Here is a 56,995-nt window from a genome sequence, read left to right as displayed (position 1 = left end):
CGAGGGCACCCGGCAGGCGATCGTCGCCCACCTGGGGATGAGCGGGCAGATCCTGCTGCGCGAGCCGGGTGTCGTCGAGAACGGTCTGCTGCGCATCCGGTTGCACATCGAGACGGCGCCGTCGCAGGCGGGCCCGCGACGTGAGCTCTGGGTGAACTTCGTCGACCAGCGGATCTTCGGCTCGATGGCGGTCGACGCCTTGGTGCCGACCGCCGACGGAGCGCCCGGCGGGCTCGGCACCGAGGAGGCCCTCGTGCCCGCCCAGGTCGCACACATCGCCCGCGACCCCCTCGATTCCGCCTTCGACGACGCCGCCTTCGCCGCCGCGCTCGGCCGGAAGAACACCGGCGTCAAACGGGCACTCCTCGACCAGTCGCTGATCAGCGGCATCGGGAACATCTACGCCGACGAGGCCCTGTGGGCGGCCAAGCTGCATTATGCCCAGCCGGTGCGGAGCCTCAGCCGGGCGCGCATCCGGACTCTGCTCGCCGAAGTGCGGACGGTGCTGTCCAAAGCGCTTGCGGAGGGCGGCACGAGCTTCGACGCCCAGTACGTGAACGTGAACGGCGCGTCGGGCTACTTCTCGCACAGTCTGAACGTCTACGGCCGGGAGGGCGAGCCGTGCCCGCGGTGCGGGACAGCGATCGTGCGCGAACAGTTCATGAACCGGTCGTCGCACTTCTGCCCGCACTGCCAGAAGCTGCGGCTGCCCCGCACGGCGCCGGCTGGGGCATCCTGAGCGCTCGCGCGGCCGCACGGGTCCTGTTTTCAGGAGATCAGCGCGCCCTGCGACCGTCACCGCCTGAATTCAGGAACATCCGGCGCCGGGCGGCCGAATTCTCCTGAATTCAGGCGGTGTGTCGTGGCGGCTCAGGCGATGGTCTTCTGCCAGTTGCCGGTGAGGCCGTGCAGCTCGAAGCCGAACGCGTCGTTCACCCGCAGCATCGGCGCATTCTCGTCCGCGTTCCACGTGAGCACGCGCCGGATGTGCGGGGCGTGCTCCGCGAGGCGCTCCAGGTTCCGCAGCTTCACCAGCGTGCCGAGCCGATGGCCCCGGTGGTCGCCGGCCACCAGGGTGTCGTACTGTTCGGCCTTGTCGCCGTCGTCGGGCACCGCGATCTCCGTGTACGCCACGAGACGACCGCTCGGGACGTGCTCCGCCACCGTCACGAGCAGCGGCTCGCTGCGCGCGATCAGCTCGGCCTCGTGCCGGCGGACCCGGTCGGCCGTCCACGCCTCGTCGTCGAGGGCGATGCCGGTCTGGGGGACGTCGACGGTCATCCGTTCCTTGAGCGCGGCGAACTCGGTCACGAGCTCGTCGGGGGCGGTCCGCCACCAGCCGAGCGTGCGGTAGTCGGCCGAGTGGGCCACCGCATCCGTCAGCAGCCTGTCGTGCCGCTCGGCCGGCATCGGCAGCGCGAGGCTGCTCGAACGCTCGATCTGGCCGAGCCGGTACCCGTGGTGCTGGGCGAAAAGCACGTCGGGGGAGTCGGCGGGCAGTCCGCTCGGGCCCGCCGCCGCGCGAACCACAGGTCCCTCGTGCAGCGTGGCCGCCGGATGCTCCGTGTAGGCCGAGATGGCAGTGCGTCCGCCGTCCAGAGCGAGGTCCTCGCCCCGCGCCAGCAGAGCCGAACCGATTCCGCGGCCGCGCATGGCCGGCACGACGTCGACCAGGATCGTGGCCGTGACCGCGTCCTCTTCGAGGGGGAAGTCGGCGACCACCCGGCCGACGATCACGCCGTCGACGATCGCGACGAACAGCAGCTTGTCGTGGAAGTCCTGCGCCTGGAACGACGCCAGCTCGGCCTCGGCCGTGTACACGAAATCGTCGTTCCGCCAGAGAGCCATGGCGACGCCGTTCATGACGCCGACCAGCTCTTCGAAGGCGACGGAGTCGGGGGTGCCCAGACGCGCGGGGATGCGGAGCTCTGCGATGATCGGCTCGGCCCTCGCGTGCATCCGTCGGCACCTCCTCGTGCTCCCCGAACCTCTCAGCTTAGTGGGCGGCCCCGGGCCGTCGCCAACACGAAGAGATTTGGTTTCAATCGTGTAAATCTGCATGTCGAAGTTGGTAACGATTAGTTGCACTGCATGTAGTCTCAGCACACATATTCGTGGTGCGAAGCGGCAACCACGCCGCTTCGTAACGGATTCACGTCGAGAGGCAGAATCAGATGTTACGGAAGAAAGTCATGACAGGTGCGGCCGTTGCAGCGGCGGTCGCGCTCTTCCTGGCGGGGTGCGCCAATACGGCGTCTACCGGTGGGTCGTCGAGCAGCTCCGGGAAAGTCAACATCCCGGCGATCACCTCGGTCGAAACTCCGGCTGGCGCGGTGCTCCCGGCCGGAGACGGCAAGGCCACCTGTCCGGCCGGCTTGACCATCGGTTATGTCGGAGCGGAGACGGGCCCCAACGCCCAGCTCGGCATCAACATCTACAACGGCGTCCAGCTCGCGATCGACCAGCACAACAAGGCCAACACCGGCTGCCAGGTCGCATTCAAGAAGTTCGACACCGAAGGCGACCCGAACAAAGCGACCGGTCCGGTCACCCAGGCGGTCAACGAGAAGGACATCATCGGCGTCATCGGCCTCCCGTTCTCGGGCGAGTCGAAGGCGACGGGAAACATCTTCGAGCAGCAGGGCCTGGTTCACATCACCCCGTCGGCGACCAACCCCGACCTGACGAAGAACGGTTGGACGACCTTCTTCCGCGGCCTCGGCAATGACGCCGTGCAGGGCCCGGCAGCGGCGAAGTTCCTCACCGGCAAGCTGCAGGCCAAGAAGGTCTACCTGGTCCAGGACGACTCCGACTACGGAATCGGCCTCGCCACCACGACCTCGCAGGCTCTCGGCGACGCCCTCGTCGGCACCGACAAGGTCACGACCGGCCAGAAGGACTTCTCGGCGGTGGTCTCCAAGATCATCAACGCGAAGCCCGACGCGGTCTACTACTCGGGCTACTACGCCGAAGGTGCTCCGTTCGACCAGCAGCTCGTGAACAAGGGCTATACCGGAACGTTCGTCGGACCTGATGGCGTGAAGGACGACCAGTTCATCAAGCTGGCCGGCGACGCGTCGAACAACGCGTTCTTCACCTGCCCCTGCATCCCGGGCGAACTGATCCCGTCGTTCGAGAGCGCCTACAAGACGCTCGCGAGCGCCGAGCCCGGAACGTACTCGATCGAGGGTTACGACGCCGCGACGGTCCTCCTCTCCGGAATCGACCAGGGCAAGACGACCCGCGCCGACCTGAAGTCGTTCGTCACGTCGTACGACAAGGACGGCCTGAGCAAGCACTACAAGTGGGACTCCACTGGTGAGCTGCAGGCTCCGACGGTCTACGGCTACAAGGTCGAGAACGGGAAGATCGTCCCGATCGGAACCATCGGCTAAGGCGACACTGGATGCCGCGGGTCACTGCACCTCGTGGCCCGCGGCATCCGTCGTGTCCCGCTCTGTCCGCAATCCGATCGGATCGATGACGATCCCTTCCCCGCTCGATCTGGATGCCTGAATGCTCGAACTGTTAGTCCTCCACCCTGTCATCGACAACTCGTGGATCAACTTCGATGTCCCGTCCCTCATACAGAACTTCTGGGGTGCCACCTTCGACGGCCTCACCTTCGGGGCGATCTACGGCCTCATCGCCGTCGGTTACACGCTCGTATACGGTGTGCTCAACCTCATCAACTTTGCCCACTCCGAGGTGTTCATCATCGGCGCCTACGGCGTGGTGATCACCCTGACGTCGCTGGGCTTCGGCCCGTCGATCCCCAACCTCGGGATCGGAGCGATCATCGGCGATCTGCTGCTGGCCCTGGTGGTCGGCATGCTCGCCTCAGCCGTCACGGCCTTCCTCCTCGAGCGGGTGGCCTATCGGCCGCTGCGGAGGAGGAACGCCCCACGACTGGCCTTCCTCATCACCGCGATCGGCGCTTCGTTCGCGATCCAGTCGGCGATCTTCGTGATCCGCGGAGCGAACGCCGAGCCGGCCGTCACGATGTTCCGTCCGGTGGCCGTGTTCGACGTCTTCGGCACCATCATCACGACGCAGTCGCTCATCATCGTGGTCGCGGCCGTCGTGCTCATGGTGCTGACGGACATGTTCATCCGGCGCACCCGGACCGGCCGCGGCATCCGTGCGGTGGCGCAGGACCCGGACACCGCGACCCTGATGGGCGTGAACAAGGAGCGCATCATCGTGATCACCTTCGTGCTCGGCGGCCTGCTCGCCGGTGCGGCGGCCTTGTTCTACGTGATGCTCGTCCCCTCCGGCGTGATCTACACGGGCGGCTTCGTGCTCGGCATCAAGGCGTTCGCGGCCGCGGTGCTGGGCGGCATCGGAAACGTCAGGGGAGCGCTCCTGGGCGGCCTCCTGCTCGGTTTGATCGGAAACTACGGACAGATCCTGCTCGGCAACTCGCAGTGGACGGACGTCATCGCCTTCGTGGTGCTCGTCCTCGTCCTCCTGGTGCGCCCGACAGGCATCCTCGGTACCTCACTGGGGAGGAGCAGAGCATGAGCACGACAGACGGACCCAAGGTCCTGCCGGACGCGAGAAGCGAGCAGGCGGAGGACAACGCCGAGGCGAGACCGAAGCGGGGTGGTCCCCTCCAGGCTTTCCGCGACCGCTGGAACGGGCTTCCACGCCAGATCCAGTGGCTCTGGATGCTCATCGTGGTCGCCATCGCATTCGCGCTCCCGTACCTCAACTTCTTCCCCCTGACGACGGAGCCGGGCAACGACTGGGCGCTCGCGTGCTTCGCGATGGCGGTCTACGCTCTCATCGCGGTGGGCCTGAACGTTGTCGTCGGCTACGCCGGCCTCCTCGACCTCGGCTATGTCGCCTTCTTCGCGGTCGGTTCGTACACCGCGGCGATGCTGACCAGTCCCGACTCGCCGTTCACCAAGATCCCGTACCTCTGGACCATTCCGGTGGCGATGGCGGTCGCGATGCTCTTCGGTGTGATCCTGGGCGTCCCGACTCTGCGACTGCGCGGCGACTACCTGGCGATCGTGACGCTCGGCTTCGGCGAGATCGTGCGCATCCTGGCCACGATCATCCCGGCGCTGAAAGGACAGGTGGGCTTCCAGAACGTCGGCCACCCGCCCGGTGAGGACGCCGACGGCATCCCGATCTTCTCGAACTCCAACGGCGTCCCGTGGTACTGGATGACGCTCGTGATCATCATCATCATCCTGCTGCTGGTCGGCAATCTGGAGCGCAGTCGCGTCGGCCGTGCCTGGATCGCGATCCGCGAGGACGAGGACGCCGCCGAGATCATGGGCGTGCCCACCTTCAAGTACAAGGTGTGGGCGTTCGCGATCGGCGCGGCCGTCGGAGGTCTCTCGGGGGCGCTGTTCGCCGGCCAGGTCGGCTTCGTGAACAACCAGAAGTTCGACGTGCAGACCTCGATCCTGTTCCTCGCGGCGGTCGTCCTCGGTGGAACGGGCAACAAGGTCGGCGCTCTGCTCGGTGGTGCGATCGTGGCGTACATCCCGCTGCGCTTCACCGCGATCGCCGACTACAAGTACCTGATCTTCGGACTCGCCCTGGTGCTGCTGATGATCTTCCGCGCGAAGGGCCTGGTGCCCGCCAAGCAGCGCCTGCTGGCGTACGGCCGGAACGCGTACAAGTACCTGGTGAGCAAACCCGAGGACAGGCATCCGCGGACCGGGTCCGTCGCTGCGGCTCCGGCCGCTGCGGACGCGACCGCCGACAGCCCGGCTGTTGCGGAATCGCCCGACGCGCCGGCCGACCCGACAGGGAGCACCCACCCGGCCGACCCGGCCGACCCAGCCGACCCGGCCGATCCGAGCGCCCCGAAGGGAGACGCATCATGACCGAAGAGAACGACGCATCCCGCGAGTCGCTCGCACCCGGCGCCGACCCGGACACGCTGGTCGACGCCGGCATCGACCTCGAGGTCGCCGCTGCCGCCGCTCCGGACCGCGAGATCGCGGTCGAGGTGGGCGATAACATCGTCGAGGTCAAGAACCTGACCGTCAAGTTCGGCGGGCTGCTCGCCCTCGACGACGTGAGCTTCGACATCAAGCGCGGCGAGATCCTCGGTCTGATCGGCCCCAACGGCGCCGGCAAGACCACGTGCTTCAACGCGATGACCGGCGTCTACAAGCCCACCAGCGGCGATGTGCTGCTGGAGGGCAAGTCGATCAAGGGCCAGAAGCAGCACCAGATCACCCGCCTGGGGCTGGCGCGCACCTTCCAGAACATCCGCCTCTTCGGCGAGATGTCCGCCCTCGAGAACGTCGTGGTGGGCCTGGATGCGCGGCACCGCACGAGCGTGCCCGGTGCGCTCGTGAGGAGCCCGCGCCACATCCGCGAGGAGAAGTCGGCCATCGAACGCGGGATGGCGCTGCTCGAGTTCGTGGGCATCGCCGATCTGGCGACCACCGCATCCCGGCAGCTGCCGTACGGCTACCAGCGGCGGCTGGAGATCGCCCGCGCACTGGCGACCGACCCCAAGGTGCTCTGCCTGGACGAGCCGGCCGCCGGCTTCAACCCGGCGGAGAAGGAGGACCTGATGGACCTCATCCGCACCATCCGGGCCGACGGCTACACCGTGCTTCTGATCGAGCACGACATGCGCCTGGTGATGGGCGTCACCGACCGGATCGTCGTGCTCGAGTTCGGTCGCAAGCTGGCCGACGACATTCCGTCCGTGATCCGCAACGACCAGCGCGTGATCGCCGCTTATCTGGGAGAGCCTGAAGATGACGTTGCTTGAGCTGAAGAACGTGAGCGTCTCGTACGGGCGCATCGAAGCCATCCACGACATGTCGTTCGCGGTCGAGGAGGGCGAGATCGTCAGCCTGATCGGGGCGAACGGCGCGGGCAAGTCGACCACGATGAAGACCATCTCCGGCCTGCTGAACCCGTCGAAGGGCTCGATCTCGTTCGACGGCCAGGACATCACCAAGATGAAGGCGCACATCCGGGTCATCCGGGGCATCTCGCAGGCGCCGGAGGGCCGGGGGATCTTCCCCGGCATGACGGTGCTCGAGAACCTCGACATGGGCGCCTTCGGCCGCAAGGACCGCAGTGGGATGGACGCCGACTTCGACCGCGTGTTCTCGCTGTTCCCGCGTCTCGCCGAGCGCAGGACGCAGGTCGGAGGCACGATGTCGGGCGGCGAGCAGCAGATGCTCGCCATCGGGCGTGCCCTCATGTCGGCTCCGCGCCTGCTGCTGCTCGACGAGCCGTCGATGGGGCTGGCCCCGCAGTTCATCAAGCAGATCTTCGCGATCATCAGCGAGATCAACGCGCAGGGCACGACGATCCTGCTGGTGGAGCAGAACGCCAACCAGGCTCTGGCCCGGGCGAACCGCGGTTTCGTGCTCGAGACCGGCACGATCACCCATTCCGGTACCGGCAAGGAGCTCCTGGCGAACCCGGCCATCAAAGAGGCCTATCTCGGCGTCGGCTGACGCGCGAAGCGCCGCTCTCGCAATCGAGTCCGGAGTTGCTGGGTCGAAACCGCTCGGTTCGGCCCAGCAACTCCGGACTCGATGGCGCGCGACCGCGGGGCGCGACGGGCGAACCGCGCGCGGTCGGGTAAATTTGGCCCAGACGATCTGAGGGATGCGAGAAAGGATGGGCGGCGGGTGTATCTGAAGAGCCTGACGCTCAAGGGCTTCAAGTCGTTCGCCCAGCCGACGACCTTCGCGTTCGAGCCCGGGGTCACCTGCGTGGTCGGCCCCAACGGCTCCGGCAAGTCGAACGTCGTCGACGCCCTCGCCTGGGTGATGGGCGAGCAGGGCGCCAAGACCCTCCGCGGCGGCAAGATGGAGGACGTCATCTTCGCCGGCACCTCCACCCGCGGGCCGCTCGGCCGCGCCGAGGTCACCCTCACCATCGACAACTCCGACGGCGCGCTGCCGATCGAGTACTCCGAGGTCACGATCTCGCGCACGCTGTTCCGCAACGGCGGCAGCGAGTACGCGATCAACGGCTCGGCCTGCCGCCTGCTCGACGTGCAGGAGCTGCTCAGCGACTCCGGCCTCGGCCGCGAGATGCACGTCATCGTCGGCCAGGGACAGCTGGACGCCGTGCTGCACGCCAGCCCCGAAGAGCGTCGCGGCTTCATCGAAGAGGCCGCGGGCATCCTGAAGCACCGTCGCCGCAAGGAGAAGACCCTCCGCAAGCTCGAGGCGATGCAGACCAACCTGACCCGTCTCAGCGACCTCGCCGGGGAGATCCGGCGCCAGCTGAAGCCGCTCGGCCACCAGGCCGAGATCGCGCTTGAGGCCCAGTCGATCGCCGCGGTGGTCCGGGATGCCCGTGCGCGTCTGCTCGCCGACGATGTCGTCACCCTCCGCACCGCCCTCGACGACCACGGCCGCACCGAGTCCGAGCGGCACAGCGAGCGCATCGTCCTGCAGGAGCAGCTCGAGCAGAAGCAGCTGCGCGTCGCCCGGCTCGAGCAGGCCCAGGTGGGCGACGAGGTCGACATCGCACGTCGCACGTCGTTCGGACTCGAGTCGGTGCAGGAGCGGCTGCGCAACCTCTACACCTTGGCCAACCAGCGTCTGGCGCTGCTCGGCAGTCAGGCGGACGCACCGGAGTCCGGCCCCGGGGTGAGTCCTCAGATGGTTCAGGATGCCCGCGACGAGGTCGATCGCCTGCGAACGGTGGTCGCCGGCGCGGAGGCCGCCTGGGTCGCCTCCCAGGCCGCCACCCGCAGCGCCCGCTCGCGGCTCGATGCGGTGGACGAGGAGATCGCCGCCCAGAGCGCGCTCGTCTCCCGGCACGACCTGGAGATCAGCAAGCTCAGCGGTCAGGCCGATGCGGCCGCTCAGCGTCTCGCCGCCGTTCGCGGCGAGGTGCTGCGCCAGCAGAACGCTCTCGACGCCGCGACGGAGCGCCGCGAGAAGGCGCGCGCCGATTTCGCCGTCCGTGAAGCCGAGGCCGCTACGTTCGACGTCGGCGAGGGTAACCTCGACGAGGCGTACGAGCTCGCTCAGGCCGACGTGTTCGAGGCCGAGGGCGAGATCGAGCGGCTGCGCGAGGAGCTGCACACCCTCGAACGCGAGCGCGACGCTCTCGCCGCGCGCACCAGCGCGCTGTCCCAGGCGCTCGACCAGAAGGACGGCTCCGCCGCGCTCGTCGCCGCGCGACTGCCCGGGGTGCGCGGTCTGGTGGCCGAGCACATCCGCGTGCATCCGGGCTTCGAGGCGTCGATCGCCGCCGCCCTCGGCACGCTGGCGGATGCGGTGCTCGCCGACGACCGCGACCGCGCTTTCGAGGCGGTCGCCCATGCTTCCGCCGACGAGCTCGGCCGCGTCGAGGTCATCGTCGCCGACGCGACCGCGGCCGAGGTGGATCTCAGCGGCGTCACCGGCGTCGTCTCCGCGCGCTCGGTGGTGGATGCTCCGGCCGGCGTACTCGGCATCCTCGCGTTCACCGCGATCGCCGACGACCTGGAGTCAGCCAGAGCCGCGACCGCCGCGTTCGCCTCGCGTTCGCTCGGGGGACCCGTGACGATCATCACGAAGACCGGCGAGGTGCTCACCGATTTCGTGCTGCGCGGCGGCTCCGGCGCTCAGCAGAGCCGCATCGAGCTGATCGCCGACCGTGACGCCGCCCAGGACCGTCTCGGCGAGGTCACCTCCCTGATCGACCGCGCGAAGTTCGCGCTGGCCGAGCAGCGCGGTGTGCTGCAGGTCGCGAAGGAGCAGTCGAAGAACGCGCTGGCGGCGCTTCGCGAGTTCGACGCCCAGCTCGCCGCACAGACCGAGCAGCTCAATCGGCTCAAAGTGCAGCTCGAGGCATCGCAGGCCGAGTTCGACCGGCTGAGCTCGGCGCTCGCCCTCGCAGGCGATCGTGTCGCCGAGGCGGAGTCGGCCGCAGAGAAGGCCAGAGCCGAGTTGGAGACCGCGCAGTCCCGCCCCCGCCCGATCCTCGACGTCAGCGCGAGGGACACGCTCTCGGGTGAGCTCGATGCCGCCCGCGAGGCCGAGGTCGAGTCCCGGCTCTCCGTCGAGACCGCCAAGGAGCGCGTCCGTGCCGAGCAGGCCAGGGGAGAGGCTCTCGCCCGTCGGCTCGACGCCGAACGTGTCGCAGCCGAGGAGGCTGCCCGCCGCGCGGTCATCCGGCGCCGTCAGACCGACGCTGCGACGCGGGTGCTCGAGGCGCTGCCCGCGGTGCTCGACTCGGTCGACCGCTCGGTGACCCAGGCTCGCGTCGAGCTCGCGACGGCGGAGGCCCAGCGCGCCAGCCAGAACGAGGAGCTCACCGGGCTGCGCCGCGAGGAGAACGCTCTGCGGGAGCGGCTGCAGGCGATCTCCGAGAGCGTCCACGGCCTCGAACTGCAGATCTACGAGAAGAAGCTGCACCTCTCGAGCCTGCTGGAGCGGGCAGGCAGCGAGCTCGGACTCGTCGAGGACGTCCTCGTCGCCGAGTACGGACCCGAGGTTCCCATCCCGGTGGTGCGCACGGCCGCCGACGCCGAGTCGACGGACGGCGCAGAGCCCGGCGAGCCCGCAGAGCCGGCCGAACTCGAGACCGTGCCGTTCGACCGCGAGCAGCAGCAGAAGCGACTCGCCGCGGCGGAGCGGAAGTTCGCCCAGCTCGGACGCGTCAACCCGCTCGCACTGGAGGAGTTCGCGGCGCTCGAGCAGCGCCACAAGTTCCTCACCGAGCAGCTCACCGACCTGACGAACACCCGCAAAGACCTGCTCACGATCATCGAGGAGATCGACGAGAAGATGCAGGTCATCTTCGAGTCGGCCTTCGAAGACACGCGCGAGGCGTTCGGCTACGTCTTCCCGATCCTCTTCCCGGGCGGAACGGGCAGCATCACGCTGACCGACCCGGAGAACCTGCTCACCACCGGCATCGAGGTGTCGGTGAAGCCGGCGGGCAAGAAGATCGAGCGACTGTCGCTCCTGTCGGGCGGTGAGCGCTCGCTGGCGGCGGTCGCGCTCCTGATCGCGATCTTCAAGGCGCGGCCCAGCCCGTTCTACATCATGGACGAGGTGGAGGCGGCGCTCGACGACGCCAACCTTGGCCGGCTGCTGACGATCTTCGAGGACCTGCGCGAGTCGAGCCAGCTGATCGTGATCACCCACCAGAAGCGCACGATGGAGATCGCCGACGCGCTCTACGGCGTCTCGATGCGCCAGGACGGCGTGTCGGCGGTGGTCGGGCAGCGCGTCGCCCAGGAGAAGGCCTCCTAGTCTGCTGTCCTCCTGGCCTGAGCCTCGCGCCCGGGGCCGCGCCGGTCAGGCGGCGTCGCCGACGGCTGCGACGAGCGCAGGGAGCTCGTCCAGTCGCGCGGCGGCCTCGCTGTCGCAGTCGGCGGCGAGCCTCGCAACCCCGGCGGCGGCGGATGCGCTGAGCTCGGCATCCGCGGCGCGCGCGCGCAGGTGCATGCCCAGCAGCACGAAGTCGCGGTGGTCGCCCAGCGCATCCTGGACCGCCTCGGCGGCCGCAGCCGTGCGGACCGCCTTGCGGCCGAACGTGTCCGTCATCGCGTCGGCGGCGTACCGGAGCCGACGCGCCGCCTTGCGGAGCTCGTGCAACTCCTCCAGGGTGTCCTGCCCGCCGTCGGTGACCCGTCGGCGCGCGTTCGCGAGCCCGGCCGACCCCACCCGGTCCGGATGCTTCCTGCCGCGTCCGCGCAGCGGCGGCTCGGCCGCGAACACCTGCAGATCGGCGAGCAGGATGCGATTCGAGCGGCTGCGGAGGTGACCCAGCAACGAGGTGAGGGACGCGTCGTACGCGTCGCGGGCCTGCTGCGAGAAGCCGAGCACCGCATCCACCACGTCGGGGGCCGTCTGCGCGGCGAGCAGGTTCTCCAGGTCGTCGGCGCGCACCTCGAGGTCGCGCGTCTCGCCGAGGACGGCGCCCAGTTCGCGCAGCCGGTCGCGCATCCGTCTGGTCTCGTCGGGCCGGAAGGCGCGTCGGTAGACGCCGAGGACGCTCCGCAGGCGGCGGACGCGCGTCCTGGCCTGGTGCACGGCGTCATCGCCGCCCGTCTCGACGGCGACGAGCTGCTCCGCGAGCTCGGCGGACAGCGCTACGAGAGCGAACATGCTCACACCGTAGCAACTAGGGTGATCCGTATGGCAGAACGCACCTCCTGGTCCTTGTCGGGCGCCCTCCGCGGCATGTTCGCGAAGAAGACCATCGACGACACCACCTGGGACGACCTCGAGACCGCGCTCATCACTGCCGACTTCGGACCGGATGTGACCGAGGCGATCGTCGACGACCTGCGCGCCAAGGTCGACCGGTACCACACCACCGACCCCGCCGACCTGCAGCGGATGCTCCGCGAGACCCTCGAAGAGAAGCTCTCGAAGTACGACACCACCCTCAAGCTCTCCGAGCGCCCGGCCGTCGTGCTGGTCGTCGGAGTGAACGGCGTCGGCAAGACGACCACCATCGGCAAGTTCGCCAAGTTCCTGCGCACCTACGACCGCACCGTGGTCGTCGGCGCCGCCGACACCTTCCGCGCCGCGGCCGTGGAGCAGCTCGCCACCTGGGCGGAGCGCGCCGGCGCCGACATCGTGCGTCCGCAGCAGCAGGGGCAGGACCCGGCCTCCGTCGCGTTCCAGACCGTCGAGCGCGCCAAGCAGAACGGCACCGAGATCGTCATCATCGACACCGCCGGCCGATTGCAGACCAAGGGCGGCCTGATGGACGAGCTCTCCAAGATCCGGCGCGTGGTCGAGAAGCAGGCGCCCATCGCCGAGGTGCTCCTGGTGCTCGACGCCACCACGGGCCAGAACGGCCTGGCCCAGGCCGAGGCCTTCCTGGAGCACGCGGGCGTCACCGGGCTCGTGCTGACCAAGCTCGACGGATCGGCCAAAGGCGGCTTCGTGCTCGCCGTGCAGGAGAAGACGGGCATCCCGATCAAGCTGGTGGGCCAGGGCGAGGGCATCAACGACATCACCGGGTTCACGCCGCACGTGTTCGCGCAGCAGCTGGTCGGTTAGGGGTACGCATGGCGATCGAACACGACTACTTCGGCATCATCGACGAGACGGCCAGCGGTGGGCTCGCCTGGACCGACTCGACCGATCTCTCCGAGCAGGTGGTCGAGGTCGAGCTGCAGGCCGACAGCGAGTCGGCGGTGTCCGAGTACGCGCTCGATTCGGCCGCTGCGCTCATCCAGGCTCTGGAGGGATTCGACTCACGGGCCCGGGATGCACTGATCGCCGAACTGAGCTCGCAGGCGTCCGCGACCACGACCTACATCGACGACAACGTGGAGAGACTCGGCGACAGCCTGGTCGATCTGCTCGTCTACAGCTCCGGCGACATCGCCATCGACGTGCTGCGTTCGCTGCAGCTGCTGCGGGTGGTCATCCAGCCCGACAACTCCGCTGAAGACGAGGTGTTCGCCACCTTCGACTACTCGATCGACCCCGACGAGACGGATGCTCTGCTCACGGTGAGCTTCGACATCCGGGGCGACGTCGTCAACATCGACACGCACGACTCGTGACGCCCGGCGCGAAATCGCGCGAGCTCACAGCATCGTCCCGTTAAACTGGCTGGATCATGGCTACTTTCGGAACCCTGTCTGACCGCCTCGCAGACACCTTCAAAAACCTTCGCACCAAGGGAAAGCTGTCGGCGGCCGACGTCGACGGCACCGTGCGCGAGATCCGTCGTGCGCTGCTCGACGCCGACGTCGCACTCGATGTCGTCAAGGAGTTCACCGGCCGGGTGCGCGAGCGCGCACTGAGCGACGAGGTGAACAAGGCGCTCAACCCCGCCCAGCAGGTGGTGCAGATCGTCAACGAAGAACTGGTCACGATCCTCGGCGGGCAACAGCGGCGTCTGCAGTTCGCGAAGAAGCCGCCGACCGTCATCATGCTGGCCGGCCTCCAGGGCGCGGGCAAGACGACCCTCGCGGGCAAGCTGGCGAAGTGGCTCGCGAAAGACGGCCACACCCCCGTGCTGGTCGCGGCCGACCTCCAGCGACCGAACGCGGTCACCCAGCTGCAGATCGTCGGCGAGCAGGCCGGGGTCCCGGTCTTCGCCCCCGAGCCCGGCAACGGCGTCGGCAACCCGGTGAAGGTCGCGAAAGACGCCCTGAAGTTCGCCGAGACCAAGCAGTACGACACGGTCATCGTCGACACGGCCGGCCGTCTCGGCGTCGACGCCGAGCTCATGAAGCAGGCCGCGGACATCCGCAAGGCCGTCGATCCCGACGAAGTCCTCTTCGTCATCGACGCGATGATCGGCCAAGACGCAGTGGCCACGGCCAAGGCGTTCCAGGACGGCGTCGACTTCACCGGCGTGGTGCTCTCGAAGCTCGACGGCGACGCCCGGGGTGGCGCTGCCCTCTCGGTCGCGTCGGTCACCGGCCGCCCGATCATCTTCGCCTCCACCGGCGAGGGACTCGACGACTTCGAGCCGTTCCACCCCGACCGCATGGCCAGCCGCATCCTCGACCTCGGTGACATCCTCACCCTGATCGAACAGGCGCAGGAGGCGTTCGACGAAGACGAGGCGCGCAAGGTCGCGGAGAAGTTCGCGACCGACACCTTCACGCTCGACGACTTCCTCAAGCAGATGCAGCAGCTGCGCAACATGGGCTCCATCAAGAAGATGATGGGGATGCTCCCCGGCGCCGGCGCCATGAAGCAGCAGCTCGACAACTTCGACGAGAAGGAGATCGTCCGCACCGAGGCGATCATCCAGTCGATGACCACGACCGAGCGCACGACGCCCAAGCTGCTCAACGGCTCGCGTCGTCTGCGCATCGCCAAGGGCTCGGGCACGACCGTCACCGAGGTCAACCAGCTCGTCAACCGGTTCGAGCAGGCCGCCAAGATGATGAAGACGGTCGCAAAGGGCGGCGTGCCCCAGGTTCCCGGCATGGGCCCGATCCCGGGCGCAGGGTTCGCCGGAGGCCGCGGCAAGCAGCAGCCGAAGAAGAAGGGCTCGCGCTCGGGCAATCCCGCCAAGCGTGCGGCTGAGAACGCCGCGATCGCCTCCGGCGCCAAGCCCACGGGTGCAGCGGCCGGCTCGGGCTTCGGCCTCGGCGGCGCTCCGGCAAAGAAGGACGGGCCGTCCGAGGAGGAGCTGGCCTCGCTGCAGAAGTTCCTGGGTCGCTGAGGCGCTACAGCGCCAGGTTCAGCGGCGCCAGCTTGGAGTCGACGACCTTCGCCACGACGTCCTGACCGGCGGCGTTGGGGTGGATCTGGTCGGCCTGCAGCAGATCGCGGTGCCCGACCAGCGGAAAGCCGAGGTCGAGGAAGGTGCCGTCCACCTTCTCGACGGCCTTCTCGACGATGCCATCGACACGCGTCAGCGTCGCCGGCGGCCGGTCGGAGCCCCAGACGGCCGTGGTGCCGATGATGCGGGCGTCCGGGAACGCCGCTCGCAGGGCATCCAGGAGCTCGGTGCTGTTGCGCTCCACGAGCGCGGAGTCCTGCTCGCGGTCGTTGCGCGTGGCGGAGATCAGGATGAAGTCGGGGTGCAGCGTCAGTGCCTGGTCGACCTGGTGCCGGTAGTTGGTGTTGTTCCAGCCGAGCTTCACGAAGCCGGAGCCCGAGACGGCGAGGTCGGTGAGCCGCCAGCCGTGGGCGGCGGCGACCCGTGCCGGCCATGCCTCGGAGGGCTTCACACCCTTGCCGAACGCGATCGAGTCGCCGATCGCGACGAGCAGCGGGCGATCGGCGGTGCGCGCGCTCTGCGGTGCGGCCACCGCCGTTCCGACGGCCGCGACGGGGCGCTGAGCGGTCGTCGACGAGCAACCGGCGAGCACGATGGCGGCAGCGGCCGCGACGGCGACGACGGCCAGGCGGATGCTTCGGGTAGACAGACGCACGCGATGAGAGTAAGTCCTCGAAACTGCGTGAATGCTGTGGATCGCCGCGCCGGCCGAAACAGGGCGGGCGCCGCCGCGTGCCCTCACCGCTTCAAGCCGCTTCGCAGTTCGTGGGTCAGCGAGCTGACGACCGCCTGCAGGCTGCCCCCGTTCGCCTCGGCGACGGCCAGCTGGCGCTGGTAGCCGGCGCCCGTGCGCAGGATGACGTCGACCGTCTCGAGCTCGGCGAGACAGCCGAGGCGCTCCGCCACCGGGGCGAGGTCGACCACCAGGTCGCGGAGCGCATCCGAGACCAGGCGTTCGCTGCCGTCCGGCGCCACGATGATCTCCGCGTCGAGGCCGTACCGCGCCGCCCGCCACTTGTTCTCGCGCACGAACCACGGCTGGAGGGTGACCGGCTCCACCCCGGCGTCGAGCTGCTCGGACATCCGGTCGGTGAGGCAGTGGATGATCGCGGCGACGGCGCCGACCTCGTCCGCCGTCGAGAGCCCGTCGCACGCGCGCATCTCCACCGTTCCCCAGCGAGGAGACGGCCGGATGTCCCACCGCACCTCGCTGTGGTCGGTGACGACGCCGGTGGTCACGAGGTCCTGCACGTACTCCTCGTAGTTGGCCCAGCTCCCGAACTGCCAGGGGAGGCCCGCCGTGGGCAGCTGCTGGAACATGAGGGCGCGGTTCGACGCGTACCCGGTGTTCGCGCCGGCCCAGAACGGGCTCGACGCACTGAGCGACTGCAGGTGCGGATAGTAGGTGAGCAGTCCGTTGACGATGGGGAGCGCCTTGTCGCGCTCGTCGACGCCGACATGCACATGGATGCCCCAGATCATCATCTGACGGCCCCACCACTGCGTTCGGTCGAGCAGCCGGTCGTAGCGCTCGTTGGGGGTGACCCTCTGGTCGTACCACTGGGCGAACGGATGCGTTCCCGCGCACATCAGCTCGACCCCCAGCGGGTCGGTGACGTCGCGCACCAGGCCGACGAGCTCCTGCAGGTCGGCGATCGCATCCGGAACCGTGTGGTGCACGCGGCTGACCAGCTCGACGGTGTTCAGCAGTAGTTCGTGGGTGATCTGCGGATGCTCGTGGCCGTCTGTGCCGAGCTCGTCGAGCACGTCCTGCGCGATCTGGACGAGATCTCCGCTGGCCCCGTCGACCAGCGCGAGCTCCCACTCGATGCCCACGGTGGAGCGCTCGGATTCCGAGAATTCGATCTTCATGCTGGTCGTCCAGTCAGCCGATTGTTCAAAGGGCGCCTACATCTGACACAATAGCTAGTTGAGTTCCCTTGTACCCGACCCTCTAATCAGGTACGGCAGAACACCCTAGACCTCCTGCCGAGTGTGCCCCCACGCTCACGGCAGTCAGTTCGTCAAAACACTTCATACAACACAGGAGAATTGTGGCTGTCAAAATCCGTCTGAAGCGCCTCGGAAAGATCCGCGCTCCGTACTACCGCATCGTCGTCGCCGACTCGCGCACCAAGCGCGACGGTCGCGTGATCGAGGAGATCGGTCTGTACCACCCCACCGAGGAGCCGTCGGTCATCCAGGTCGACTCGGAGCGTGCGCAGTACTGGCTGGGCGTCGGCGCCCAGCCGAGCGAGCAGGTTCTCGCCCTCCTCAAGCTCACGGGCGACTGGGGCAAGTTCAAGGGCGACAAGAACGCTGTCAGCACCGTCAAGACCAAAGAGGCCAAGGCCGAGTTCCAGGTCGACGAGAAGAAGAAGCCGGTTCTGAAGCCCAAGGCCGAGAAGCCGGCCGAGGTCGCCGCGGCCGCTGAGGCCGTCGTCGAGTCCGAGGTCGAGGCCGAAGAGGCCGCCGAGGCCGAGGTCGTCGAGGCTGCCGAGGAGATCACCGAAGCCGCCGCCGACGGCGAGAAGGCGTAACACCTTGCTCGCACCCGCACTCGCGCACCTCGTCAAGGGGATCGTGGATCACCCCGACGACGTGCACGTCGTTGCAAAGAGTTCGCCCCGCGGCGAGGTCCTCGAGGTTCGTGTGAACCCCGAGGACCTCGGCCGGGTCATCGGCCGGGCCGGCCGCACCGCCAAGGCGCTGCGCACGCTCGTGGCCGCGCTGGCAGACGGGCGTCGCGTTCGCGTCGACGTCGTCGACACCGACAACTGAGGTGGCCGACCACAAGCTGCCCCCCAGCTCGTCGCCACGCTCTGACCAGACCCAGCTTCGGGTCGGCCGTCTGATGAAGGCCCACGGTCTGAAGGGCGCGATCAAGGTCGAGCTCTACACGGACGAGCCGGAGAAGCGGTTCGTCCCCGGCGCGGTCTTCACCCTCCAGGTGCCGACCGCGTCGAAGTGGCACGGCAAGACGCTCGAGCTCGTCGAGCTCCGTTGGTACAACGGGCACGCCGTCGGGTTCTTCAAGGGCGTCGACGACCGCGACGAAGCGGAGACCCTGATCAAGGCCATCCTCTGGGTGAGCCAGGACCCGCGCGAACTGCCTGAGGAAGACGACGCCTGGTACGACCACCAGCTCGTCGGACTCGACGCCGTCCGCGACGGCGTCACGGTGGGGATCGTCGCCCGCGTCGATCACCTGCCCGCTCAGGACCTGCTGGCGATCAAGACCGCCGCCGGCGAGGTGCTCGTGCCGTTCGTGAAGGCGATCGTGCCGGAGGTCGACCTCGCGGCCGGCACCGTCACGCTCACCCCGCCGACCGGCCTCTTCGAAGAGGTGCCGGAGGAGGCCGACTCCGACGGCGAGGTGGAGGTGGACGCTTCGGCTGAGGCGGCGCCTGAGCCGCACGCAGAGGCCGAGCGGAAGCCCGAGACCGAGACAGAGTGACGAAGAGCCCCGACCATCGTGTCGGGGCTCTTTCGTCTCAGTTCACGATGACGAGCCCGCGGGCGCGGAGCGTGCGGGTGTCGGCGTCGAGCGCTGCGAGCAGCCGCTCGTGCGTCGCGACGATGTGGCGGTGGATGCGGTCGGCCGCGGCGTCGGCGTCGCGCGCCGCCACGAGCTCCACGATCTCGCGGTGCTCCTCCCACGCCGTGCGTTTCGACGCGTCGGTGCGGACCTCCAGCCAGCGGGTTCGCGCGAGCCGGGTCATCGCCGACTCGACGGTGTCGGCGAAGTAGTGGTTCCCGCAGAGGCCGGCGAGCTCGACATGGAAGTGCGCTCCGGCGCGCACGCTCTCGTCGCTCGGTGTGCCGGGTGCGAAGCCGCCGAGACGTTCCCGGAGCGAGGCGATGGCCGAGTCGCCCGCCCGCGCGCAGCTGAGGCGCACGGCGGCGCTCTCCACCGCATCCCGCAGCTCGCTGAGCCGCGTGATCTCGCCCAGGTCGATGGGGGAGACCTGCCAGGCGCGCCCGTCGCGCTCGACGAGGCCGTCGGCCTCCAGCCGCATGAGCGCGGCGCGCAACGGGGTCCGGGATGCGCTCAGCTCGGATTCGAGGCCCCGCTCGGTCAGGCGCGCGCCCGGGGTGCGTTCGAGGTCGAGGATCTGGGAGCGGAGTCTGTCGTAGACGTGTGATTGCTCGGGCATCCGGAGCCTTTCAAGTGGTATACCGGTTTGGTATACCGCTAGGGTATACCGCGTGACGACCATTCTGACGCGAACACCCCGACCGTGGCTGATGCTGGCCTTCGGCGTCACCGCGCAGGCGAGCTCGACCGTCTTCGTCAGCACGCCGGCGTTCCTGATCCCGCTGCTCCACACCGAACACGGTCTGTCCCTCGCCCAAGCCGGCCTGCTCGCCTCCGCCCCGACGCTCGGCCTCGTCATCACCCTCATCGCCTGGGGCGCGCTGAGCGACCGCGTCGGGGAGCGCTGGGTGATCTCGGCCGGCCTCGCCATCACGGCCGCCGCCGCCTTCGCCGCGATGTTCGCCGGCGACTACGTGAGCCTGGGCGCGTTGTTCCTGATCGGCGGGATGGCCGCGGCGAGCCCGAACGCGGCGAGCGGGCGTGTCGTCATCGGCTGGTTTCCGAAGGAACGTCGAGGACTCGCCATGGGCATCCGGCAGATGTGCCAGCCGCTCGGAGTCGCTGTCGCGGCGCTGACGGTCCCGCAGCTCGCCGCAGCCGGCGGGATCGCCGCGGCCCTCGTCGTCCCGGCGGTGCTGTGTGCGATCTCGGCGGTGCTCTGCGCGGTCGGGATCGTCGACCCGCCGCGTCCGCCCCGCCGTTCGGAGGGCTCGCAAGACGAGCATCCGCTGGCCGTGTGGAGGCCGTACCGGGAGACGTCGTTGCTGTGGCGCATCCACGCCGTGTCGATGCTGCTCGTCGTCCCGCAGTTCGCGATCTCGATGTTCGGCCTCGTCTGGCTGGTGACCGAACTGCAGTTCCCGTCGCTGGCCGCCGGTGTCGTGATCGGGATCAGCCAGTTCGCCGGAGCGATCGGGCGCATCGGCGTCGGCGCGCTGAGCGACCGGGTGGGAAGTCACCTGCGGCCGCTGCGCTGGATATCGGTGGCGGCGGTCGGGGTCATGCTCCTGATGACGGTGGCGGCGTCGCTGGGGGCGGCGTGGGCGGCGGTGATCCTGATCGTCGCGGCCATCGTGACGGTCGCCGACAACGGTCTCGCCTACACGTCGGTCGCCGAGATCGCGGGACCGTTCTGGTCGGGACGGGCGCTCGGCGCGCAGAACACCGGGCAGTTCCTCGCGGCGTCCATCGTGGGGCCGGCGGTGGGCGGGCTGATCACCCTGGTGGGCTACCCGCTGACGTTCGCCGCGGTCGCCCTGTGCCCCGTCGTGGCGGTTCCGCTGGTGCCGCGCGACCGGGAGCTGGCCGTCGTGCCCGAATAGACTTTGCACCATGCGCATCGACATCGTCACGATCTTCCCCGAGTTCTTCGATGTGCTCGACATCTCGCTGCTGGGCAAGGCGCGGCAGACCGGCATCATCGACCTCGGCGTGCACGACCTGCGCGACCACGCCCACGACCGGCACCGCACGGTCGACGACACCCCCTACGGCGGCGGGGCCGGCATGGTCATGAAGCCGGAGCCGTGGGGGGAAGCGCTCGACGGCATCCTCGAGGGGGGACCGGGCGACCCGGGCGACCCGGGCGACCCGGGCGACCCGCTGGTGATCTTCCCGTCGCCGGCCGGTGACGTCTTCACCCAGGCGATGGCGCGCGAGCTCGCGAACGAGCAGCACCTGGTCTTCGGATGCGGGCGCTACGAAGGCATCGACCAGCGCGTCTTCGACGACACGGCCGTGCGCGCCCGGGTGCGCCTGGTGAGCATCGGGGACTACGTGCTCAACGGGGGAGAGGTGGCGACGATGGCGATGATCGAGGCGATCGGCCGGCTCATCCCCGGTGTGGTCGGGAACCCCGAGAGCCTGGTCCAGGAGTCGCACGAAGACGGCCTGCTCGAATACCCCAGCTACACGAAGCCGGCGGAGTGGCGCGGTCGCGCGGTGCCGCCGGTGCTGCTGTCGGGCAACCACGGTGCGATCGCCGCGTGGCGCCGCGAGCAGCAGCTCGAGCGCACGGCGCGCGTGCGTCCCGACCTGCTCGCCTGAGCGCGCCGCCGCCGCGCCGCGCGCCGCCCCCGCCCGCCCGCCGCCCGCAGTCGAGTCCTGAGTTGCTGGCCCGAAACAAGTGTTTTCGACCCAGCAACTCCGGACTCGATTGCCGGACGGCGCTGCTCAGGCGTCGCGGGCGGTCAGCACGATGGCGTCGCCGTCGGTGATCGCGATGGTGTGCTCGGAATGGGCGCCGCGTGACCCGTCCGCGCTGCGGAGGGTCCAGCCGTCCGGGTCGGTGAAGATCTCGTCGGTGGTCTCGAGGAACCACGGCTCGATCGCGATCACCAGACCGGGACGCAGCGGGAAGCCCCGCCCGGCGCGACCGTCGTTGGGCACGTGCGGGTCGCCGTGCATCGTGCGCCCGACCCCGTGTCCGCCGAACTGCGTGTTGATCGAGTAGCCCTCGGCGTGGGCGACGGCGGCGATCGCTGCGGAGATGTCGCCGACTCGCCCGCCCGGCTGTGCCGCGTCGATGCCGGCCGTGAGGGCCCGGCGGGTCGTCTCGATGAGGCGCAGGTCTTCGTCCCGTGCTTCGCCGACCACCATGCTGATCGCCGAGTCCGCCACCCAGCCGTCGACCGCGGCGGCGAAATCGAGGCTCAGCAGGTCGCCGTCGCGCAGACGGTAGTCGTGGGGGAGACCGTGCAGCACGGCGTCGTTGACCGAGGTGCAGATGACCTTGCCGAACGGGCTCGCACCGAACGACGGGTGGTAGTCGAGGTAGCTCGACACGGCGCCTGCGCTACGGATGAGGTCGTGCGCGATCCGGTCGAGCTCGAGCAGGTTGGTCCCGACTCTCGCGGCGGCAGCGGTACGGGCGAGAACGTCGGCGACGAATCGTCCGGCCGGACGCATCTGCTCGATCTCGGCGGGAGTCCTCAATTCGATCACGCTCCAGTGTTTCACGCCCTCGGCGAACCCGCAGCCATCGCACAGCCCGGCGCGGATACTCTGGTCACGTGTTCGTTCGTAAGGCGTTCTATTGGTGGCTCTTCCCGTCCGCCGTGATCCTCCCTGCCTGGCTCCTGATCGGCTGGGCGATCTTCGGCACCGGCGGCTGGACCTTCGTCGGCCTGCTCGTCGTGTGCCCCATCCTGTTCGTCGCCCAGCTGGCCGTCGGCGGCATCATGATGGCCCGCAGGAGTGTGCGCGACTCCCGGGCCGTCTCCTGGTACGACGTCGGTCTTCTCACCGCCTGGCACCTCTCCGTCGTGGTCTTCGGCCTGTTCATCCCGGGCGTATCCAGCTGGATCGCCGTGCTCGGCATCCTCCTGGGCCTCGCCGCGTTCTGGGTGTCGCTCTGGGAGCTGGTGACAGAGGCCCGGGTGCGCGTCCAGCAGACCTTCGACGCCTACGAGCGTGCGGCACAGCCCCAGCAGGTGCGTCGTCCCGACGACGGTTTCGCCGACGACGCCGAGATCATCGTCATCGAGGAGCACCGGGACGAGCGCTGAGTTCGGGCTGAGTGGTCGCTGAGACCGCTCGTCGACCGTTGCGCTTTGGCAAAACGGCGCCGTTCATGGCAGAATTGCTGTTTGTGCCGCGGCCAGACTCTGCCACAGGGGAGCCAGCAACTCTCGCGGACACCCCATAACCGATAATCCGGACTCTGCCGGCGCGGTCAGCCGCGTTCGCAGAAGTCCCCAAGTCCGTCCTCGACCTGTGGCGGGTACAGAGAGCGAACACGCAATGCATATTCTCGACCAGGTGGATGCCGCTTCACTGAAGCAGGACATCCCCTCCTTCCGCGCCGGCGACAACGTCAAGGTGCACGTCAACATCGTCGAGGGAACCCGCTCTCGTATCCAGGTCTTCCAGGGCGTCGTGATCGGCCGCTCGGGCGAAGGCGTCCGCGAGACCTTCACGGTCCGCAAGGTGAGCTTCCAGGTCGGCGTCGAGCGCACCTTCCCGGTGCACTCGCCGGTGATCGACAAGATCGAGGTCGTCACCCGCGGTGACGTCCGTCGCGCCAAGCTCTACTACCTCCGCGAACTGCGCGGCAAGAAGGCCAAGATCAAGGAGAAGCGCGACAACTAAGGCGCCGCAGCCTTCGACTCGCGGCTCTCTCCGAGCCTTTCCTGAGCTCCCGTTCCCCTACACTGGACCGGGAGCTCAGGCGGTTAAATGACGGAAGAATCAGTGCCCACCCGGTCAGACCGCGTGGCAAGGGAACGGCGTGTACGACGTCGCGGAACACGGGCATTCATCCGTGACATCCTCATCATCTTCCTGGTGGCCGTCCTCGCCTCCTTCCTCATCAAGACCTTCATCGTCCGGTCGTTCTACATCCCGTCGGCGTCGATGGAGAACACCCTTCAGATCAACGACCGCATCATCGTGAACGAACTGGAGCCGGGGCTCGTCCCGATCAGCCACGGCGACGTCGTGGTGTTCCGCGATCCGGGCGGCTGGCTGGCCCCGCAGCCGCCGAGCAATCAGAACCCGGTCGCCGCGGCCTTCGATCAGGTACTCACCTTCATCGGACTCTCCGCCGCCGACAGCAACGACCATCTCATCAAGCGGGTGATCGGCCTCCCGGGGGACCATGTCGTGTGCTGCACCGCGAAGGGCGAGATCACAGTGAACGGCAAAGCCCTCGACGAGCCGTACATCGTCCTGCCGCCCGGCGAGACCAAAGCGGCGACGCTGCCGTTCGATGTCACGGTGCCCCCCGGCGAGCTGTGGGTGATGGGCGACAACCGCTACAACTCGCAGGATTCCTCGCGCAACCAGAACCTCCCGGGGCGAGGCTTCGTGCCGATCGACCACGTGGTGGGGCGCGCCTTCGTGATCAGCTGGCCCGTCAGCCGGTGGACCTGGCTCGACAACTACCCCGAAGTGTTCCGCGGGGTGGAGGATGGTCAGAAATGATGACCCCGATCAGTCCCACGCTGCGGTTCGAGCGGTCGCTCTACCGCGAAGGCGTCACCTCGATCGTCGCGTGCGACGAGGTGGGCCGTGGAGCCCTCGCGGGCCCGGTCGCGGTCGGTATGGTCGTGATCGACGCGACGGTGAAACGGATGCCCGCCGGGCTGCGCGACTCCAAGCTGCTTCCCGAGCCGGTGCGTGAGACGCTCGAACCGCTCTGCCGCACCTGGGTGCTGCACTCCGCGGTCGGCATGGCCTCGGCGGCCGAGGTCGACTCGCTGGGCATCATGCGGTGCCTGGGCCTCGCTGGTGCTCGCGCGCTCGCACTGCTGGAGGAGGGCGGCGCCGAGATCCGCGACAGCACGCTCATCCTCGACGGCAACTACGACTACCTCAACCCCGCATTGATGCGGCCCGCCCGGGTCGTGACGCGGATCAAGGCCGACCGGGACTGCGCATCCGTGTCCGCCGCATCCGTGATCGCCAAGGTGCACCGCGATCGGCTGATGATCGGCCACGACGCCGAATACCCGGGCTACGGCTGGGCGTCGAACAAGGGCTACTCGAGCCGGGAGCATTTCGACGCCATTGCGGAGCTCGGCCCGAGCGCGCTGCACAGGCTGACCTGGCTCAAAGACGCGGCGACACTCGCCATGCCAACATAAGTCTGAGTCCGGCATAGACTTGACGGACGATGGATGAAGACGAGTTCGACGACTACGACCGTGAGGTCGAGTTGGCTTTGTACCGCGAATACCGGGACGTCGTCTCGCAGTTCAAGTATGTGATCGAGACCGAGCGCCGGTTCTACCTTGCGAACGAGGTGGAGTTCGTGCGCCGGGACACCGAGCACGACTTCTACTTCGAGCTGACCATGAACGATGTGTGGGTGTGGGACGTCTACCGTTCCGACCGCTTCGTCAAGTCGGTGCGGGTGCTGACGTTCAAAGACGTCAACATCGAGGAGCTGTCCAGCAAGGAGTTCGAGCTGCCCAAGGAGCTCGCGCTCGACGAGTAGCCGTCAGCGCTCGTAGGTGCCGGTGAGGCGCCCGCGGGCGATCACGTGGCCGCGCATCGCGTCCACGAGCGTGGCGACACGGATCGTGTCGTCGGCCTCGATCCGGGTGTCCAGCGCGAACAGCTGGAACACGTAGGCGTGCGGGCCGTGGCCGGGGATGGGCCGAGGGCCGTTGTAGCCGACGCGACCGAACGCTCCGCGGCCTCTTCCGTGAGCGGCGCCGGCGTCGAGGTCGCCCTCGGGCACACCGCTCAGGCTCGCGTCGAGCCGGGCGACGGCGTGTGTGATCGGGCGTGCGAACGGAACGTCGGAGTCCTCGACGATGAGCACCAGTTCGCGAGCGCCGACGGGGATGCCCGTCCAGGCGAGCGCCGGCGAGATGTTGTCGCCGATCGGCTTGCCCGCGGTGCTCTTCGGCATCGGAGCACCGTCGTCGAAGGCCGGGCTCTCGATCAGGATGGTGCTGGGAGCATCCAGCCCCTCGGAATGCCAGACGAGCGTGTTCTCGCCCGCCCGGCGGTGTGCGAGCAGGTGGCCGATGAAGGTCATGGTGTTCCGTTCTGCGTTCGTCCGTCGGTGTCCGGATGACACCCTACCGATGCGAACTGTGCCCTCCACAGCCGCGGCGATCGCGGAGTTGTCAACAGATCCCACTCTGGGCGGTTCCCCGCGCCTCATCTCGCGGAGGCTGGGTGCAGGAGGAACAGATGGCAGCGAAAGACGACCTCGGACGACGGGGCGAAGACGTGGCGGCACGGTGGTTCGAGCGGCACGGCTATGCGGTGATCGACCGCAATTGGCGGTGCAGGGCGGGTGAGCTCGACCTCGTCGTCCGCCGAGAGGAGACAACGGTCTTCGTCGAGGTGAAGACACGCACGTCGGTGGCGTACGGGCACCCGTTCGAGGCGATCACGACAGCCAAGACGGCCCGGCTCCGGCGGCTCGCCGGCGAATGGTGCGCTGAGCAGAACGGCGGCTTCGCGCAGCTGCGGATCGACGCGGTCGCGGTCATCGACGCCTGGAGTGATACGCCGCAGATCGAGCACCTCATGGACATCGCCTGATGTCGCTCGCACGCACGTACGCGGTCGCCCTGAACGGCATGAAGGGCGACCTGGTCGAGGTCGAAGCCGACATCGCGGCAGGTCTCCCGGCGTTCGTGCTGATCGGCCTGCCCGACATGGCGCTGGGGGAGTCTCGCAAACGGGTCAGCGCAGCTGCCCTCAACGCCGGATGCCCACTCACGCAGCGCAAGCTCACGATCAATCTGTCGCCGGCCGCTCTGCGCAAGCAAGGGTCGGCTTTCGATCTGGCCATCGCGATCGCGGCACTCGCGGCGGGCGGAGGGCTCGACGCCGAATCGGCGGGCCGATTCGTCCATCTGGGGGAGCTCGGGCTCGACGGCCGGTTGCGTCCGGTGCCGGGAATCCTCCCGTCCGTGATGGCGGCGCGCGCCGCCGGGTTCGAGCGGGTGATGGTGCCGCACGCCAACGCCGACGAAGCACGGCTGGTCGAGGGGATCGAGGTCACCGGGGTGGTGTCCTTGCGGGATGCCGTGATCCGGCACGGGGGCGAGCTCACGCCCGACGACACACTGCAGCCGGTGGCAGCCGTCCCAGCTGCCTCCGCCTCCGCCGAGTCGGCGGTGCAACGCGACATGGCCGATGTGGTGGGCAACGAAGAGATCGTCGACGCCCTGGTCGTGGCGGCCGCAGGAGGGCACCATCTCTCGATGATCGGGCCGCCGGGAGCCGGCAAGACGATGCTCGCAGCACGGCTTCCCACGATCCTGCCCGACCTCACCGACGACGAAGCGCTCGAGGTCACCTCGATCCGCTCGTTGATCGGAACGCAGATCGGTCACGAGCTCATTCGTCGTCCGCCGCTCGAGGCGCCGCACCACACGGCCTCCCAGGTCGCGCTCGTCGGCGGAGGGAGCGGCCGGATCGTGCCGGGAGCCATCGTCAGGGCGTCACACGGCGTCTTGCTCCTCGACGAAGCAGCCGAGTTTCCGTCGAGCGTGCTCGACGCGCTGCGTCAGCCGCTCGAGTCGGGTTCGATCACCATCCACCGCGCGGGCGGGGTCGCGACATTCCCCGCCCGCTTCCAGCTCGTGCTCGCGTCCAACCCCTGTCCGTGCGGCCGGTACGGGTCGGCCGACGACGAGTGCACCTGCACGCCGATCGCCCGGCGCCGCTACCTCGCGAAGATCTCGGGTCCACTGCTCGATCGCGTGGACATCCGTTTGAACGTGCGACGTCTGGGGCTCGCGGCGATGCGCGGCAGCGAGTCGGCAGGTGATCTCGGCTCCGCCGCCGCATCGAGCGCTGCGCTGCGTCAGCGGGTGATCGCGGCCCGCGCGGTCGCCTCCGAGCGTATGGCCGGCACGGCATGGACCAGGAACGGTGACGTGCCGGGGACGTGGCTGCGAACCGGACCGCGCCGGTTGCCGGCGACGGTGCTCGGGGCGCTCGATCGCGCGCTCGAACGAGGAGGCATCACGATGCGCGGCTACGACCGTGCGTTGCGGCTCGCCTGGACACTGGCCGACCTCGACACCTGTTCGGCGCCGACAGCGCAGCACATCGGTGCGGCCCTCTATCTGCGGCGGGGGATGAACGCATGAGCTATCTCGAGCTCACGCACGCCCAGCTGTCGGCCCTTCTCGCGCCGATCGCTCCGAGTGCTGGTATGCCACGCGACCTGACGCCGCGCGTTCGGGCGGCCGGGGAGGCCAGGGACGAACCTGCTCAGTTGGAACGGCGCTTCGCGACGGCCGTGTTCTCCACGCTGGCCGAGCCGGGCGACACCGACGCTGTCCGGCTGATCAGCGGCCTCGGGCCGGCGTGTGCTCTGTCCGCGGTCGTCGAGCGATGGCCTACGGCCCGCGTGCTCGACGCCATCGGCGAGGTCGACTCCGACGCGGCGACGATGCTCACCGGCCGTCTGGACGACGCTCTCGAACGCTGGCTCCCGCGGCTGTCGCTTCGCACCGCGAGACACGCCCTCGAATCGGCGGCACGATTCGAGGCGACCCTCGTCACACCCGACGACGACCTCTGGCCGCTGGGATTCAGCGCACTCGGCGACGGCGCGCCGATCGCCCTGTGGGTCCGCGGCGACGTGCAGAATCTGCGCTCCCTCGATCGGTCGATCGCGCTCGTCGGCGCACGGGCGGCGACCGGTTACGGCGAGCACGTCGCGATGGAGTCGGCAGCCGGACTGTCGGACCGCGGCATCACGGTGGTCTCAGGCGGCGCGTACGGCATCGACGGTGCCGCCCATCGCGCGGCGCTGGCGAGCGATCAGACCACGATCGCCTTCCTCGCCGGAGGAGTCGACCGGCTCTACCCGGCTGGTCACACCGAGCTGCTCACGCGGATCGCAGAGCGCGGACTCCTCGTAGCCGAGCTTCCCTGCGGTTCGTCGCCGACCAAGTGGAGATTCCTCCTGCGCAACCGGCTGATCGCCGCCGCGAGCAGCGCGACAGTGGTCGTCGAAGCGGGACGACGTTCGGGGTCCCTGAACACGGCGGGCCATGCCGCAGCGATCGGACGGCCGCTCGGGGCGGTCCCCGGACCGGTGACCTCGCCCGCGTCGGCGGGCTGCCACCGGCTCCTGCGGGAGTTCGACGCGGTCTGCGTCACCGACGCGGCGGAGATGGCAGAACTGGCAAACCTGTCGGAGCCTGCCCAGCCGGTCGCCGGGGTGGGTGCGGGGCTGGTCGGCGTGGTCGACAGCGCTCCGAATGAGAAGAGCGAGATCGAAGGGACCGCGATCCGGCTGCTGGACGCGCTCAGCCGCCGACGGGCGCGCTCGCCTGCCGAACTGGCCGCCTCAGCCGGCATGTCGGTTCGCGAGGTGACGGCCGCCCTGGGCGGGCTGGAGCTCGCGGGCACCGTGGCCGAGCGTCCGGATGGGTGGGTGCGGCGCTGAGGCCGAAGGCGGCCTCGGGCGGTGCAGCGTTGATCCTGGGCGCGAGGCCGGGTGCGGAGTCGGGTGGCGCAGCGCCGACGCCGGAGGCGATTCTGACGTCGGGGGCCGGGCGAAGTTGCCGATCCGGCGGTCGGCGGGCGTGGTGACCGGCGGTTCGGGGTCAGGCGGGCGAAGCTGAGGGGGTGGAACTGCAGCGGGCGATCGAGGCGTACTCGGCCCACCTCACGGTGGAGCGCGGGTACTCGCCGCAGACCGTCCGCGCATACCGGTCGGACCTCACCGGGTTCGCGGAGTTCGCGGCAGGGCGGGACATCGGCGACACCCGCGCGATCACACTCGACCTGTGGCGCGACTGGCTCTGGGACGCGTCGCAGCGCGGGCTGTCCAAGGCGACGCTCGCACGCCGCTCAGCCACGGCGAAAGGCTTCAGCGCCTGGGCGGCGCGCACGGACGACGGCGCCGACCCCGCCGCGCGCCTGAAGACGCCCAAAAGCGACAAGACGCTCCCGCGGGTCATCAACCGCGCCCAGATCACCGAGCTGCTCGACATCCTCGCCGTCCGGGCCGCCGACGGCGACCCCGCGCGACTGCGGGACGTCGCCGTCATCGAACTGCTCTACGCCTCAGGAATCCGGGTCTCCGAACTGACCGGACTCGACATCGACGACGCCGACCTCGACCGGCTCACCGTGCGCGTCCTCGGAAAAGGGTCGAAAGAGCGCGTGGTGCCGTTCGGCGTCCCCGCCGCACAGGCCGTGGTCGAGTACCTCAGCAGGGGGCGCCCGAAACTCGCCGCGGCACAGTCCGGAGCAGCGCTCTTCCTCGGCGCGCGCGGCGCACGACTCGGCACCCGCGCGGTGTATCAACTCGTCGCCGGCCTCCTCGCAGACCTCCCCGGAACCGGGCCGGCCGGACCGCACGCACTGCGCCACACCGCGGCCACCCACCTCCTCGACGGGGGAGCCGACCTGCGCGCCGTCCAAGAACTCCTCGGACACGCGAGCCTCGGGACCACCCAGATCTACACGCACGTCTCCACCGAACGCCTCAAAGAGAGCTACCGGATCGCCCACCCGCGCGCCTGACCTCCGGACGCCCGTCCCGACCGCATCCACCCCGAGCCGCACCCACCCCGAGCCGGACCCACCAAGCGGGCCACGGTCGCTGAGGGGTGCGAAACGTGCTTCAATCCGCGGAATGAGGCACTTTCGCCACCTCTCGCGCACGCGCCGTGGGCGTGTCGGCGCGGCGCCTCGCGCGCCTGCGGCGTCAAGCGCCGCCGAGAGGAAGCAACACCGCCCGCGGCACGCGATCGAAGAACAGGAGAGGGGAGACGTACTCCCCGTCGACGCGAACTCCGATGTGCAGGCACACGGCGGCGCAATGCCCTCCCGTGGCCACGGTCCCGAGCGCCGCGCCGGCCGCCACCACATCGCCGACGGACAACTCCGTCGCCACCGGTTCGTAGCTGGAGAGCACTCCGCCGCCATGATCCAGCGTGAGAACGGGGCGATCGACCACCACGCCGGTGAACCGGACGGTCGCACCCGACGGGGCGGCGACGGGGGAGCCGGGCGCCGCGCGCAGATCGATGCCTCGATGGCCGGCGGCATACGGCGTCGGGGGAGCCTCGAATCCCCGCGACAGCGATGGAGGCGCGATCGGCCACAGCCAGCGCGCGCCGGGCGCCGCACCCACAGCCGGCACCACCTCCACGCCGCCACCGCCCGACCCCACGAGGCCCACCACCCCGACCAGCATCACGACGCCCCACCGCCACCGGCGCCACCGGCGCCACCCGCGTCGAACAGCCGAACCGCTCATCCCGACCCCCTCCTCGTCCTGGGCGACAGCCTCCACCCGCGCGGAGAGGCCGCACCGCGAGCATCCCGCTTGGTGGAGAACCCCGAGAACGAGCGGCCTGTGGAGGAGGCTCGGCGTGCATCCGGCGCCCCGAAACAGTCGGGCGGGCCGGGTTGCCAGGGCGAAGTGACGGAGTACCGTGTGCTTCGCCGATCGCCTCCGGGCGTCCACCGGCGCACGAGGATCCGCCCACGATCGCAAAGGTCTCTGATGTCTGAACACGAGAGAAGTGCCTCGGAATCGACCGAGGAGAACGTGCCCAAGCCCACCGCCGCGATGCGCCGCAGGGTGCTCGGTCTTGCGATCTCCGCGGCCGTCGGAGGCTTCCTCTTCGGGTTCGACTCGTCCGTGGTGAACGGCGCCGTCGACTCGATCCAGCACAATTTCGGCCTCAACGCCCTGGTCACGGGGTTCGTGGTTGCCATCGCCCTCATCGGATGCGCGATCGGCGCCTACATCGCAGGGCGCCTGGCCGACCGGTGGGGCCGCATCAAGGTGATGCTGCTCGGCGCGGTGCTCTTCCTCGCGAGCTCCATCGGCGCCGGCCTCGCCTTCTCGGTGTGGGATCTCGGATTCTGGCGCGTGATCGGCGGGCTCGGCATCGGCATCGCGTCCGTCGTCGCTCCCGCGTACATCGCGGAGATCGCACCGAAGCAGTCGCGCGGGAGCCTGGCGTCGCTGCAGCAGCTCGCCATCACCATCGGCATCTTCGTCGCCCTGCTCTCCGACGCACTGCTCGCCGGGGTGGCCGGCTCGGCCTCGAGCCAGCTCTGGCTCGGCCTCGAAGCGTGGCGCTGGATGTTCCTGGTCGGGGTGATCCCGTCGGTCGTCTACGGCATCCTGGCCTTGATCCTTCCGGAGTCGCCGCGCTTCCTGCTGGCGACGGGCAAGCACGACGAGGCGCGCGCGATCTTCCAGACCCTCGTGCCCGAGAGCGACATCGACCGGCAGATCGACGACATCGAGCGGTCGATCGGCGAAGACAAGGAGGGGCTGAAGGCCACTCTGCGCGGCAACCGGTTCGGGTTGAAACCCATCGTCTGGATCGGCATCATCCTGTCGGTGTTCCAGCAGTTCGTGGGCATCAACGTGATCTTCTACTACTCGACGACGCTCTGGAGGGCCGTCGGGTTCACCGAGAAGAACTCGCTGATCATCACCGTCATCACGTCGGTGACGAACGTGGTCGTCACGATCGTCGCCATCCTGCTCGTCGACCGCGTCGGCCGCCGGCCCATCCTGCTGACCGGATCCGTCGGTATGGCCGTCTCGCTCGGCGTGATGGCTCTCGCCTTCGCGTTCTCTGTCACCGACAGCAAGGGGGAGGTGAGCCTGCCCGGCGCCTGGGGACCGACGGCGCTGATCGCGGCCAACGTCTTCGTCGTCTGCTTCGGCGCGTCGTGGGGTCCTCTCGTCTGGGTGCTGCTCGGCGAGATCTTCCCGACCAAGATCCGCGGGAAGGCACTGGGCGTCGCTGCGGCCGCCCAGTGGATCGCCAACTTCCTGGTCACCGTGAGCTTCCCTCCGATGGCGGCGTTCTCGCTCCCTTTCACCTACGGTATGTACGCCCTGTTCGCCGTGCTCTCCTTCTTCTTCGTGTTCTTCAAGATCCCGGAGACCAACGGGATGGCGCTGGAGCACGCCGAGACCCTGTTCGCGAACGCCGGCAAGAACCGCGGCGTGCAGGTGCGTTCCTCGGGCGATTCCGCCTAGCCGCGTTCTGATAAGATGACTGAAGCACCCCGCTCGTCGGGGTGACTACGCGTGCCCAATCGGGTTCACGCCACATCCACCGGTCTTCACGATCCACGCGGTTCATAGCCGTCGCGGCCGAGGAGCGGATGTGCGCGCCGGGCACCAGGAGTGGCGGCCGACCGGTCGCCGCAGTCAACCGCAACAGCATCCGTCTGCCACGGCGTCGGATGCCAGAATAGGAGAACGGCAAATGGCCGTTGTAACCATGCGCCAGCTGCTCGACAGCGGCGTCCACTTCGGACACCAGACCCGCCGCTGGAACCCGAAGATGAAGCGCTTCATCCTGACCGAGCGCTCGGGCAGCTACATCATCGACCTGCAGCAGTCCCTCACCTACATCGACAAGACCTACGAGTTCGTCCGCGAGACGGTCGCCCACGGTGGCACCATCCTCTTCGTCGGCACGAAGAAGCAGGCCCAGAACGCCATCGCCGAGCAGGCGACCCGCGTCGGCCAGCCGTACGTCAACCAGCGGTGGCTCGGTGGACTGCTCACCAACTTCCAGACGGTGTCGAAGCGACTCGCCCGTATGAAGGAGCTCGAGGAGCTCGACTTCGAAGGCACCACGAGTGGCTTCACCAAGAAGGAACTCCTCATCAAGAAGCGCGAGCTCGACAAGCTGCACAAGTCGCTCGGCGGCATCCGCAACCTGGCGAAGACCCCGAGCGCTCTCTGGGTGGTCGACACCAAGAAGGAGCACCTGGCGATCGACGAGGCCAAGAAGCTCGGCATCCCGGTCATCGGCATCCTCGACACCAACTGCGACCCCGACGAGGTCCAGTACCCGATCCCGGGCAACGACGACGCGATCCGCTCGGTCAGCCTGCTGACCCGCATCGTGGCCGACGCCGCGGCCGAGGGCCTCATCCAGCGTCACCAGAAGCCCGAAGAGGGCTCCGAGCCGACCGAGCCGCTCGCCGAGTGGGAGGCTGAGCTCCTGAAGGCCTCGGGCGACGAGGTCCAGTCGGGCGCCGAGACCGAGAAGGCCGCAGACGCCGACCTCGCCGACGCGAAGGCGGATTCCGCCGAGCTCGTCGCCGAGGGCGAGGCTGTCGCCGAAGCCGTCGCCGAGACCGAAGCAGCAGCCGAGGCCGTCGTCGAGGTCGCGACCGACGTCGCCACCGAGGCAGTCGCCGAAGCCGAGGCCGAGACCGCCGCCGCCGAGGCCGAGACCGAAGCCAAGTAATCCCGTCTCACAACGTACATTTTCGACAGAAGGTTCTTGAAGGAACATGGCAAACATCAGCATCGCTGACATCAAGGCCCTGCGCGAGCAGCTCGGCACGGGCATGGTCGACACCAAGAAGGCGCTCGAGGAGGCCGATGGCGACATCGACAAGGCCACCGAGATCCTGCGCCTGAAGGGTGCCAAGGGCAACGCGAAGCGCGCCGACCGCTCCACGAGCGAAGGCCTGGTCGCGGCCAAGGAGAACGGCACCAGTGCCACGATGATCGAGCTCGCCTGCGAGACGGACTTCGTCGCCAAGGGCGACAAGTTCATCGCGCTCTCCGAGAAGGTCCTCGACGCGGTCACCGCCGCCGGGGCGACCACGGTCGAGGAGGCCCTCGCGGCCCCCGCCGGCAGCCGGACCGTCGCCGAGCTCATCGGTGACGAGGCCGCCATCCTCGGCGAGAAGGTGGAACTCCGCCGCATCGCCGTCGTGTCGGGCGAGCACTTCGCGATCTACCTGCACAAGACCTCCAAAGACCTGCCCCCGCAGGTCGGTGTCGTCCTCGGCTACGCCGGCGACGACGCGGAGACCGCTCGCAGCATCGCGCAGCACATCTCGTTCGCCAACCCGGAGTACCTCACCCGTGAGGACGTCCCCGCAGAAGCGGTCGAGAACGAGCGACGCATCGTCGAGGAGATCTCGCGCAACGAGGGCAAGCCCGAGGCCGCCCTGCCGAAGATCATCGAGGGTCGCCTCGGCGCCTACTTCAAGCAGGTCGCGCTCCTCGAGCAGGACTACGCGAAGGACAACAAGCTGAGCATCAGCCAAGTCGTCAAGGATGCGGGAATCACCGTCTCCGGCTTCGCCCGCTTCAAGGTCGGCGCCTAACAGGCTCATGAGGGAGTCCGGATCGTTCCCACGATCCGGACTCCTTTTCTGTGCGCCCGGCTACCCTGTGCGGCGCTCACGTCCCGCACCCACTAACTTTGAACGAGATCACCGAACGGAAGGCTCACGCACGCATGTCCGAAACGAATAAGAGGCGCAGGGTCCTTCTCAAACTCTCCGGCGAAGCCTTCGGCGGCGGCCAGCTCGGAGTGAACCCCGACATCGTGAGCTCCATCGCCCGTGAGATCGCCCAGGCGGCCACCGACGTCGAGGTCGCGATCGTGGTCGGCGGAGGCAACTTCTTCCGCGGCGCCGAGCTCTCGCAGCGCGGAATGGACCGAGGGCGGGCCGACTACATGGGCATGCTCGGCACCGTGATGAACGCTCTCGCGCTGCAGGACTTCCTCGAGCAGGCCGGCGCGGAGACGCGCGTGCAGTCGGCCATCGCGATGACCCAGGTGGCCGAGCCGTACATCCCGCGCCGTGCCGAGCGCCACCTCGAGAAGGGGCGCGTCGTCATCTTCGGAGCCGGCGCCGGCCTGCCCTATTTCTCGACCGACACCGTCGCCGCCCAGCGCGCCCTTGAGATCGAGGCCGACGTCGTGCTCGTCGCCAAGAACGGCGTCGACGGAATGTACGACGACGACCCGCGCACGAACCCGGATGCTCGCAAGATCGACCAGATCAGCCACCAGGAGGCCCTGCAGCAGAATCTGAGGGCTGTGGACTCCACCGCCCTCAGCTTGTGCATGGACAACGGGATGCCGATGCGCATCTTCGGAATCGAGCCGGCCGGCAACGTCACAGCCGCCATCCTGGGCGCCGAGATCGGCACGCTGCTCGGCCCGTAGCGCCGGGTCCGCCCGGCGGCGGGCTCTAGACTAGACACCGATTCACCGACTGAAGGAGAGACCGTGATCGCGGATGTGATTTCCGACGCCACCCAGCGCATGAGCAAGACCGTTGAGGCGGCGAAAGACGAATTCGGCACCGTGAGCGCCGGCCGCGCGAACCCTGCGCTCTTCCTGAAGGTCCTCGTCGACTACTACGGCTCTCCGACCCCGCTGGCGCAGCTCGCCGGCCTCCAGAACCCGGAGGCCCGCGTCCTCCTCGTCACGCCGTACGACAAGTCGGCACTGAAGGAGATCGAGAAGGCGATCGTCAACATGCCGAACCTGTCGGCCAACGTCGGAAACGACGGCGACATCGTCCGCGTCACCCTTCCCGAGCTCACGGAGGACCGCCGCAAGGAGTTCGTGAAGATCGTCCGCAGCAAGGGCGAGGACGCCAAGGTGGCCATCCGGAACATCCGCCGCAAGGCGAAGGACGACCTCGACGCGCTGAAGAGCGAGGTCGGCGACGACGACGTGGCGCGTGGTGAGAAGGAACTGGAGAACATCACCCGCACGCACGTCGACGCCGTCGACGACGCTCTGAAGCGCAAGGAAGCCGAACTCCTCGAGGTTTAGGCTCCCACCATGACCAACGGAACGTCCGGCGATCCCGGCCCTCCCGTGCCGCAGAAGCGGGGCAAACCGGCGTCGAAGGCGGAGTTCCGCGCGCAGGTGCAGGCCACCAGGGCCGACCTGGAACGCCAGGTGCAGGCTCGCAAAGCCCAGCTGGACGCGACGAACGAGCGCATCGAGGCGAGGACCGGGCGCAACCTGATCCTGGCGATCCTGATCGGCTTGGCGGCCGGCGCACTGTTGCTGTTCAGCCTGATCTTCGTCAAGGAACTCTTCCTGATCTTCGGCGTCGCGATCGTGGGGTTCGCCGCGTTCGAGCTGACGCAGGCGTTCCGCGGCTCCGGCCGGCTGGTTCCGCGCACGCCGACGCTGATCTCGGCGGTGGCGATCGTGCCGGCGTCGTTCTTCTTCCACGCCGGCGGTCAGCTCGTCTCGCTCTCGGTGGGGGTCGTCCTCGTGTGCGTGTGGCGGCTGATCGAGGAGGCGGCTCGCCCGGCGAAGGTCGGCGGTGCTCAGCTCCTGCGGGATGTCACCGCGTCGGTGCTGGTCCAGCTCTACGTCGTGCTGCTCGGGAGCTTCGCCGTGCTGCTCCTGGCGGAGGACGGCGGCGAGTGGTGGGTGCTCGCGTTCATCATCCTGGTGGTCGCCGTCGACACCGGCGCGTACGTGGCGGGGCTGTCGTTCGGCAAGCATCCGATGGCGCCGACGATCAGCCCGAAGAAGACCTGGGAGGGCTTCGCAGGTGCGGCCGTCACGAGCGTCGTCGCGGGCGTGCTGCTGTCGTTGTTCATGATCGACCGGCCGTGGTGGTTCGGCATCGTCTTCGGGGTGGTGCTGCTGCTCACCGCGACACTGGGGGATCTGGCCGAATCGCTCATCAAGCGCGATCTCGGCATCAAGGACATGAGCTCGTGGCTGCCCGGTCACGGCGGTTTCCTCGACCGGCTCGACTCGATCCTGCCCTCTGCGGCGGTGACCTACGCGCTGTTCCTCATCTTCGGATGACAGAATGGGGGAGTGAGCACCTTCCCCCATACCCGGAAGTCGAAGCTCGGCTACGACACCGAGCAGGTCGATGAGTTCCTGCAGTCCGCGCGCCGGGCCTACGACGGCGACACTCCGGATGCCCCCGCCCTGACCGCCGCAGACATCCGCCACACGGCGTTCGGCATGGAGAAGGGCGGCTATTCGACGACGCACGTCGACGCAGCCCTGGAACGGCTGGAGGACGCCTTCTCGGCACGCGAGCGCGAAGTGGCGCGCGCGGCCAAAGGCGAGGCCGCCCTGTTCGACGAGGCCCGCACGACGGCGCAGGTCATCCTCAACCGGCTCGACCGCCCGATCGGCAACCGTTTCGACCGCGCGAGCATCTTCACCTACGGCTACAACCGGTCCGATGTGGACCGTTTCGCGGCGCGGCTCACCCGTTATTTTCAGGACGGGAAACCGATGAGCGTCGAAGAGGTCCGCACCGTCACTTTCCGGCCGCAGCGCGGTGGATACAAGGAGATCCAGGTCGATCTGCTCCTCGACGGGGTCACGGATGTGATGCTGGCTGTTCGCTGACAGTGGAGAGCCCGTCTTGGTAGTTCGCCGATTGTTCGTTATGGTTCTGTGATCGTGGGTAGACGAGTAGCAGAGTCAGAGAATGTTGTTCCCCTGACTCCGGCCAACCCGGTCGGCGTCGCGGTCAGGCGACCCCATGTCCGTTCGCGGGCAGCGCTCTGGGGTTTCGCGTTCACGGCGGCCGTCGGTTTCGCCCTGGTGAACGTGGTCGACCCGTACTCCGGCTCGGCCGCCACCCCCGCTTATGCCGACACGGTGCAGACCACGTCACGCTTCGGGAACGCTCCGGTGCAGTCCCTCGAGGCCACCGGTTCGTACACCACGAGCATCACTCGCGAGGCGATCTCGGTGAAGGAGAAGCCCAAGCCGAAGCCCGTTCCGAAGCCCGCGCCCACTCCGACCGACTCGAGCGGAGGCGGCAGCAGCAGCGACAACTCCGGCAGCAGCGCGCCCGCGGCGGGCACGCCCGATCCCGGCTCGGCTCAGGCGGCAGGCTATGCGGCCGTGAAGGCTCGCGGCTGGGGCGACAGCGAGTACAACTGCCTCGTCTCGCTCTGGAACCGCGAATCGGGCTGGAACGTGTACGCGTACAACGCCGGCAGCGGCGCCTACGGCATCCCGCAGGCCCTCCCCGGAAGCAAGATGGCCTCGGCGGGCCCCGACTGGCAGAACAGCGCCTCGACGCAGATCGCCTGGGGCCTCGGCTACATCCAGGGCCGCTACGGGACGCCCTGTGGCGCCTGGAGCCACTCGGAGAGCGCCGGCTGGTACTGATCGCCCCGATCGGCTGACAAGGCGCGTCGTGGCGCGTGAGAGGCCGGGGTAGCGTTGTGCCATGGAGTACGCGCTGATCGGTGTCATCGGGATCATCGTCCTGGTCGCGGTCTCGGCGTTCTCCAAACAGCTCGGTATCGCCTCCCCGCTCGTCCTCGTGGTGGTCGGCGTCGCCATCTCGTTCCTGCCGTTCCTCCCGGCCACGGTCGAGATCCCGCCATGGGTCATCCTGACCGTCGTCCTCCCGCCGCTGCTCTACTCGGCGGCGATCCAGGTGCCGTTGATGGACTTCCGGCGCAATCTGGGCACGATCTCCGCGCTCTCGGTGCTGCTCGTGATCGCGACGGCGCTGATCATCGGGTTCGTTCTGTACGCGATCCTGCCCGACCTCGACCTCGCCGCAGGCATCGCCCTGGGCGCCGTGATCAGCCCGACCGACGCCGTGGCCGCGACGGCGGTCGCCAAACGTCTGGGGCTGCCCACCCGCCTCGTGACCATGCTCGAGGGGGAGAGCCTCGTCAACGACGCGTCCGCCCTGGTGCTGCTGAAGTCGGCGCTCGCGGCGACGGCGGCCACCGTCCACGTCGCTGCCGTCGCGGGACAGTTCGCCCTCTCGGTCGTCGTGGCGATCGCGATCGGTCTCATCGTCGGCGTGGTGACGGTGTATATCCGGTCCCGCCTCGACGACCCGGTGCTGGAGACGGCGATGTCGTTCGCCGTGCCCTTCATCGCCTACATCCCGGCAGAGGAGCTGGGGGCCTCCGGGGTCCTCGCCGTGGTCGTCGCCGGCCTGTACACCGGCCACAACGCCGCTCGCAGGTTCAGCGCCCAGGCGCGCATAGCCGAGCGTCTCAACTGGCGGACGGTGCAGTTCCTCCTGGAGAACGGCGTGTTCCTGGTCATGGGCGTGCAGCTGAAGTCGATCGTCACGGCGGTGGAGACCCATCCGGCCGGCCTCGACCTCTGGGGCTGCCTGCTCCTCGCGCTGATGATCTGCGTGCTGCTGCTCGTCATCCGCGGCCTGTTCATCATCCCGATCGTGCTGCGACTGCGGGCCAACGAGCGCAAGGCCCACCAGTTGGGCGACCGGCTGTCCGACGGCATCGACCGGATGCGCGAGCGTCCGAAACCCAAGACGGACCGTGACAAGCGCCGGTGGTCGCGCGTGACGCGGTATCTGGAGAGGCGTTCGGCCGACATCACCGACATGCAGGACTCGTCGATCGGCTGGCGTGGCGGCGCGGTGCTGACCTGGGCCGGGATGCGCGGAGTGGTGACCCTCGCCGCCGCTCAGACGCTGCCCCGCGACACGCCGTACTCGTACCAGCTGATCCTCATCGCCTTCATCGTCGCGCTCGTCACGCTGCTCGTCCAGGGCGGCACGCTTCCGCTGGTCATCCGGTGGCTCAAAGTCACGGGGTCGGATGCCGCCGCCGACCGCCGCGAGCTCGCCGGCCTCCTCGAGGAGATGAGCGAGGCCGGACTCGCCGTCCTGGAGAAGCCCGACATCGGACTCGCCGAGGGCGAGAAGGTCGACCAGGAGGTGGTGGAGCGCGTCCGGCAGGACACGATGCTCCGCGTGGAGGCCGAGTGGGAGCGGGTGGAGCGCGACACGAACGACCGCACGTCCGCGGGCCCGCACGAGCAGTACCGCGCTCTGCGCTCCGTGGTGCTGGATGCCGAGCGCGAAGCTCTGCTCGAGGCGCGCAGCCGCGGGAACTATCCGTCGCGCATCCTCTCCAAGGCCCAGACCATGCTCGACTTCGACGAGTCGCGCATGGCGCACCGGGAGAAGGACGCGTAGCGCCGGACCCGACCTGTCCGGCGTCTAAACTGGTGAGATGCCGCGCAGTAATCGTCCCCGGGGCCGTCAGAGCCGTGACGCCCGCGACGACGACGAGGCCGACGACCTGACGCGCATGATGACCGGCTGGCGGCGCACCGAAGTTCGGCGCGGCGTCACCTGGAATGTGCAGCCCGTCTCCGCCGTCCAGGCGCAGAAGAGCTACATCTGCCCCGGGTGCGGTCAGGAGATCGTTCCGGGCGTGTCCCACCTGGTCGCCTGGCGAGCAGACGGGGTGATGGGCGACGCGGCCGACATCGCTGCCCGGCGGCACTGGCACCTCCACTGCTGGAAGATCAGCTGAGCAGAAAGAACCCCGTGACCACTGAGCCCATCGAGATCCGCGGCGGCGTCGAGCTTCCGGCCCGGCGCGAAGACATCGAGCTGCACACCCGTGACGGCCTGACCCTCGTCGGCGAGCTCGCGAGCCCGCTCGATCGTCCGCCGGTCGCGACCCTGGTGACGCTCCACCCGCTGCCCACCGGCGGCGGCTTCATGGACTCGCACATCCTGCGCAAGGCTGCCGGGCGCCTGCCCGCTCTGGCCGACATCGCCGTCCTGCGGTTCAACACGCGCGGCACCAAGTCCCCGCGCGGGACCAGCGACGGCGAATTCTCGCACGGCGTGGGGGAGCAGTATGACGTGGAGGCCGCCATGGCGTTCGTCACGGAGCGCGGCCTGCCGCACGCCTGGCTCGTCGGCTGGTCGTTCGGAACGGAGCTCGCCCTCATGTACGGGCGCGGTTACCCGGTCGACGGCGTGATCCTGCTCTCGCCGCCGCTGCATCGCGCCAAGCCCGAGCATCTGGCGGCGTGGGCCGGCGACACCCGCCCGATCGTCGCCCTCATCCCGGAGCACGACGACTACCTGCGACCGGATGCCGCAGAGGAGCGGTTCGCGCCGCTCCCGCAGATCCAGCTCGTCGACGTCGAGGGCGGGAAGCACCTCTGGGTGGGGGAGAACCAGACCCGCCGGGTCCTCGACGAGATCGTCGCCCGCGTCAACCCGTCGGCGCTCCCGCTTCCGACCGAGTGGCCGCCGCCTGCCGCAGCATCCTGAGGCGGCTGCTAGAGCTCGTTCTGCCGGGGGATGACGACCTGCTTGATGATGAGCAGGATCGCCGCGGCGAACGGGATGGCGATCAGCGCGCCCAGGATGCCCAGCAGCGTGCCGCCTGCGAGGGCGGCCACCACCACGAGGGCGCCGGGGACGGAGACGGCGCGGTTCATGATCCTCGGGCTGAGGACGTACGCCTCGACCTGCATGTAGATGAGGTAGTAGATGCCGGCGGCGATAGCCGTCGGGGGCCCGGACAGCAGGCAGACGGCTGTGATGATGACCGAGCCTGTGATCGTTCCGACGAGCGGGATCAGCGAGAAGAAGAACGCGATCGACGCCAGCAGGATCGGAAACTTGGCGCCGATGATGGTGAGGAAGATCGCGCTCAGCACACCGTTGATCAGCGCGAGGGAGACCTGGCCTCCCACATACTTTCCGACTGAGTCGGTGATCTGGTCGCCGAGGTCGGAGACGCGCGCACGCCTGGAGGCGGGGACCAGCTGGTAAGCCGCACGCTTGATGCTCGGCAGCGACGCGGTGAAGTAGATCGTGAGGATGATCACGATGATCGCGCCGAAGACACCGGTGACGATGCCGATGCCGGTCTGGAGCACGGTCGACGTGATGCTGGGGAGGTTCTTCTGCAGCCAGTCGGTGGCGGCAGTGATGTTCTGGTCGTTGATGATGCCGGGGAACTGATGCTGCAGGTCGGTGAACCATTGCTGGGCCTTGCCCGCGTTGACCCAGCTGACGATGGAGTTGACCAACTGCGTCAGCTGGTCGACGGCGACGGGCACGATCGCCCAGATCAGGCCGGCGAAGGCGCCGAGGATGACCACGAGGGTGACGACGAGCGCCGCCCAGCGCGGGAACTTGTGCCGCTCGAGGAACGAGATGAGCGGTTCGATGCCGAGCGCGATGAACAGCGCGGCGCCGACATAGGTGATGATGGTCGCCAGATTGACGACCGAGGTGAGGATCAGAATCCCGACGCCGACGCCCAACGTGCCGATGAGGCCGACTCTGAACGGATTCTGGATCTTCATGCGGCCCCTTCGGCGGTGCGTGGTCAGTTGCTGTCGGCAGACACCTTCTCAGCCTGCTGGAGCACTCCGCGCAGATTCTCGAAGTAGCCGGCGACCGCTTCGCGCTCAATCCTAATCTGGGCCAGGCGTTCTTCTGCGTCGGCGACCAGGCGTTGCGTGCGCTCTTCCGCCTCGGCGACGAGCGCGGCAGCCCGGTCCTCGGCGTCCGTGAGGATCGTCGCGGCCGCCGCCTCGGCGTCTTTTCGCGCCGACTTGACGGTCGCCCGGGCCTCGGCTTCGAAGGTGTCGGCCTCGGTGCGGGCCCGCGTCGTGCGCTTGATGGCCTCCGCGAGCTGCTGGTTGGCCTCGTCGAGGTACTTCTGCGTCTGCGCCACGGCCTCCTGGTGTCGCGCGAGGTAGTCCTTCTCGGCCTCGTCTCGACGGGCCTTGAGCTCGACGTCGAGGTCGATGCGGGCCTGTTCGATCTCGCGGGTCCTGGCGTCGACGGCCTCGAGGGTCTGCGTGCGCAGTGTGGCGAGCTCGGTCTCGAGGGCGGAACGCGCCTGAGTGCTCTCCTGCTCGAACGCGCTGCGGCGATCGGCGAGCTCGGCCTCGAGCCGCGTGCGTGCCTCGGCGGCCTCGCGGGCCAGTTCGGCACGGGCCTCGGCGCTGTCGCGCTCGAGGGCGACACGGGCCTGCTCGGTCTCGTCGGCGAGCGTGACCCGGATCAGCTCCGACTCCTTCTCGAGGGCGACGCGCTGCTGTTCGATGTCGTTGGCGAGGGTGTTCGCCGTCGACTCGCGCTGATCGGCCAGGTCGACCGCAGTGCGCCGCACGTCTTCGGCGAGGGTGCTCCGGGTGTGCTCGACCTCCTCCGCGAGCGCGGATTTGGTCTGCTCGACCTCGGCGGCCAGCGCGGACTGGGTCTGCTCGACATCGGCGGCCAGGGCCGAGCGGGTCGTGGTGACGTCGTTCTCGAGCGCGGATCTGGTCTGCTCGACCTCGGCCGCGAGGGCGGATTTGGTCTGCTCGACCTCGGCCGCGAGGGCGGATTTGGTCTGCTCGACCTCGGCCGCGAGGGCGGATTTGGTCTGCTCGACCTCGGCGGCCAGTTCGGCCTTGGTTCCCTCGACCTCGGCCGTGAGGATGCTGCGCTCGCGTGCGAGCTCGTCGGCCAGCGTGCTGCGCGTGGTGTCGACCTCCGCCGCCAGGTCGGCGCGCAGTTGAGCTGCGTCGGCGTCGAGCTCGCGGCGCTGACGGTCGGCTTCGGCGGCCAGTTCGGCGCGGGTCTGCTCGGCTTCGGCGGCCAGGCTGCTCGCCGTCTGTTCGCGGTCGGCTGCGAGGGCGGCCGCGGTGGCGACCCGCTCGGCCTCGAGGGCGGCGCGGGTCTGCGTGGACTCGTTCTCGAGCGTCGTGCGGGTCTGCAGCACGTCGTCGGCGAGGCGGCTCGTGGTGCGGGCGACCTCGTCGGCCAGCTCGCTCGTGGTGCGGGCGACCTTGTCCGCGAGCTCGCTCGTGGTGCGGGCGACCTCGTCGGCGAGGCCGCTTTCGGTGCTCTCGACCTCGTCGGCCAGCGCGCTCTTGGTGTGAGCGACCTCGTCGGCGAGCGCGCTGCGGGTCTGCTCGACCTCTGCTGCCAGGGAACTCCGGGTCTGCTCGACCTCGACGGCGAGGGCCTTCGTGGTCTGCTCCACCTCGGTCTCGAGTGCGAGCCTGGTGGTCTTCGTCTCGTTGTCGAGGTCGGCGCGGGTCTGGGCGGCCTCGGTGGCGAGTGCGGAGCGCTGACGTTCCACATCGTTGGCCAGGTCGGCGCGAGCCTGGGCGGCCTCTGCGGCGAGCTCGTTGCGGGTGCTGGTCTTCTCGGCCTCGAGCGCATCGGTGGTCTCGGCGACCTTGGTGGCCAGGTCGAGCCTGGTCTGCTCGGCCTCGCGCTCGAAGGCGGCGCGGTCTTCGGCGAAGGCCGCGGCCAGCTCGGCCCGGCGCGTCTCGATCTCGCGGTCGAGCTGTGCGGCCTCTGCGCGCGCCGCCTCCGCCTCGCGTGACGCGACCGCCTTGAGCTCGGCCGCCTCGCGGTCGGCCTCGGCGCGCACGGCTGCGGATTCGCGCTTGCTGGTCGCCCGGAGCTCTGCGGCCTCGGTGGCGACCGCGCCGCGGATGGCCGCCGCTTCACGGAGGGCGTCGGCGACCAGGGTCTCGCGGTCGGAGGTCGCCTTGGCGAGGAGCTCCGTCGACTCGATCTGCGCGTCTTCGAGCGCGGTCGTGGCGCGTGCGCGGGCATCCGCCAGAATGCGCTCGGCCTGCTGAGAGGCGGTGGTCTTGATCTTCTCGACCTCGGCCGAGACGCCGTTGCGGAGCTTCTCGGCGTCGATGTCGGCCTGGGCGATGAGTCGGGTCGACTGCTCTTCCGCCACCCGCAGGGTGTTCTCGAGCTTGGTGCCGAGGCCCGAGAAGGTCGGACTGCCGACCTCTTCGATCTCGGCGTTCAACTCTTCTACGCGCACCTGGAGACGCTTGATCTCCTTGGTGGCGTCGGCGGCCTGGGTGTTCGACTTGATGAGCTCGCGGCGCATCTCCTGGACGGCCTTGTCGACCTCATCCTTGTCGTATCCACGGAAGGCCTGGGTGAAGTTCGATTCGTCGGTGGCCACTGTTGTCTCTCCTGAAGTCTGAAACGGTGAGCAGCCGGGCTGCCAACCGAGGCAATCCTACATTTCAAGCCTGAACAGTGCATCGGCGGGGATTCCGTCCAGGCAATCGTTGGCGGGCTCCCAGAAAGGTCGACTATCGTTGTGTGACTGTGCCTGCCGGTCGGCCCGGGGCAACACAGAAGGAGCTTGTTTGCGTTTCGTATTCGCCATCGTCGCGTTCGTCGTGGCGGCCGTCATGATCGCTGCGGGAATCGCCCAGCGGACGGTCTTCGCACCCCCGTCCCAGGTCGCACTCTCGGCCACGGTGTCCGGCGAACCCCGATACATCGTCATCGACGGTGCGGTCCTCAACGCGCATCCGGGTCAGCAGACCCTCTCGGTGACGGGCGGATCCGACCCCGCCAAGCAGGTCGTGGCCTACGGACGCACCGCCGACGTCCAGGGGTGGCTGGGCGACCAGCCCTACACGCGCCTCGCATACGACGCCGCCACCGGCAGCCTCAAGTCCAAGACGGTCACCGCGTCCGACACCGACGGCACGGACTCGGGCTCGACAGCGACACCGACGCCGACCCCCACAGCGACTCCCTCACCCAGCGCGACCGCGCCGGCCACGACCGCGCCCGGCGCCAATCCGGCCGGCTCGGACCTGTGGCTCGAGGAGTTCGACGGCACAGACGCCAAGCTCACCCGCATGAACGTGCCCGACGGCGTCAGCGTGATCATCGCATCCGACGGCACCAATCCCGCACCGAACGCCGTGCGGGTCGTGTGGCCGCTCGACACCAGCACGCCCTGGGCGGGCCCGCTCATCATCGCCGGACTCGCGCTCCTCGTGGTCGGTCTCGGCCTCTACCTCTGGGGCCTCTACGCCCTCCGCCGATCCCGCGGCCCGCGACGTAAGGGTGGTCCCAAGATGCCGAAGCTCCCGAAAGCACCCAAGTACAAGCCCTCCAAGGCGGTCGAGGCGACCCCCAAGGGCCGACGCTCCAACCGCCGCACGATGATCGCGATTCCCGTCGTGCTCGTCGGCGCATTGGGCCTGACCGGATGCACATCCGAGTTCTGGTCGCAGCCGCAGCCGGCCTCGTCGGCGACCACGGTCAGCCCGATCGCCTCCGACCTGCCGAAGTCCAAAGACGTCATGCCGCCCGCGGTGACCGTCCCGCAGCTCGAGCGCATCATGAAGCGCATCTCGGCCACGGCGACGCAGGCGGACGCCAAGGCCGACGCGAAGCTCCTCGCCCCCCGGTTCACCGGTCCCGCGCTGCAGCTGCGCACGGCCAACTACGCCATCCGTGCGAAGAAGGCCGACGTGAAGGCGCTCCCCGCCATCCCCGCCGGACCGCTCGCCGTGTCGCTGCCGCAGGCGACCGACACCTGGCCCCGCACCGTCACGACCGTCGTCAAGCCCCAACAGGCCAACCAGGCGCCCATCGCGCTCGCGCTCGTGCAGAAGACCCCGCGCGACAACTACCAGGTGCAGTACGCCGTCTCGCTGGAGCCCAAGGCGAAGGTCCCCGACCTGGCGCCGGCGAGCATCGGCGCGGCCGTGGTCCCGCCGGACTCGAAGCTGCTGAAGCTCCCGCCGAAAGACGTGGCGGCCGCCTACGCCGACATCCTCGTGAACGGTGACAAGAGCAAGTACGCGCCGCTGTTCGACGCAACCGGCGACACCCTGCGGGTAGCCGTCGGCCAGGGCTACAAGGCCAAGTCCAAGTCGACCCTCGAGAAGACGGCGTCGCTGGCGTTCTCGCACGCCATCGGCACCGAGCAGCCCATCGCCATGGCGACCAACGACTCCGGCGCCATCGTGTGGGCGAGCATGACCGAGACCGAGGCACTGCGCGTGGTCGAAGCCGGTGCCGAAGTGGGGGCGGGCCCGACCTCGGCAGCGCTCTCCGGCGTCACGTCGTCGAAGACCGGCATCGACACCACCTACGGGTACCAGCTGGCGTTCTCCGTCCCGAAGGCCGGCTCCGACTCCAAGATCACCCTCCTGGGCTTCGCCCAGGGCCTCGTCGCAGCGAAGGAAGCCAAATGAGCCAGATCCCGCCGAACCCGGCCAACCTGCGTGGCGCCGTCGACCTCAGCTCGCTCGTGAACCGCGCCATGACCGCCGGCCAGCCCGCCGCCGCCGGGCCGGGCGCCTCCGAGCCGGGGGAGGGCGGCGCTGCCGTCCCGCTTCCGAGCCTGTACTTCGAAGGCACCGACGCGAACTTCAACGACTTCCTCGACCTGTCGATGACGGTGCCGGTCGTCGTCGACCTGCAAGCCGAATGGGCTGAGCCGAGCAAGCAGCTCTCCGCCGTGCTCGACCGCGTGGTCAAGGACTACGACGGGCGTCTCGTGCTCGTGCGAGTCGACGTCGACGCCAACCCGCAGCTCGCGCAGGCATTCCAGGCGCAGTCCGTCCCCGCCGTGTCCGCCGTCATCGGCGGCCGTCCCGTGCAGCTGTTCGCCGGTGCGATCCCCGAGCAGCAGGTCCGCGACGTGTTCGAGCAGCTGCTCCAGCTCGCGGCGCAGAACGGCGTGACCGGGCGCGCGGTGGTCGAGGGCGCGGCGGCCGACGACGAGCAGGACGCCGAGCCGGCGGAGGCCGCTCCCGAGCCCCTGCCTCCGCACCACGCCGAGGCCTATGAGGCGATCGAGCGCGGCGACTACCAGGCGGCCATCGCCGAGTACAAGACCGCGATCGCCCAGGACCCGCGGGATGCCATGGCGGTCGCGGGGCTCGCGCAGGTCAGCCTGCTCGCGCGACTCGACGGCGCGTCGATGGACGAGATCCGCTCGGCGGCCGCCCAGGGCCCCGACGATCTGGATGCTCAGCTGCTCGTCGCCGACCTCGACCTGTCGGGCGGTCATGTCGAAGACGCCTTCGACCGGCTCCTCACCGTGTTCCCGAATCTCGACGCCGCCGGCAGAGAAGCAGTGCGTTCGCGCATCCTCGACTATTTCGAGATTGTCGGTGTGGACGACCCGCGCGTCGTCAAGGCGCGGGCTAGGCTGGCGTCGCTGCTGTACTGAGCAGGCCCTCACCGGCCGGGCCGGCGGCACTGTTCCCAACCGATCCGCCGGGAGGCCTCGAATGCCGCGCGTTCTCGTCGTCGGTGGCACCGGGCTCGCGGGCCGCGCTGTCACCGCAGCAGCCATCGACCGTGGGCACGACGTCGTCGTGGCGAGCAGGCGCGTTCCCGACGACGACTCCGCGGAATTCGTCCCGGGCGCCGACTACCGGTCGGCCGACCTCGTCTCGGGCGACGGGCTGGAGGAAGTCCTCGACGGAGTCGACGTCCTCGTCGACACGTCCAACGGCGCGGGGCGCGCAGCGAGTCACGTCTTCGCCACCGGGTCGCAGAACCTGCTCCACACGGCGGCCCGGTTCGGTGTGCGGCAGGCCGTGCTGCTGTCGATCGTGAACGTCGATCGCTCGGCGTACCGGTACTACCGGGCGAAGGCCGCGCAGGAGCGCAACTATCAGGACTCCGCCCTGGAGACGCGCATCGTCCGGACAACGCAGTTCCACGAGTTCGTGTCGTCGATCTTCCAGCGCGGCGGCCTCGGGATCATCCCGGCGCCGGCCAAGACCAGCTTCCAGCCGATCGCGGTCACCGATGTCGCGAGCATCCTGATGGACGCCGTCGAAGGGCGGGGCGCCGCGAACGCCACCCGGACCGTCGGCGGTCCGCGCGTGGAGACCTCCCGCGAACTCGCCAAGCAATGGAAGTCGGCGACCGGAGCGCGAGGCTCCATCGTCTCCACCCGCCTCGGCGGAGCGCTGGGGGCGACCTGGCGCGCGGGCGACAACCTCGTTCCGCGCGACGCGATCGACGGCGTCGGCTATTCCGACTGGCTCAGCTCGAGCGTGGTCTGAGCCACAGAGCCCCGAGCGGCGGCAGTGTCAGGGTGGCAGACGCCGGACGGCCCGCCCACGGCTCGTCCACCGCGGTGACGGTTCCGAGGTTTCCGACGCCGGACCCGCCGTATGCCTCCGCGTCGGTGTTGAGGAGCTCGTCCCACTCGCCGGCGAACGGGAGGCCGATCCGGTAGTCGGAGTGCGGATTGCCGGAGAAGTTCAGGAGCACGGCGATCGGGTTGCCGTCGGCGTCCCAGCGGAGGAAGGCGACGACGTTGCCTGCGGCGTCCGAGCCGTCGAGCCACTCGAAGCCGCGGGGGTCGTTGTCGAGGGCCCACAGCGCCGGGGTGTCACGGTAGGTGGCGTTCAGCTGGGCGACGAGGTCCCAGAGTCCGCGGTGCAGGGGCTGGTCGAGGATCCACCAGTCGAGCCCGCGCTCTTCGCTCCACTCGGAGGGCTGACCGAACTCCTGGCCCATGAACAGCAGCTGCTTTCCGGGGTGGGCCCACATGAACGCGAGGAACGCCCGCACGTTCGCGACCTGCTGCCAGTGGTCGCCCGGCATCTTGGACAGCAGCGACCCTTTGCCGTGCACGACCTCGTCGTGGCTGATCGGCAGCAGGAAGTTCTCGCTGAAGGCGTAGACGAACGAGAAGGTGATCTCGCTGTGGTGGTAGCTGCGGTACATCGGGTCTTCCTGGATGTACTGCAGCGCGTCGTGCATCCAGCCCATGTTCCATTTGAAGCCGAAGCCGAGTCCGCCGCTCGAGGTGGGCGCGGTGACCCCGGCCCAGCTGGTGGACTCCTCGGCGATCATCACGGTTCCCGGATTCCGCTTGTACGAGGTGGCCGTGACCTCCTGCAGGAAGCCGATCGCCTCCAGGTTCTCGCGGCCGCCGTGGATGTTCGGCAGCCATTCGCCGTCTTCGCGCGAATAGTCGAGGTAGAGCATCGAGGCGACCGCGTCGACCCGGAGGCCGTCGACGTGGAACTCCTCGAGCCAGTACAGCGCGTTGGCTACCAGGAAGTTGCGGACCTGCGAGTTCCCGAAGTCGAAGACCAGGGTGCCCCAGTCCTTCTGCTCGCCTCGCCGCGGGTCGCCGTGCTCGTAGAGCGGCTGGCCGTCGAAGCGTGCCAGCGCCCACTCGTCTTTGGGGAAATGCCCCGGCACCCAGTCCATGATGACGCCGATGCCGGCCTGGTGGAGCCGGTCGATCAGGTAGCGCAGATCGTCGGGGGAGCCGAAGCGGCTGGTCGGCGCGTAGTACCCGGTGACCTGATAGCCCCACGACCCGCCGAACGGATGCTCGGACAGGGGCAGGAACTCCACATGTGTGTACCCGAGCGCTCCGACGTAGTCGATGAGCTGGTCGGCCGCCTCGCGATACCCGATGCCCGGACGCCAGCTGCCGAGGTGCAGCTCGTAGACGCTCATGGGCCCGTTGTGCGGGTCTCTGGCGCGGCGCTCGCCCATCCAGCCGTCGTCGCCCCAGCCGTACGCGCTGTCGGTGACGACGGATGCCGTGGCCGGCGGCACCTCGGCGGCCCGCGCCATCGGGTCGGCGCGTCGGACCCACTGGCCGTCCTGGCCGAGCAGATCGAACTTGTAGATCGAGCCGACGCCCATGCCGGGGACGAACAGTTCCCAGACGCCGGTCGGCCCCATGTTGCGCATCGAGTGCTGCGTGCCGTCCCAGTCGTTGAAGTCGCCGACCACCCGCGCGGCGCGAGCATGGGGCGCCCACACCGTGAAGGCGGTCCCGGCGACACCGTCGATCTCGCGCACGTGCGCGCCGAGCGCCGCCCAGAGCTGCTCGTGGCGTCCCTCGCCGATCAGGTGCAGGTCGAGCTCGCCGATGGTCGGGGCGAACCGGTACGGGTCTTCCGTCGTCCAGACGCCGCCGTCCGGGTAACGTGCCTCGATCGTGTAGCTGCCGGCCCCGACGATGTCGACGCCCTGCCAGATGCCGTGCGCGACATGGGCGAGTTCGATGTGGGCGCCGGTCGAGAGCACCGCCGCCACGCCGGCGGCCAGCGGCCGGAGCGTGCGGATGACCATGATCCGGTCGGCGATGCCGGGGAGGCTGATCGCGTGTTGGCCGAGCACCGCGTGCGGGTCGTGGTAACTCCCGGTGGCGACCGCGTACAGCAGCGCGTCGTCGAGCTCGGGCAGGTCGACGGCCGCGGCTCCTTCGGGGATCGGGGTCATCAGGAGCCCACCTTCACGCTCAGGATGTGCACGGGCTCGGTGAACGCGTCGAGCCGCACGTAGTCGTCGGCCCCCCACGTCCATTTCGCTCCGGTCACGATGTCTTTGACTTCGAACTGCGCGCCAGGCTGCACACCGAACCGGGTCACGTCGAGGTGCACGACCGTCTCACGCACGGAGTGCGGGTCGACGTTGGCCACCACGATGATCGCGTCCGGTCTGCCGCTGCGCGTGAACTCGCCCGCGAGGTATTTCGAGTAGACGAGCACCGAGTCGTCCTCACTCGAGTGGATCGTGAGGTTGCGCAGCTGGCGCAGCGCCGCGTGTTCGCTGCGCGCACGGTTGAGCATGGTCAGGTAGGGCGCGAGCGACCGGCCGAGGGTCTGCGCCTTCGCGTAGTCCCGGGGGCGGTACTCGTACTTCTCGTTGTCGATGTTCTCCTCGGCGCCGGCGCGAGCCACGTTCTCGTACAACTCGAATCCGGAGTAGACACCCCAGGTCGGCGCTGCGGTGGCCGCGATCGCCGCCCGGATCTTGAACGCCGCCGGCCCGCCGAACTGCAGGTACTCCGTGAGGATGTCGGGCGTGTTCACGAACAGGTTGGGCCGCAGGAAGTCGGCGGTGTCCCCGGCGAGCCCGCTGAGGAACTCCTCGAGCTCCTCCTTCGTGTTGCGCCAGGTGAAGTAGGTGTACGACTGCTGGAAGCCCGCCTTGGCGAGCGTCTGCAGGATGGCCGGCCGGGTGAACGCCTCGGCGAGGAACACGACGTCGGGGTACTCCGCGTTGACCGTGTGGATCAGCCACTCCCAGAACGCGATCGGCTTCGTGTGCGGATTGTCGACGCGGAAGATGCGGACGCCGAGCGAGATCCAGTACCGCACGATCCGCAGCACCTCGGTGCGCAGCCCGATCGGATCGTTGTCGAAGTTGATCGGGTAGATGTCCTGGTACTTCTTCGGCGGGTTCTCCGCGTAGGCGATCGAGCCGTCGGGCAGGGTCGTGAACCACTCCGGATGCTCGGTGACCCACGGGTGATCGGGCGAGGCCTGCAGGGCGAGGTCGAGGGCGACCTCGAGGCCCGCCTGCTTCGCCTTGCCGACGAAGTAGACGAAGTCCTTCTCGGTGCCGAGGTCGGGGTGGATCGCGTCGTGCCCGCCGTCTGGGCCGCCGATCGCCCAGGGCGAGCCGGGGTCGTTCGGTCCGGCGTCGAGCGAGTTGTTCGGTCCCTTGCGGAAGGTGCGCCCGATCGGGTGGATCGGGGGCAGGTAGGCGACGTCGAAGCCCATCGCCGCGATCTCCGGAAGCCGTTTGGCCGCGGTGCGGAAGGTGCCCGACTTCCACGAGCCGTCGGCCAGCTTCTTGGCGCCTTCGGAACGCGGGAAGAACTCGTACCAGCTGCCGACCCCAGCGCGGGTGCGCTCAACGAGCACGCTCCGGGTGGCCGACAGGGTGGGGAGGCTCACCACAGGGCGCGCCCGCAAGATGGCGACGATGCGGTCCTCCGTAGCGGCGGTGAGGCGTTCCTCGGCGGTGCGCTTGGTGTCGCCGACGACCTTGGCGGTCTCGGTGAGGTGGCGGCGCTCCGCCGTGCTGCGGCGCTTGTCACCGGATGCCCGGACGAGGATGTCGTGCCCGATCGTGAACATCAGCTCGACGTCGACCCCGGCCGGAATCTTCAGCTCGGCGTTGTGGTGCCAGGTCGCATACTCGTCGGCGTACGCCTGCACGCGGTAGCGCCAGAGCCCTTCGGCCTCCAGCTGTACCTGCGCCTCCCAGCGGTCGGTGCCCGGGTTGATCGCCCGCATCCGGTGCTCGGTCTGCTCCCCGGAGGGGTCGAGCAGGAGGAGGCCGACGCCGATCAGATCGTGGCCCTCGCGGAAGGCGGTGGCCCGGAAGGGAACGACCTCGCCGCTGAAGGCGGTGGCCGGCCAGCCGCCGTCGTCGACCTGCGGCGAGAGCTCCAGGATCGGGATGCGGCCGAGCAGAGGCGTGTACTCGGGCTCCTCTGCCGGAAGCTCTGCGGGTGGTGTCGTACTCGTTGCGCTCTTTGCCACATCCCGACCGTACACGCATTACCCCGCCGGACAGGAGGCTCCCGTAGGCTGAAGCGCGTGAAGGCCATCCGTAGATTCACTGTCCGTGCCGTGCTCCCCGAGAACCTCGGGGCCCTCGAAGAACTCGCAGGAAACCTGCGCTGGTCGTGGCACGAGCCCACCAGACAACTCTTCGCGCGCATCGCGCCTGAGCTGTGGCAGCAGGTGCGCCACGATCCGATCGCCCTGCTCGGCGCGGTCGACCCCTCCCGTCTGGCCGAGCTCGCGGCCGATCCGGGCTACGTCGAGTGGGCGAACCATCTGCGCGACGACCTGCACGCCTACCTGAGCGAGCCCCGGTGGTATCAGTCGCTCGACGACTCGGCTCCGCACGCCATCGCCTACTTCTCGCCCGAGTTCGGCATCGCGGCCGCACTTCCGCAGTACTCCGGCGGTCTCGGCATCCTCGCCGGGGACCACCTGAAGGCCGCGAGCGACCTCGGCGTGCCACTGGTCGGTGTCGGCCTCTTCTACCGTTCCGGCTACTTCTCGCAGGCGATCACGCCCGACGGCTGGCAGCTGGAGAGCTACCCGGTGCTCGACCCGGACGGGCTCCCGCTGTCCGTGCTGCGCAACCCGGACGGCACCGCGGTGCAGATCACGCTCGCCCTGCCCAACGGGGTGCTCCACGCCCGGGTGTGGCAGGCAGCCGTCGGACGCGTGCGCCTGCTGCTGCTCGACACCGACATCCCCGAGAACGAGGAGCGGCTGCGCTCGGTCACCGACCGGCTCTACGGCGGCGGCGGCGAGCACCGCCTGTTGCAGGAACTGCTGCTCGGCATCGGCGGCGTGCGCGCCGTGAAGGCGTGGACCGACCTCAGCGGCACGCCGTCGCCGGAGGTCTTCCACACCAACGAGGGCCATGCCGGCTTCCTCGGCGTGGAGCGGATCTCCGACCTGATCGGCGAGGGACTCACGTTCGACGAAGCGCTGCAGGTGGTGCGCGCCGCGACCGTCTTCACCACGCACACCCCCGTGCCGGCCGGTATCGACCGGTTCGAGAGCTCGCTCGTGCAGCAGTACTTCTCCACCGACCTCCTGCCGGGTGTCTCCGCCCAGGAGGTGCTGGCTCTCGGCGCTGAGGACTACCCCGGCGGCACGCCGGACGTGTTCAACATGGCGGTCATGGGCCTCCGGCTCGGTCAGCACGCCAACGGCGTGTCCAAACTCCACGGCGACGTCAGCCGCCACATGTTCGCCGGGCTGTATCCGGGATTCGACGCCGACGAGGTGCCGATCGACTCCGTGACCAACGGGGTGCACGCGCCGACGTGGACCGACCCGCTGCTCCGGGCGCTCGCCGACGAGCGGCTGGGCACCGACGACACGACGGCAGCCGACTGGTCCAACAGCGGTGCGGTCAGCAACAGCGACCTCTGGTCGGTGCGCACGCGGATGCGCGAGCAGCTCGTCGGCGACGCCCGCCGCCGCCTGCAGGCGGCCTGGGAGAGCCAGAACCCGGGCGGCGTGGCCCCGGCGTGGATGAACGACCTCCTCGACCCGTCGGTGCTCACGATCGGTTTCGCCCGGCGCGTCCCCACCTACAAGCGGCTCACGCTGATGCTGCACAGCCCCGAGCGGCTGCGGGCGATCCTCCTCAACCCGGAGCGCCCGGTGCAGATCGTGGTCGCCGGCAAGTCGCATCCCGCCGATGAAGAGGGCAAGCGGCTCATCCAGAAGCTCGTGCAGTTCGCGTCCGAGCCGGACATCCGCACCCGCCTGGTCTTCCTGCCCGACTACGACATCGGCATGGCGCAGCTCCTCTATCCCGGAACCGACATCTGGCTGAACAATCCGCTGCGCCCGCTCGAGGCCTGTGGAACCTCCGGCATGAAGGCCGCGCTGAACGGCGCGCTCAACCTGTCGATCCTCGACGGCTGGTGGGCCGAGTACTACGACGGCGAGAACGGCTGGGCCATCCCGTCGGCCGACGCGGCCGGAGACGGAGCCGAGCGCGACGCCCTGGAGGCCGAGGCGCTCTACGACCTCATCGAGAACCAGATCGCCCCGCGGTTCTACGATCGCGACGGCGACGGGATCCCGGAGGCCTGGGTCGCCCAGATCCGTCACACCCTGTCGACCGACTCGCCCGAGCTGAGCGCGGCCCGGATGGTGCGCGAGTACGTGAACCGGCTGTACGTCTCGGCCTGTCGCTTCGAGCGCCGGCTCACCGCCGACGGCTACGCCGCCGCCCGCGGGCTCGCCGCCTGGAAGGGACGCGTGCGCGCGGCCTGGCCCGGCGTGAGCGTCGGTCACGTGGAGTCGGGCGGCGTCGACGCCGTTCCGCAGGTCGGCGACGAACTGCACGTGCGCGCCCTCGTCCACCTCAACGGCCTCACGCCCGACGACGTCGAGGTGCAGGTCGTGTTCGGGCGCAGCCACGAGGGCGATCAGCTCACCGATGTGCGCTACAGCGCCCTCGAGGTGGACCGGAACGCGCCCGGCACGCACGACGCGTCGGCCGCCTACGAATACTGGGGGACGGTGGAGCTCGCCTGGGCCGGCGCCTTCGGCTACACGGTGCGCGTGGTCCCCAAGAACGACCTGCTGATCAGCCCGGCCGAGCTGGGACTGGTGGCGGTGGCGTCGTAGTGCGCTACCCGCGGCCGCTCGCCCCGGGCGACACGATCGGGGTGACGGCGACCTCCAGCGGTGTCGAGCCCGATTTCGAGACCAGGCTCGACGACGCGGTCCGGATGCTCCGCAGAAGCGGCTACGACGTCGTGCTCGGCGACTGCCTGCGCGGCGGCTCCCATGTGAGCGCTCCGGCGGTGGACCGAGCGGCGGAACTGATGCGGATGCTCCTCGATCCGGGCATCCGGGCCGTGGTGCCGCCGTGGGGTGGCGAGACGGGGATCGACCTGCTGCCGCTGCTGGACTTCGACGCGCTCGCGGCGGCGGAGCCCACGTGGTTCGCGGGCTACTCGGACACGTCGACGCTGCTGACCCCTCTCACGCTCCTGACGGGCGCGGCGACGCTGCACGGCGCCAACCTGATGGAGCTGGCGGCGTCGCGTCCGCCCGAGTTCGCGTCGTGGCCGGACATCGCCTCGCTGGGTGCGGGCGCCGTGGTGCGCCAGACCTCGCCGACCCGGGGGTGGAAGCGCCTCGACGGTGGCGAAGGGGACCTCGACGTGAGCGGCCGGATGATCGGCGGCTGCATCGAGACCCTCGCCCACGTGGCGGGCACGCCGTTCGGCCGCACCTCGACGCTCGGGCCGGCGATCGTGTACGTGGAGGCCTGCGAAGACGGTGCGTACTCGATCTGCCGCAGCCTCCACGGAATGCGGCTGGCCGGGTTCTTCGACACGGCGGTCGCCGTGCTCGTCGGCCGGACCAGCGCTCCGGACTCGCCGACCCTGACGCAGAGCGAGGCCGTACTGGATGCGCTCGGGATGCTCGGGGTGCCGATCGTCTCCGAGGTGGAGGTCGGGCACGTCGCTCCGCAGCTGACGCTGGTCAACGGGTCGCTCGGCCGGCTGGTCTGGAGCGACGGCGACCGGTTCCTCGAGCAGACGCTCGCCTGAGCGCGCGGCTCCCCGGCCGTCCCGCCGGCGTCCCGCCCGCGATCGAGTCCTGAGTTGGTGGGTCGAGCCGGCGCGGTTCGACCCACCAACACACGACGCGGGCGCGGGGCGGGGCGGGC

General features: G+C 69.1%; 52 protein-coding genes (1 of these 52 cut by a window edge). 40 read left to right on the top strand and 12 right to left on the bottom strand.

Going from position 1 to position 56,995, the window contains the following annotated elements; translation table 11 throughout:
- A protein-coding gene (gene mutM, locus ACFVV5_RS07800; protein ID WP_387241497.1) for a bifunctional DNA-formamidopyrimidine glycosylase/DNA-(apurinic or apyrimidinic site) lyase crosses the window boundary here: on the top strand, window positions 1-739 show its 3' portion. Its footprint begins 200 nt before the window's first position; 739 of the gene's 939 nt are visible here — the last part of the coding sequence; its start codon lies beyond the left edge, outside the window; its stop codon occupies window positions 737-739.
- Between the two features lie 131 nt (window positions 740-870).
- Here mutM and ACFVV5_RS07795 read toward each other — a convergent pair whose 3' ends face one another.
- A complete protein-coding gene (locus tag ACFVV5_RS07795; RefSeq protein ID WP_387241494.1) occupies window positions 871-1,959 on the bottom strand; it encodes a GNAT family N-acetyltransferase in 1,089 nt (362 codons plus the stop codon).
- Window positions 1,960-2,192: 233 nt separating this feature from the next.
- Here ACFVV5_RS07795 and ACFVV5_RS07790 point away from each other — a divergent pair, with 233 nt between their 5' ends.
- The 6 genes from ACFVV5_RS07790 to smc all read left to right on the top strand — a co-directional run bounded on the left by ACFVV5_RS07790 (window position 2,193) and on the right by smc (window position 11,201).
- Entirely contained in the window at window positions 2,193-3,395 is a 1,203-nt protein-coding gene (locus ACFVV5_RS07790; protein ID WP_387241491.1) for a branched-chain amino acid ABC transporter substrate-binding protein, read from the top strand.
- A 121-nt stretch (window positions 3,396-3,516) separates the two neighbouring features.
- Window positions 3,517-4,524: a branched-chain amino acid ABC transporter permease gene (locus ACFVV5_RS07785; protein ID WP_387241488.1), complete on the top strand. Its 1,008-nt coding sequence runs from the start codon at window positions 3,517-3,519 to the stop codon at window positions 4,522-4,524.
- Window positions 4,521-5,846: a branched-chain amino acid ABC transporter permease gene (locus ACFVV5_RS07780; RefSeq protein ID WP_387241485.1), complete on the top strand. Its 1,326-nt coding sequence runs from the start codon at window positions 4,521-4,523 to the stop codon at window positions 5,844-5,846. The genes ACFVV5_RS07785 and ACFVV5_RS07780 overlap by 4 nt, the downstream gene beginning before the upstream one ends.
- Entirely contained in the window at window positions 5,843-6,751 is a 909-nt protein-coding gene (locus ACFVV5_RS07775) for an ABC transporter ATP-binding protein (RefSeq protein ID WP_387241482.1), read from the top strand. Before ACFVV5_RS07780 ends, ACFVV5_RS07775 begins: the two co-directional genes overlap by 4 nt.
- Window positions 6,744-7,451, top strand: coding sequence for an ABC transporter ATP-binding protein (locus ACFVV5_RS07770; RefSeq protein ID WP_387242357.1), 708 nt, complete (start codon window positions 6,744-6,746; stop codon window positions 7,449-7,451). Before ACFVV5_RS07775 ends, ACFVV5_RS07770 begins: the two co-directional genes overlap by 8 nt.
- A 177-nt stretch (window positions 7,452-7,628) precedes the next feature.
- On the top strand, window positions 7,629-11,201 hold the full coding sequence (smc, locus tag ACFVV5_RS07765) for a chromosome segregation protein SMC (RefSeq protein WP_387241479.1): 3,573 nt from the start codon (window positions 7,629-7,631) through the stop codon (window positions 11,199-11,201).
- Window positions 11,202-11,246: 45 nt separating this feature from the next.
- On the opposite strand, the gene ACFVV5_RS07760 is transcribed toward smc, so the two are convergent.
- Window positions 11,247-12,059, bottom strand: a complete 813-nt coding sequence (locus tag ACFVV5_RS07760; RefSeq protein WP_387241476.1) for a CHAD domain-containing protein — start codon at window positions 12,057-12,059, stop codon at window positions 11,247-11,249.
- Window positions 12,060-12,089: 30 nt separating this feature from the next.
- On the opposite strand from ACFVV5_RS07760, the gene ftsY reads away from it, so the two are divergent.
- Genes ftsY through ffh form a run of 3 tightly spaced genes read left to right on the top strand, consistent with a single transcriptional unit; the run spans window position 12,090 to window position 15,099 of the window.
- Window positions 12,090-12,965 carry a signal recognition particle-docking protein FtsY gene (ftsY, locus tag ACFVV5_RS07755; protein WP_387241474.1) on the top strand — a complete coding sequence of 292 codons (876 nt, stop codon included), beginning with the start codon at window positions 12,090-12,092 and terminating at the stop codon, window positions 12,963-12,965.
- 8 nt (window positions 12,966-12,973) lie between these two features.
- A complete protein-coding gene (locus ACFVV5_RS07750; protein ID WP_387241471.1) occupies window positions 12,974-13,477 on the top strand; it encodes a DUF2004 domain-containing protein in 504 nt (167 codons plus the stop codon).
- Between the two features lie 56 nt (window positions 13,478-13,533).
- Complete coding sequence (ffh, locus tag ACFVV5_RS07745; protein WP_387241468.1) at window positions 13,534-15,099, top strand: signal recognition particle protein; 1,566 nt, start codon at window positions 13,534-13,536, stop codon at window positions 15,097-15,099.
- A 4-nt stretch (window positions 15,100-15,103) separates the two neighbouring features.
- Here the strand turns inward: ffh and ACFVV5_RS07740 are convergent, their stop codons facing one another.
- Entirely contained in the window at window positions 15,104-15,814 is a 711-nt protein-coding gene (locus ACFVV5_RS07740; RefSeq protein ID WP_387241465.1) for an SGNH/GDSL hydrolase family protein, read from the bottom strand.
- An 83-nt stretch (window positions 15,815-15,897) separates the two neighbouring features.
- Window positions 15,898-17,031, bottom strand: a complete 1,134-nt coding sequence (locus tag ACFVV5_RS07735) for a glutamate--cysteine ligase (RefSeq protein WP_387241462.1) — start codon at window positions 17,029-17,031, stop codon at window positions 15,898-15,900.
- A gap of 182 nt (window positions 17,032-17,213) precedes the next feature.
- Between ACFVV5_RS07735 and rpsP the strand changes: the two genes are divergently transcribed.
- The 3 genes from rpsP to rimM all read left to right on the top strand — a co-directional run bounded on the left by rpsP (window position 17,214) and on the right by rimM (window position 18,616).
- A complete protein-coding gene (gene rpsP, locus ACFVV5_RS07730) occupies window positions 17,214-17,699 on the top strand; it encodes a 30S ribosomal protein S16 (RefSeq protein WP_387241458.1) in 486 nt (161 codons plus the stop codon).
- A 4-nt stretch (window positions 17,700-17,703) separates the two neighbouring features.
- Window positions 17,704-17,940, top strand: a complete 237-nt coding sequence (locus tag ACFVV5_RS07725) for an RNA-binding protein (RefSeq protein ID WP_387241455.1) — start codon at window positions 17,704-17,706, stop codon at window positions 17,938-17,940.
- Between the two features lie 73 nt (window positions 17,941-18,013).
- Entirely contained in the window at window positions 18,014-18,616 is a 603-nt protein-coding gene (gene rimM, locus ACFVV5_RS07720; protein WP_387241453.1) for a ribosome maturation factor RimM, read from the top strand.
- A gap of 37 nt (window positions 18,617-18,653) precedes the next feature.
- Here rimM and ACFVV5_RS07715 read toward each other — a convergent pair whose 3' ends face one another.
- A complete protein-coding gene (locus ACFVV5_RS07715) occupies window positions 18,654-19,316 on the bottom strand; it encodes a GntR family transcriptional regulator (RefSeq protein ID WP_387241450.1) in 663 nt (220 codons plus the stop codon).
- Between the two features lie 91 nt (window positions 19,317-19,407).
- Between ACFVV5_RS07715 and ACFVV5_RS07710 the strand changes: the two genes are divergently transcribed.
- Window positions 19,408-20,580: an MFS transporter gene (locus ACFVV5_RS07710; protein ID WP_387242354.1), complete on the top strand. Its 1,173-nt coding sequence runs from the start codon at window positions 19,408-19,410 to the stop codon at window positions 20,578-20,580.
- Between the two features lie 10 nt (window positions 20,581-20,590).
- Window positions 20,591-21,304, top strand: coding sequence for a tRNA (guanosine(37)-N1)-methyltransferase TrmD (gene trmD, locus ACFVV5_RS07705; RefSeq protein WP_387241447.1), 714 nt, complete (start codon window positions 20,591-20,593; stop codon window positions 21,302-21,304).
- 126 nt (window positions 21,305-21,430) lie between these two features.
- On the opposite strand, the gene map is transcribed toward trmD, so the two are convergent.
- Complete coding sequence (gene map, locus ACFVV5_RS07700) at window positions 21,431-22,201, bottom strand: type I methionyl aminopeptidase (RefSeq protein WP_387241444.1); 771 nt, start codon at window positions 22,199-22,201, stop codon at window positions 21,431-21,433.
- Window positions 22,202-22,269: 68 nt separating this feature from the next.
- On the opposite strand from map, the gene ACFVV5_RS07695 reads away from it, so the two are divergent.
- The 5 genes from ACFVV5_RS07695 (at window position 22,270) to ACFVV5_RS07675 (ending at window position 25,196) form a co-directional block, all read left to right on the top strand.
- Window positions 22,270-22,764: a hypothetical protein gene (locus ACFVV5_RS07695; protein WP_387241441.1), complete on the top strand. Its 495-nt coding sequence runs from the start codon at window positions 22,270-22,272 to the stop codon at window positions 22,762-22,764.
- A 235-nt stretch (window positions 22,765-22,999) separates the two neighbouring features.
- Window positions 23,000-23,347, top strand: coding sequence for a 50S ribosomal protein L19 (gene rplS / locus ACFVV5_RS07690; protein ID WP_387241439.1), 348 nt, complete (start codon window positions 23,000-23,002; stop codon window positions 23,345-23,347).
- 87 nt (window positions 23,348-23,434) lie between these two features.
- A complete protein-coding gene (gene lepB / locus ACFVV5_RS07685; protein ID WP_387241436.1) occupies window positions 23,435-24,181 on the top strand; it encodes a signal peptidase I in 747 nt (248 codons plus the stop codon).
- Entirely contained in the window at window positions 24,181-24,843 is a 663-nt protein-coding gene (locus tag ACFVV5_RS07680; protein WP_387242352.1) for a ribonuclease HII, read from the top strand. Before lepB ends, ACFVV5_RS07680 begins: the two co-directional genes overlap by 1 nt.
- A 29-nt stretch (window positions 24,844-24,872) precedes the next feature.
- A complete protein-coding gene (locus ACFVV5_RS07675) occupies window positions 24,873-25,196 on the top strand; it encodes a DUF2469 domain-containing protein (protein WP_055893100.1) in 324 nt (107 codons plus the stop codon).
- A gap of 3 nt (window positions 25,197-25,199) precedes the next feature.
- Here ACFVV5_RS07675 and ACFVV5_RS07670 read toward each other — a convergent pair whose 3' ends face one another.
- Window positions 25,200-25,745: a YbhB/YbcL family Raf kinase inhibitor-like protein gene (locus ACFVV5_RS07670; RefSeq protein ID WP_387241433.1), complete on the bottom strand. Its 546-nt coding sequence runs from the start codon at window positions 25,743-25,745 to the stop codon at window positions 25,200-25,202.
- 158 nt (window positions 25,746-25,903) lie between these two features.
- Here ACFVV5_RS07670 and ACFVV5_RS07665 point away from each other — a divergent pair, with 158 nt between their 5' ends.
- The 4 genes from ACFVV5_RS07665 to ACFVV5_RS07650 all read left to right on the top strand — a co-directional run bounded on the left by ACFVV5_RS07665 (window position 25,904) and on the right by ACFVV5_RS07650 (window position 30,217).
- Entirely contained in the window at window positions 25,904-26,260 is a 357-nt protein-coding gene (locus ACFVV5_RS07665) for a YraN family protein (RefSeq protein ID WP_387241430.1), read from the top strand.
- Complete coding sequence (locus ACFVV5_RS07660) at window positions 26,260-27,822, top strand: YifB family Mg chelatase-like AAA ATPase (protein WP_387241427.1); 1,563 nt, start codon at window positions 26,260-26,262, stop codon at window positions 27,820-27,822. The genes ACFVV5_RS07665 and ACFVV5_RS07660 overlap by 1 nt, the downstream gene beginning before the upstream one ends.
- Entirely contained in the window at window positions 27,819-29,132 is a 1,314-nt protein-coding gene (dprA, locus tag ACFVV5_RS07655) for a DNA-processing protein DprA (protein WP_387241424.1), read from the top strand. Before ACFVV5_RS07660 ends, dprA begins: the two co-directional genes overlap by 4 nt.
- Window positions 29,133-29,314: 182 nt before the next feature.
- Window positions 29,315-30,217: a tyrosine recombinase XerC gene (locus ACFVV5_RS07650; RefSeq protein WP_387241421.1), complete on the top strand. Its 903-nt coding sequence runs from the start codon at window positions 29,315-29,317 to the stop codon at window positions 30,215-30,217.
- Between the two features lie 184 nt (window positions 30,218-30,401).
- Here ACFVV5_RS07650 and ACFVV5_RS07645 read toward each other — a convergent pair whose 3' ends face one another.
- On the bottom strand, window positions 30,402-30,956 hold the full coding sequence (locus ACFVV5_RS07645; RefSeq protein ID WP_387241418.1) for a murein hydrolase activator EnvC family protein: 555 nt from the start codon (window positions 30,954-30,956) through the stop codon (window positions 30,402-30,404).
- A gap of 249 nt (window positions 30,957-31,205) precedes the next feature.
- Here ACFVV5_RS07645 and ACFVV5_RS07640 point away from each other — a divergent pair, with 249 nt between their 5' ends.
- From ACFVV5_RS07640 to ACFVV5_RS07590, 11 genes are all read left to right on the top strand, one after another.
- Window positions 31,206-32,708, top strand: coding sequence for a sugar porter family MFS transporter (locus ACFVV5_RS07640; RefSeq protein WP_387241416.1), 1,503 nt, complete (start codon window positions 31,206-31,208; stop codon window positions 32,706-32,708).
- Window positions 32,709-32,940: 232 nt separating this feature from the next.
- Window positions 32,941-33,936: a 30S ribosomal protein S2 gene (gene rpsB, locus ACFVV5_RS07635; RefSeq protein ID WP_387241413.1), complete on the top strand. Its 996-nt coding sequence runs from the start codon at window positions 32,941-32,943 to the stop codon at window positions 33,934-33,936.
- Between the two features lie 46 nt (window positions 33,937-33,982).
- Window positions 33,983-34,810 (top strand): translation elongation factor Ts, encoded by an 828-nt coding sequence (gene tsf, locus ACFVV5_RS07630; protein ID WP_387241410.1) that lies wholly within the window; start codon window positions 33,983-33,985, stop codon window positions 34,808-34,810.
- A 134-nt stretch (window positions 34,811-34,944) separates the two neighbouring features.
- Entirely contained in the window at window positions 34,945-35,661 is a 717-nt protein-coding gene (gene pyrH, locus ACFVV5_RS07625) for a UMP kinase (RefSeq protein WP_387241407.1), read from the top strand.
- 63 nt (window positions 35,662-35,724) lie between these two features.
- Window positions 35,725-36,279: a ribosome recycling factor gene (gene frr / locus ACFVV5_RS07620; protein ID WP_387241404.1), complete on the top strand. Its 555-nt coding sequence runs from the start codon at window positions 35,725-35,727 to the stop codon at window positions 36,277-36,279.
- A gap of 9 nt (window positions 36,280-36,288) precedes the next feature.
- On the top strand, window positions 36,289-37,281 hold the full coding sequence (locus ACFVV5_RS07615; protein ID WP_387241401.1) for a phosphatidate cytidylyltransferase: 993 nt from the start codon (window positions 36,289-36,291) through the stop codon (window positions 37,279-37,281).
- A gap of 12 nt (window positions 37,282-37,293) precedes the next feature.
- Window positions 37,294-37,842 carry a DivIVA domain-containing protein gene (locus ACFVV5_RS07610; RefSeq protein WP_387241398.1) on the top strand — a complete coding sequence of 183 codons (549 nt, stop codon included), beginning with the start codon at window positions 37,294-37,296 and terminating at the stop codon, window positions 37,840-37,842.
- A gap of 54 nt (window positions 37,843-37,896) precedes the next feature.
- Window positions 37,897-38,616, top strand: coding sequence for a lytic transglycosylase domain-containing protein (locus tag ACFVV5_RS07605; protein WP_387241395.1), 720 nt, complete (start codon window positions 37,897-37,899; stop codon window positions 38,614-38,616).
- Window positions 38,617-38,677: 61 nt separating this feature from the next.
- The gene (locus tag ACFVV5_RS07600) at window positions 38,678-40,420 is read left to right on the top strand and encodes a cation:proton antiporter (protein ID WP_387241392.1); all 1,743 of its coding nucleotides are present in this window, start codon (window positions 38,678-38,680) and stop codon (window positions 40,418-40,420) included.
- A 37-nt stretch (window positions 40,421-40,457) separates the two neighbouring features.
- A complete protein-coding gene (locus ACFVV5_RS07595; protein ID WP_387241389.1) occupies window positions 40,458-40,763 on the top strand; it encodes a hypothetical protein in 306 nt (101 codons plus the stop codon).
- Window positions 40,764-40,792: 29 nt separating this feature from the next.
- Window positions 40,793-41,518 (top strand): alpha/beta hydrolase, encoded by a 726-nt coding sequence (locus ACFVV5_RS07590; RefSeq protein ID WP_387242349.1) that lies wholly within the window; start codon window positions 40,793-40,795, stop codon window positions 41,516-41,518.
- Window positions 41,519-41,526: 8 nt separating this feature from the next.
- Here the strand turns inward: ACFVV5_RS07590 and ACFVV5_RS07585 are convergent, their stop codons facing one another.
- Entirely contained in the window at window positions 41,527-42,564 is a 1,038-nt protein-coding gene (locus ACFVV5_RS07585) for an AI-2E family transporter (RefSeq protein ID WP_387241386.1), read from the bottom strand.
- Between the two features lie 23 nt (window positions 42,565-42,587).
- A complete protein-coding gene (locus ACFVV5_RS07580) occupies window positions 42,588-45,191 on the bottom strand; it encodes a hypothetical protein (RefSeq protein ID WP_387241383.1) in 2,604 nt (867 codons plus the stop codon).
- 190 nt (window positions 45,192-45,381) lie between these two features.
- Here ACFVV5_RS07580 and ACFVV5_RS07575 point away from each other — a divergent pair, with 190 nt between their 5' ends.
- The 3 genes from ACFVV5_RS07575 to ACFVV5_RS07565 all read left to right on the top strand — a co-directional run bounded on the left by ACFVV5_RS07575 (window position 45,382) and on the right by ACFVV5_RS07565 (window position 49,065).
- Entirely contained in the window at window positions 45,382-47,235 is a 1,854-nt protein-coding gene (locus ACFVV5_RS07575; RefSeq protein ID WP_387241380.1) for a hypothetical protein, read from the top strand.
- Window positions 47,232-48,218, top strand: coding sequence for a co-chaperone YbbN (locus ACFVV5_RS07570; protein ID WP_387241377.1), 987 nt, complete (start codon window positions 47,232-47,234; stop codon window positions 48,216-48,218). The genes ACFVV5_RS07575 and ACFVV5_RS07570 overlap by 4 nt, the downstream gene beginning before the upstream one ends.
- Window positions 48,219-48,279: 61 nt before the next feature.
- Window positions 48,280-49,065, top strand: a complete 786-nt coding sequence (locus ACFVV5_RS07565; RefSeq protein WP_387241374.1) for an SDR family oxidoreductase — start codon at window positions 48,280-48,282, stop codon at window positions 49,063-49,065.
- Here the strand turns inward: ACFVV5_RS07565 and glgB are convergent.
- Window positions 49,046-51,256, bottom strand: coding sequence for a 1,4-alpha-glucan branching protein GlgB (glgB, locus tag ACFVV5_RS07560; protein WP_387241371.1), 2,211 nt, complete (start codon window positions 51,254-51,256; stop codon window positions 49,046-49,048). The genes ACFVV5_RS07565 and glgB overlap by 20 nt on opposite strands.
- Complete coding sequence (locus ACFVV5_RS07555) at window positions 51,256-53,310, bottom strand: alpha-1,4-glucan--maltose-1-phosphate maltosyltransferase (RefSeq protein ID WP_387241368.1); 2,055 nt, start codon at window positions 53,308-53,310, stop codon at window positions 51,256-51,258. Before ACFVV5_RS07555 ends, glgB begins: the two co-directional genes overlap by 1 nt.
- 57 nt (window positions 53,311-53,367) lie before the next feature.
- Here ACFVV5_RS07555 and glgP point away from each other — a divergent pair, with 57 nt between their 5' ends.
- Both glgP and ACFVV5_RS07545 read left to right on the top strand, forming a co-directional pair.
- A complete protein-coding gene (gene glgP, locus ACFVV5_RS07550) occupies window positions 53,368-55,941 on the top strand; it encodes an alpha-glucan family phosphorylase (protein WP_387241365.1) in 2,574 nt (857 codons plus the stop codon).
- A complete protein-coding gene (locus ACFVV5_RS07545; protein WP_387241362.1) occupies window positions 55,941-56,876 on the top strand; it encodes a S66 peptidase family protein in 936 nt (311 codons plus the stop codon). Before glgP ends, ACFVV5_RS07545 begins: the two co-directional genes overlap by 1 nt.
- The last annotated feature ends 119 nt before the right edge of the window (window positions 56,877-56,995 follow it).

The organism is Leifsonia sp. NPDC058248 (genome assembly GCF_042881905.1).
Lineage (GTDB): Bacteria > Actinomycetota > Actinomycetes > Actinomycetales > Microbacteriaceae > Leifsonia.
This window is presented reverse-complemented; position numbering and strand designations above follow the sequence as displayed.

Bases quoted from the DNA above. Each gene is read 5' to 3' on its own strand.
- pyrH (WP_387241407.1), top strand. From the start codon at position 34,945: ATGTCCGAAACGAATAAGAGGCGCAGGGTCCTTCTCAAACTCTCCGGC.
- rpsB (WP_387241413.1), top strand. From the start codon at position 32,941: ATGGCCGTTGTAACCATGCGCCAGCTGCTCGACAGCGGCGTCCACTTC.
- ACFVV5_RS07715 (WP_387241450.1), bottom strand. From the start codon at position 19,316: ATGCCCGAGCAATCACACGTCTACGACAGACTCCGCTCCCAGATCCTC.
- ACFVV5_RS07735 (WP_387241462.1), bottom strand. From the start codon at position 17,031: ATGAAGATCGAATTCTCGGAATCCGAGCGCTCCACCGTGGGCATCGAG.
- rimM (WP_387241453.1), top strand. From the start codon at position 18,014: ATGAAGGCCCACGGTCTGAAGGGCGCGATCAAGGTCGAGCTCTACACG.
- ACFVV5_RS07660 (WP_387241427.1), top strand. From the start codon at position 26,260: ATGTCGCTCGCACGCACGTACGCGGTCGCCCTGAACGGCATGAAGGGC.
- ACFVV5_RS07785 (WP_387241488.1), top strand. From the start codon at position 3,517: ATGCTCGAACTGTTAGTCCTCCACCCTGTCATCGACAACTCGTGGATC.
- ffh (WP_387241468.1), top strand. From the start codon at position 13,534: ATGGCTACTTTCGGAACCCTGTCTGACCGCCTCGCAGACACCTTCAAA.
- ACFVV5_RS07600 (WP_387241392.1), top strand. From the start codon at position 38,678: ATGGAGTACGCGCTGATCGGTGTCATCGGGATCATCGTCCTGGTCGCG.
- ACFVV5_RS07570 (WP_387241377.1), top strand. From the start codon at position 47,232: ATGAGCCAGATCCCGCCGAACCCGGCCAACCTGCGTGGCGCCGTCGAC.
- ACFVV5_RS07750 (WP_387241471.1), top strand. From the start codon at position 12,974: ATGGCGATCGAACACGACTACTTCGGCATCATCGACGAGACGGCCAGC.
- ACFVV5_RS07595 (WP_387241389.1), top strand. From the start codon at position 40,458: ATGCCGCGCAGTAATCGTCCCCGGGGCCGTCAGAGCCGTGACGCCCGC.
- ACFVV5_RS07670 (WP_387241433.1), bottom strand. From the start codon at position 25,745: ATGACCTTCATCGGCCACCTGCTCGCACACCGCCGGGCGGGCGAGAAC.
- tsf (WP_387241410.1), top strand. From the start codon at position 33,983: ATGGCAAACATCAGCATCGCTGACATCAAGGCCCTGCGCGAGCAGCTC.
- glgB (WP_387241371.1), bottom strand. From the start codon at position 51,256: ATGACCCCGATCCCCGAAGGAGCCGCGGCCGTCGACCTGCCCGAGCTC.
- ACFVV5_RS07565 (WP_387241374.1), top strand. From the start codon at position 48,280: ATGCCGCGCGTTCTCGTCGTCGGTGGCACCGGGCTCGCGGGCCGCGCT.
- ACFVV5_RS07640 (WP_387241416.1), top strand. From the start codon at position 31,206: ATGTCTGAACACGAGAGAAGTGCCTCGGAATCGACCGAGGAGAACGTG.
- ACFVV5_RS07645 (WP_387241418.1), bottom strand. From the start codon at position 30,956: ATGAGCGGTTCGGCTGTTCGACGCGGGTGGCGCCGGTGGCGCCGGTGG.
- ACFVV5_RS07760 (WP_387241476.1), bottom strand. From the start codon at position 12,059: ATGTTCGCTCTCGTAGCGCTGTCCGCCGAGCTCGCGGAGCAGCTCGTC.
- ACFVV5_RS07675 (WP_055893100.1), top strand. From the start codon at position 24,873: ATGGATGAAGACGAGTTCGACGACTACGACCGTGAGGTCGAGTTGGCT.
- rplS (WP_387241439.1), top strand. From the start codon at position 23,000: ATGCATATTCTCGACCAGGTGGATGCCGCTTCACTGAAGCAGGACATC.
- ACFVV5_RS07665 (WP_387241430.1), top strand. From the start codon at position 25,904: ATGGCAGCGAAAGACGACCTCGGACGACGGGGCGAAGACGTGGCGGCA.
- trmD (WP_387241447.1), top strand. From the start codon at position 20,591: ATGCGCATCGACATCGTCACGATCTTCCCCGAGTTCTTCGATGTGCTC.
- ACFVV5_RS07680 (WP_387242352.1), top strand. From the start codon at position 24,181: ATGACCCCGATCAGTCCCACGCTGCGGTTCGAGCGGTCGCTCTACCGC.
- ACFVV5_RS07775 (WP_387241482.1), top strand. From the start codon at position 5,843: ATGACCGAAGAGAACGACGCATCCCGCGAGTCGCTCGCACCCGGCGCC.
- lepB (WP_387241436.1), top strand. From the start codon at position 23,435: ATGACGGAAGAATCAGTGCCCACCCGGTCAGACCGCGTGGCAAGGGAA.
- ACFVV5_RS07790 (WP_387241491.1), top strand. From the start codon at position 2,193: ATGACAGGTGCGGCCGTTGCAGCGGCGGTCGCGCTCTTCCTGGCGGGG.
- ACFVV5_RS07615 (WP_387241401.1), top strand. From the start codon at position 36,289: ATGACCAACGGAACGTCCGGCGATCCCGGCCCTCCCGTGCCGCAGAAG.
- ACFVV5_RS07585 (WP_387241386.1), bottom strand. From the start codon at position 42,564: ATGAAGATCCAGAATCCGTTCAGAGTCGGCCTCATCGGCACGTTGGGC.
- ftsY (WP_387241474.1), top strand. From the start codon at position 12,090: ATGGCAGAACGCACCTCCTGGTCCTTGTCGGGCGCCCTCCGCGGCATG.
- ACFVV5_RS07710 (WP_387242354.1), top strand. From the start codon at position 19,408: ATGCTGGCCTTCGGCGTCACCGCGCAGGCGAGCTCGACCGTCTTCGTC.
- ACFVV5_RS07780 (WP_387241485.1), top strand. From the start codon at position 4,521: ATGAGCACGACAGACGGACCCAAGGTCCTGCCGGACGCGAGAAGCGAG.
- ACFVV5_RS07795 (WP_387241494.1), bottom strand. From the start codon at position 1,959: ATGCACGCGAGGGCCGAGCCGATCATCGCAGAGCTCCGCATCCCCGCG.
- dprA (WP_387241424.1), top strand. From the start codon at position 27,819: ATGAGCTATCTCGAGCTCACGCACGCCCAGCTGTCGGCCCTTCTCGCG.